This is a genomic window from Streptomyces sp. NPDC000594 (assembly GCF_040299965.1).
Taxonomy (GTDB): Bacteria; Actinomycetota; Actinomycetes; order Streptomycetales; family Streptomycetaceae; genus Streptomyces.
In genome coordinates, this window is the sequence record NZ_JBEPCY010000011.1 from 1 (window position 1) to 57,671 (window position 57,671).

The window sequence follows — 57,671 nt, forward strand, 5'->3', positions numbered from 1 at the left end:
TCACCGTCCCGCCGCCCCGACACCACACCACCCTGAACCGACACCTCCGACAACAGCGACACCTGAGCCACCCCCAGCCGCTCCGCCAGCACCGCCGGCAACACCCCCATCCCCCCGTCCGTCGACGCCATCCCGCACACCACCAGATCGAACCCCGCCTTCTCCACCGCCGCCGCCAGCACCAGCGACGTCCCCATCACATCCGAACCATGAACCCCCCCGTCCTCCACATGCACACCCCGGTCCGCCCCCATCCGCAGACCCTTCGCCACCGCCTCCCGCGCATCCTCCGGACCCACCGTCACCACCGTCACCTCGACATCACCGTCCGACGCCTCAGCAACCCGCAACGCCTGCTCCACCGCGTACTCGTCCAACTCCGACAACAGACCGTCCACACCCTCACGATCCACCGTCAGATCCCCACCAAAACCACGCTCACCCGCCGCATCCGGCACAAACTTCACACAGACAACAACCCTCAACGTCACGACGTTTCTCCTGCCAGGTGGACGGTCCGTTGTCGCGAGGCTATGGCACTCAGTACCCTATGTAAAGGCACCTAGTGCCAAAATATGGTCTTCGGTGCTACGTTGCCCCGCATGACTCAGCCACGCAGAGCAGGCAAGGCCGCACCGGGCCCGACAGTGGGCGGCACGGCCGCCAGGGCTCCCATGCGCGAGGCGCTGGCAGAGGCGGCGTTCCAGCTCTTTCTGGAGCGCGGGTTCGAGGGCACCACCGTCGATGACATCGTGGCACGCGCCGGGGTCGGACGGCGGTCGTTCTTCCGGTATTTCCCGTCGAAGGAGGACGCGGTCTTCCCCGACCACGAGAGCTGCCTCGCCGAGATGACGGCGTTCCTCGACGCCCATGGTGACGGCGACCCGCTGGCGCGGGTCTGCGAAGCCGCCCGGATCGTGCTCCGGATGTACGCGGCCAACCCCGAGTTCTCGGTCCAGCGCTACCGGCTCACCCGTGAGGTACCGGGGCTGCGGACCTATGAACTGTCGGTGGTGCGCCGCTATGAGCGCACCCTGGCGGCGTATCTCCGCGACCGCTACGGCACCGCCCCCGACGGCCCGCTGCATGCCGAGGTCATAGCCGCCGCCGTGGTCGCGGCGCACAACAACGGTCTGCGGGCATGGCTCCGTTCGGGTGGTGAGGGGGACGCCGAGGCGGCGGTGGAGCATGCCTTCGCGCTCGTACGGGAAGTCTGGGACGGGTGGTCCCAGGGGGTCGCGCCGGCGCGGGCCGTCGCGGCGGCGGGCGGCGAGGTCGTCGTCATGGTCACCTCCCGGACCACTCCGCTGTGGCGGGTGGTGCAGCGGCTGGAGGCCGCCCTCGCCGATGGCTGACGGCGCGGCGGGCACCCCGCTCCGGGCGGCCCGCAAGCGATAGCACCCAGTGCCTATACGTAAAGACACTGAGTGCCATATGGTGCTGGAGCGCCTCCGCGAGGCGGAGACGCTCCAGAGCGCAGGGGGTCGAGATGCACCGAGACATGTCCCAGTCCGGAACCTGCACCGCGCCGGCCGCGCGGAAGGATCCGGGGCTCATCTACCAGCGGTGCCGATGGTGCCGCACCGCCTCGTTCCGGCGGCTGCTCTGCCCGGTCTGCGCCTCCAGCGATCTGGAGTCCGCGCGCAGCGAGGGCGAGGGCGTCGTCATCCGGTCGGCCGTGGTCAACCGGTACACCCGGGTGGCGCGCAATGAGTCGCTGGTGCGCTTCCCCGAGGGGTTCATGCTCCGCTGCCGGGTGATCGGCACCGCGCCCCATCTGGTCTGGGTGGGCGCCAAGGTGCGGCCGGTGGAGGGCGGTGATCCCCGGTCGGGGGAGGCCGTTCTGGAGATCTGCGACCCGATCCTCCCCGTCGCCCCCTACTGACCCCGTCTCCGGTCCGATCCCGTCTCCGGTCCGTCTCCAGGTCCGGTCCGACTCCGACTCCGACTCCGACTCCGGGTCCGACTCCGACTCCGACTCCGACTCCGACCCCGACTCCGGGTCCGGCCCGACTCCGGGTCCGGTGGCGCCGGGGTGCGATCAGCCGCCGCCCCGCAGCCCCTCCAGGATCCGGGCGAGCGCGGCCCGGGTGTCCGCGAGGTCCGCCGCGCGCCCCGAGACGGCGAGCCAGAGCGCCGCCTCGTTCATCGCCCCCGAGAGCAGATGGGCCAGGGGGGCGACCGGCTGCCGGGGGAGTACCCCCTGTGCCATCAGATCCTCCAGGGCCTCGGCGAGATGGTGCGCGGAGGACTCCTCGTCCATGCCGCGCCACTCGTGCCACCCCAGGACGGCCGGGCCGTCGATGAGCATGATCCGCTGAATGCCCGGACCGGTGGCCGCCGTGAGGAACTCCTGACAGCCGGTGGTCAGCCGCTCCCAGGGGTCCTGCCGGGTGTCGGCCGCCGCGGCCACCCGTGCCCCCACCTCCCGCTGCACCTCGCGCAGGACCGCGCGGAACAGATCCGCCTTGCCCGCGAAGTGGTGGTAGAGCGCCCCCTTGGTGACCTCGGCCGCCGCGACGATCTCGGCCAGGCCGACCGCACCGTACCCCTGGCCGGCGAACAGCTCCCTGCTCACCCGCAACAGCCGCCGCCGGGTCTCCTCCCGCTGCCGTGCCCTGACCGTGCCCGCCATCCCGCGCGCTCCCTTCCGCCCCCGGCCGGGCGCCGGATGGGGGCGGGCGCGGTCGGAGGACACCGATTGACATACCGATGGTACGTCCATACCGTTTGACGTACCGAAGGTATGTGAATGAAGGGTGCCACCCATGCTGAGCAGCTTCTATCCCGTGATCGCCACCTCCCGGATCGAGGAGTCCAAGGACTTCTACACCCGGCTGATGGGCTTTGGGATCACCTTCGAGGCCGACTGGTACGTCAGCCTGCGCCGCCCCGGCCCGCTCCCGTACGAACTGGCCCTGCTGGACCACACCCACCCGACCATCCCCGAGGGCCACCGCACCCCGGTCAGCGGGCTGATCCTCAACTTCGAGGTCGACGACGTGGACGCCGAGTGGGAGCGGCTGGTCGTCCGCGAGGGGCTCACCCCCCTGCTGGAGCTGCGCAGCGAGTCCTTCGGGCAGCGGCACTTCATCGTCGCCGACCCCAGCGGTGTCCTCATCGATGTCATCACCGAGATACCGCCCGGGGAGGAGTACGCCGACCACTTCTCCGGCGCCTGAGGCCTCCGCCGCCCGGGACCTTGGGCACGCGAGGCCTCCGCCGCCCGGGACCTCCGACGCCTGAGGCCTCCGGCGCCTCCTGAGCCCCCGGACGGCCGAGCACAGCGTGCGCACCCCCGGGGGCCGGGCTGGAATGGGAAGGTGACGGAGCCCCCCGACGACTGTCTCGCCCGCAATGAATGGATCTGCGGCGAGTACCTCTCCACGCGGCGCGGGATCCTCCTGGACGCCACCCTCCAGCACCTCCAGCTCACCGCCGTCTCCGTCGCCATCGCGGTCGCCCTCTCCGTGCCGCTCGCGGTCGCCGCCCGCCGCTGGCACTGGGCCGCGGGACCCGTCCTCGGACTCACCACCGTCCTCTACGCGATCCCCTCCCTGGCGATGTTCTCGCTGCTGCTCCCCGTGTACGGGCTCTCCGCGTCCCTGGTCATCGCCGGTCTGGTCCTCTACTCCCTCACCCTGCTCGTCCGCAATGTCCTCGCCGGGCTGCGCGCCGTCCCGGAGGAGACCCGGCGGGCGGCGCGCGGCATGGGATACGGGCCCCTGCGGCTGCTGCTCGGGGTGGAACTCCCGCTCGCGCTGCCCGCGGCCATGGCCGGGCTGCGGATCGCCACCGTCTCCGCGATCTCCCTGGTCACCATCGGCGCCATCGTGGGCTACGGCGGGCTCGGCAATCTCATCTACTCCGGGATGAACACCTACTTCAAGGCCCAGGTGCTCACCGCGTCCGCGCTCTGTGTCCTCATCGCCCTCGCCGCCGATCTGCTGCTGCTCGGGATCCAGCGGCTGGCCACCCCCTGGTCGAGAGCGGCGGCGTGAACACCCTCGGCGAGGCATGGGGGTGGCTCACCGACCCCGCCCACTGGTCGGGCGAGGGCGGGATCGGCCAGCGGCTCCTGGAACACCTCTACCTCACCGGGGTCTGCCTCGGCCTGAGCTGTCTGATCGCGCTGCCCGTCGCCCTGGTCCTCGGCCATATCGGCAGGGGCGGGGCGCTCGCCGTCAACATCTCCCACATCGGGCGTGCCGTGCCCACCTTCGCCGTCCTGGTCCTGCTGCTGCTCAGCCCCATCGGCGCGTACGGCTCCTGGCCCACCGTCATCGCCCTGGTGCTGTTCGCGGTGCCCCCGCTGCTGGTCAACGCCTACACCGGGATGCGCGAGGTCGACCGCGACGTGGTCCGCGCCGCCCGGGGCATGGGCATGAGCGGCCGTCAGCTCCTGGCCGGTGTCGAGGTCCCGCTCGCCCTGCCGCTGATCCTCACCGGGGTCCGTATCGCCGCCGTCCAGCTGGTGGCCACCGCGACCCTCGCGGCCCTCGCGGGCGGCGGCGGGCTCGGCCGGATCATCACCGCGGGCTTCAACCTCGCCTCCACGCCCCAGGTCGTCGCGGGCGCCTTCCTGGTCGCCGTCTTCGCCCTCGCCGTCGAGGCGCTCTTCGTCCTCGGACAGCGACTCGCCCCCGCCTGGGCCCGGGAGCCCGGCTGATGCGCCCCCGGAGCGCGGTGCTCGTCCTCGCCCTGGCCGGCTGTGCGCTCGCCGTGGTCAGCGCCTGTATGAGCGGGCCCTCGCTGGAGACCCGCGACCAGGTGGTCCCCCCGGGCGACAGCCACCGGCTCACCGTCGGCTCCGCCGGATTCACCGAGAGCGATCTGCTCGCCCGGATGTACGCCCTGCTGCTGCGGCACGCCGGATACTCCGCCGAGGTCCTCACCGTCACCAACCGTGAGATCTATGAACCGGCGCTGGAGAGCGGGCGGATCGATGTCGTGCCGGAGTACGCGGCGACCTTCGCGGACTGGCTGAATGTCAAGGCGAACGGGCAGGACGCGCCCCCGGCCGGCTCGCCCGACCTGGCCACCACCATGACCGCGCTGCGACGGCTCGCCGCGCCGCGCGGGCTCGAAGTGCTGCCCCCGGGGCGGGCGGTGGACCAGAACGCCTTCGCGGTGAGCCGCTCCTACGCCGAGCGCCACCGGCTGCGGACCCTCAGCGACCTGGGGCGTTCGGGGCTTCCGGTGCGCCTCGCGGCGGGCGACGAATGCGTGCGGCGCCCGTACTGCGAACCGGGCCTGCGATCGGTCTACGGCATCGACATCACCGCGATCGATCCCAAGGGCGTCGGCACCACCCAGGCCAAGCAGGCCGTCCAGCGGGGCCAGGACCAGATGGTGCTCACCACCACTACGGACGCCACCCTCGACCAGTTCGATCTGGTCCTGCTCCAGGACGACCGGCATCTCCAGAACGCCGACTACATCGTGCCGGTGGTCAACCGGGCGCGCGCCGGGAGCCCCGCGGTCGTCCGGGCGCTCGGCCGGCTCAACACCGTACTGACCACGGAGGATCTCGCGGAGATGAACGAACGGGTGGACAGCTGGCGCAGACTGCCGGAGGACGTGGCCCGCCAGTACCTCCGGTCGCATGGACTGCTGGGCCCGGCCGGCCGGGCCTCCGCCGCGCCGTCAGGGCCGGGCCGGCCCGGTGGGCGGGGGCACCCCCAGGGCGTCGAGCAGGGTGCGGACCGAGGGCCGGAGCCGGGCACAGAGCCCGCGGATCCCCTGGTCGACGGCGGACCTCCGGTCGACGGTCAGCAGCCCATGGGTGACATACCAGTCGAGATGGCGCTCGACCTCCAGCAGGCAGAGCAGGGCGGTGAGCGGGGCGTGGACCGCACGGTCCGTGCCGTGCAGCCGGCCGAGGTCGCCGAGCATGGCACCCGCCATGTCGACGACCCCATGGGCCTCCCCCACGGCCCGCGCCCCGGCGAAATGCGCGTCCCAGAGGGCCGTCTCGTCCGAGCCGAGCGACCGTGACCGGGACACCTCGCTCCGCAGACCCTCCAGAAGGACCGCCGCACGCGCCCGGAGCAGCGCGAAGGCCGCCGCCGGTTCGGTGAGATCCGCCGATGGGGCAGGTTCCGCCGGTACGGTCGGGTCGGCCGGTAGGGCTGGTACGGTCGGTTCCGCCGGTACGGGGGAGTGGCCGAGGGCCTCCTCGGCGAGCCCGCGACCGGTGTCGAAGAAGATCAGCGTATTGTCGCCGCCCGCCGCATGACACGCGTGGGCGAACCCCTCGTACTCCACGATCCTGTTCGAGGAGAGGGTGCCGAGCACCCCGATACCGAGCCGGCACTCCGCGATGGCCCGTGCCGCCCGGTCCGCCGCCACCGCCTTGGCGAGGGAGAGCGAGCCGTTCACCGCGGACCAGGGGGCCAGATCCCGTTCGCCGCCCGCAGGCCCGGCCCCCGCTTCCCCTCCCCGGTCCGGGGCGCCCCGCTCGGCGACGCGGTGCGCGAGTCCGGTGAGGGCATAGGCGGTGGCGAGGGCGCCGAACAGGGCCCGTTGCCGGCTGGGCAGATCGAGCAGCGGCTGTCCGGCGGCCGACCGTGCTCTGACCGTCCGTACGAGAGCGACCTCCACGGCCGTCGCCGCGGCGGCCCGGGTGACCGCCGCCAGGCCCGCCGTGAAGAAGGTCCAGGAGATCCGCAGCACCCGGTACGAGCGGGTCAGCCGCTCGGCGGGCGAGGCGGCGACATCGGTGAAACGCCCGGCCGCGTCCAGGGTCGCGCCGTCACACAGCCAGGCGGCCTGGGGGACCCGTACCGACGAGAAGGTGACCAGGGCGTAGTCGAGGGGGAGCAGCGGTGTGTGCAGCGGAGTGATCCCGACACCGGGCAGCGCGCCCTCCGGACCCACCAGATCCACGAGGAACGGGAAGACACCGCGCGGGCGTCCCCCGGCCACGAGGTCGGCGTAGACCACCCCGAGCTTGGGGGCGGCCGTTCCGGAGTTGGACATGATCTTGCCGGCCGAGGCGGACGGTGTATGGATCTCGAACTCCCGGGTGGCGGGATCGAATCGGGCCTCGGTCGCCAGGGAGGCATGACCACTGGCCCCCGCCGCCTCCGTGACCGCGTAGACACCGATGCGGTCACCGGTCGCCAGCTGCTCCGTGCGGCGGGCGGCGTACCCGCCGCCGTCCCCCAGCTCCAGCAGGGTGCCGAGGGCCATGCCGTGGTGGATGAGGGTGGCCATGAAGAGCGACGGATCCGTGATCGCCGCCCACTGGAGCCGTGCGGAGAAGACGGCGGGATCCTCGAACGGGCCGGGGCCCGGGGAACCGTGGCCCGCGCGCCGCAGATTCTCGTACACCCGGGTGCTGCGCGTGGGCAGATCGGCGGTCCGGTCGGCGGCCGGCAGCGCGGCGTAGCGGAGCCGGGCCTCGTCGTAGGCGGTCTGCGGGCAGGCTCCCCGGATGAGCGCGGACAGATCCGTCATGGACGGCTCCCGGGAGTCGGCTCACCGATACGGACCAGGGTCCCCGCCCAGTTCATGCCGCCGCCGAGGGCGAAGAGAAGCACCTGGGCACCCGGGGTGAGACGGTGGCGGTGGAGATCCAGGGTGAGCGGGATCGACGCGGCCCCGGTATTGCCGTACCGGTCCCCGGAGAGCGGGACGCGCTCGGTGGGGATGCCGTACTCGGCGGCGACCTGCCGCAGCAGCGCCACATTGGCCTGGTGGAACACGACCAGGTCGACCTCGTCGAGCGAACTCCCCGCGTGGTCGAGCACGACCTGGGCGGCCCGCCCGAAGGTCCCGCGCACATAGTCGGCCACAAAGCGTCCGTCCATGTGTACGGTCGCCCCGCCGGGACCCTTGCCGCCGAGCCGGATCCAGGCCCCGCGCTCGGTGAAGCCGTCCGACCCCAGCGCGCTGCACAGCACCGCCGACCCGCCGGGACCGGGGCCGAGGACCGCCGCCCCGGCGCCGTCGCCGAAGAGAACCGATGTCGCCCGGTCGTACGGGTCCAGATAGGGCGAGAAGCACTCCGCGCCGACGACCAGGACCGGCCCGTCGAACTGGCCCGCCGTACCCAGCGTGCACGCCAGATGGACCGCGTGCAGAAACCCGGAACAGCCCGTGTTCACATCCAGGACGGTCGCCCGGGAGGCCCCGAGCCGGTGCTGGAGCAGATATCCGAGGCCCGGGACCACCCGGCTCGGCGAGCTGGTCGCGAAGACCAGGCCACCGAGCCGCTCCGCCGTGACCCCGGCCGCCGCCAGGGCCCGCCGGGCCGCGGGCACCGCCAGGTCCTCGGCGGCCGTCCCCGGGTCCGCGTGACGGCGCTCGCGGATCCCGGTCCGGTTCTCGATCCATCCGGAGTCCAGCCCCAGACGGTCCTCGATCTCGGCATTGTGGACGACGGCCGGCGGGGTGAAGGCGCCGACCGCCTTGATCGTCCATGGGCCGTGCGCCACCCCATGGCCCGTGTGGATCGAAACCACAGTCCCTCCCGGGAGCCTCGACTGTCCTCCGGTGCCTTCCGGCGCCTTCCGGTGTCTTCCGGGTGGGAACGGGCGAGGGACGGGACGGGGTTCAGCCCACGGCCCGGGGGAGGGCGGTGACCGGTGGGCTCCGGGGCGGAGCCGCTACGCCGGGTGGCCCGCGTGCAGATGCTCCAGCCGGCGCTGGAGCGCGGTCAGCGCCCCGCGCTGACGGCCCGGGACCCGGCGGCGCAGCGCCACCAGACGGGGGGCCAGGGAGCGGGCCGCCCCCATGTCCTGGATCTGCTCCCACTGGTGATGGGCGCGGTCCACCGCACCCTCCACCTCGGGGTCGTCCACGGGCTGCTCCCGGGTGATCCGGGTGTCGGCGACCGCCATCCACAGGGCACAGCTGAGCGCCGGTTCCCCCGCGAGACGGGCCAGATCCGCCCGTACCTCCAGCCAGTGGAGCGCCTGCGGGGAGCCGGGCCCATAGGTCCGCAGCTCCTGCTGCTCCCAGGCGGCCGCCGCTGCCGCCGCCTCGGTGTGCCGCCCGGCCCGTGCGGCGGCCAGTATCGCCGGATGGGGGTCCGTCGGGGGCGCCTCCCCGTATCCGCCGGGCGCCGCGCCCGCCACGGGCGGCGGGGCGGCGGCGCTCCGCTCCGTGTCCAGCAGCAGCGCGCCCTCGGTGCCCGCCTCGGCCGCCGCCAGCTCGTGCAGCGCCTCCGGGCCGGGCCGCGCGCCGCTGCGCCAGATCGTCGCGCAGGCCCGCAGATACGGCGGTCCGGTGTCGTCCGGCCCCCGGAGTCGGCGGGCCGCGGCCGGGGCCACCTGCCCGAACATCCGTACCCCCAGGCCCAGACCCAGGCCCAGCCCCTCACCGGACACCCGGCGCCAGGCGTCCGGGTCGGCGACCAGGTCCACGAAGACCGTGGTGGTGCCCGGCCGGCGGATGGTCAGTTCGGCGGCCAGCCAGTGCCAGGGCAGTCCGGTGTACCGCAGGGTCGACGGGGTGGAGCGGGCCAGGGCCAGATGGGGCAGCCGCTGCTTGCGGTCGAGGTGGAGCTGTCCGGCGAGATAGAGGCAGAGCGGCCCCGCACCGGCGGCGGCCGACCGGATCCGGGTGAGGACCGTCTGCGGGTCGACCGGGTCGGCCAGCTCCACGACCGTCGCCGCCCGGGTCCCGGTCAGCGCGCTCGGGGGCACCGCGGCCAGTGCGGGCAGCACCGAACTCGCGTCGACCAGCCGCCCCTTGCCCACCGGCGCGGCCGCGATGAGCAGCGCGGTCCCCGGTGTGGCGGTGTCCCCTCCCGTGATCAGCACACCAGCACCGTATCCGACCTGGAGCCGTGCTCCGTCCCCCGGCCGTGCGGGGCCCTCCGTACGGGTCAGGCGGCGGGCGTCCTCGGCAGCCACCGCAACCGCGCCGCCTGCTGGAACGGCCCCGCCCTCATGGTCGTCGAAGTCCTCGGGTTCGGCGGAGGTGCCGCGATAGGCGCGGAGTTCGGCGAGCGGAAGGCCGAACCGGGGCATCGGGCACGGCCTTGGGCCCGGGGGGCGGGGACGGCCCGCAGTGGGGTGAACCCGGTTGAGCGCCAAGGAGATTGTGCCCGAAGAGGTGACGGTTGGTCAGTCGCCCGGACGGTGCTCGTACCGGCGCGGCCCCGGTGTCCGGGTCAGGCGTCCGCGACCGAGTGGAACTCCACCTCGTCGCGGCCGATCCCCCGCTCGTCCGCGTCCACGGACCGCCGCAGCGCCTCATGGAGTTTGGCCGGGGTCAGTACCCCGAGGAAGCGGGAGCCGTCGACCACCGCCACCCACCCGGCGTCGTGCTGGAGCATCTCGCTGAAGGCCTTCTTGAGGGAGGCCCCGAGCGGTACCCAGGCCTCCATCCGCCGGGCCAGATCGCCCACCGTGGTCCCGGCCCCCTCTCCCCTCCCGGCCTCGGCGAGCGTGTCGGTCGCCACCCAGCCGTGGAGTTCGCCCTCCGGGTCCAGCACCACCGCCCAGCGGGCCCGCCCGGAGCGGAGCCGGACCGCCGCATCGGCCGCCGGCTCGTCCAGCCGGGCCAGCGGGGGCTGTTCCAGGTCGTCCGGTTCGATCGTGGTGACCGCGAGCCGCTTCAGCCCCCGGTCCGCGCCGACGAAGCGGGCCACATAGGCGCTCGCGGGAGTCCCCAGCACCGCCGCCGGGGTGTCGAACTGCTCCACCCGGCCCTGGCCGTAGACGGCGATCCGGTCCCCCATCCGCACCGCCTCCTCGATGTCATGGGTGACCAGCAGCACCGTCTTGCGGACCTGGGCCTGGAGCGCCAGGAACTCGTTCTGGAGACGCTCCCGGACCACCGGGTCGACCGCGCCGAAGGGCTCGTCCATCAGCAGCACCGGCGGGTCGGCGGCGAGGGCGCGGGCGACCCCGACCCGCTGCCGCTGCCCGCCGGAGAGCTGGGCGGGGTAGCGGGAGCCGTACACCGAGGGGTCGAGACCGACGAGATCGAGCAGTTCGGCCGCCCGTGCGCGGGCCTTCGCCCGCTTCCACCCGATGAGGGCGGGAACGGTCGCGGTGTTGTCGAGAACCGTACGGTGCGGAAACAGGCCGACCTGCTGGATCACATAGCCGATCCGGCGCCGCAGCCGGACCGGGTCGACGGTGGAGATGTCCTCGCCGTCGACCAGGATCCGGCCCGCCGTGGGCTCGATCAGCCGGTTGACCATCATCATCGTGGTGGTCTTGCCGCAGCCCGACGGGCCCACCAGGGTGACCAGCTCGCCCTCGGCCACCTCCAGCGACAGGCCGTCCACGGCGGTCGTCCCGTCCGGGTACACCTTGCTGACCTGCTCGAACCGGATCATGCCCCCACGCTAGGAGCAGGGCTCCCCGGGCGCACACGGGCCGGGCCTGTCCGAGTCACCGCACCGGGTCCGGTCCGGCCGGACCGGACCCGGTGGCGCGAAGTCGTTCCCGCGATCTTTCTTGTCATGACCCTTGCCAGTGGCTGGCGGGGGCTGCTTCCATCGGTTAGGAAAGTTTCCTTCCAGTCCCGGTTTTCCCCCACCAGGCAAGGGAGAGACCCTCATGAAACCCCCACGCACTGTGCTGCGCTCGCTCGGCGGCGCCGGAACCCTCGCGGCGGCGCTGCTCGCCGGAGTCCTGGCGGCCCCGGCCGCCCCCGCCGCGTCGGCCGACCCCGCCCCGGCACGGCACGCCCCCCGGGCCACCGTGCTCGAAGCCGAGGACGCGACCGTCTCCCAGGGAGCGATCGAGTCCAACCACCGGGGCTACACCGGCCGGGGCTTCGTCAACTACGACAACGTCACCGGCAGCAGCGTCGAGTGGACCGTCCGGGCCGACGACGCCGGAAGCGTCCCGCTGACCCTCCGGTTCGCCAACGGCACCACCACCAACCGCCCGATGACCATCACCGTCAACGGGACCCCCGTCGCCGTGGGCCGCGCCTTCCCCGGAACCGGCGCCTGGACCACCTGGCGCACCACCACCGTCGAGGCCGACCTCCGGGAAGGCGCCAACACCGTCCGGGCCACCGCGACCACCGCCAACGGCGGCCCCAATGTGGACAGCCTCAGCGCTCCGGACTCCGGAGGCCCGGGCCCCGGGCCCGGCGGCACCCCGGTCTCGATCAACGGCCAGCTCCGGGTCTGCGGCACCAAGCTCTGCAATGACTCGGGCAAGCCCATCCAGCTGCGCGGCATGTCCACCCATGGGCTCCAGTGGTACTCCCAGTGCGCCAACGGAGCCTCGCTGGACGCCCTCGCCAAGGACTGGAACGCCGATGTCCTGCGGATCTCCATGTACATCCAGGAGGGCGGCTACGAGACCGACCCGCGCCGCTTCACCGACCTGGTCCACTCGCTCATCGAGCAGGCCACCGCACGCGGGATGTACGCCCTCGTCGACTGGCACATGCTGACCCCCGGCGACCCGCACGCCAACCTCGCCCGCGCCAAGACCTTCTTCACCGAGATCGCCCAGCGCCACAACGACAAGAAGAACCTGATCTACGAGATCGCCAATGAGCCCAGCGGTGTCTCCTGGTCCCGGATCAAGAGCTACGCCGAGGAGCTGATCCCGGTCATCCGCCGGTACGACCCGGAGAGCACCGTCCTCGTCGGCACCCGCGCCTGGTCCTCCCTCGGTGTCTCCGAGGACGGCAATGAGACCGAGGTCGTGAACAACCCGGTCCGGGCCGCCAACATCATGTACACCTTCCACTTCTACGCCGCGTCCCACGGCGACGAGTATCTGAACACCCTCTCCCGCGCCGCCGACCGGGTCCCCATGTTCGTCACCGAGTTCGGCACCCAGACCTTCACCGGCGACGGCGGGAACGACTTCGCGACGGCCCAGCGCTATCTCGATCTGATGGCCGCCAAGAAGATCAGCTGGACCAACTGGAACTACTCCGACGACTTCCGCTCCGGCGCCGTCTTCAAGACAGGCACCTGCGCCGCGGGCGGACCGTACGCCGGGACCTCCTCGCTGAAGCCCGCCGGAGTCTGGATCCGCGACCGGATGCGGACCCCGGACGACTTCCCGACCCGCCGCTGAGCCCCACCCGCCGCTGACCCCCTCGTAACCCCCGGCCCCTCGTAACCCCGCTCCCTCGTACCCCTGACCCCTCGTACCCCCGGCCCCCTGGTAACGCCCCACCCCCGCACCACCGTGCGCGGGCCGGTTCCCGGATGGTGTGACCCCACCCCCGGGAACCGGCCCGCGCACCGCTGTGACCAGCCAGGACCCAACCCTGCCGTACCTCCCGCGCCCGCCCGTGTGATCCCATGGGCGGGCGTGCCGTACCGAACCAGGAGTGTGTCCGTGACCAGCTACCGCCAGCCCGGTGTCGTCCTCACCGACCATGTCTTCACCGTCCCCCTCGACCACACCCGCCCCGGCGGGGAACAGATCGAGGTGTACGCGCGGGAGGTCACCGCCGCCGCCCGGACCGGCGAGGACCTGCCCTGGCTGATCTATCTGGAAGGCGGCCCCGGCTGCGCCGCCCGCCGCTTCACCGGCACCCAGGCATGGCTGGAACGCGCCGTACGCGAGTACCGCGTCCTCCTCCTGGACCAGCGCGGCACCGGCCGCTCCACCCCGCAGAACCGCCAGACCCTCGCCGCCCGCGGCGACGCCCGCGCCCAGGCCGACCACCTCGCCCACTTCCGCGCCGACAGCATCGTCCGCGACTGCGAGCTGATCCGCCGCCGCCTCACCGGCGGCGCCCCCTGGAGCGTCCTCGGCCAGAGCTTCGGCGGATTCTGCGCCACCCACTACCTCTCCACCGCCCCCGAAGGGCTGCGCGAGGTCTTCATCACCGGCGGACTGCCCTCCCTCGACGGCCACGCCGACGATGTCTACCGCGCCGCCTACCCCCGGATCGAGCGCAAGGTCGCCGCCCACTACGACCGCTACCCCCAGGACATCGAGCGGGCCCGCGCCGTCGCCGCCCATCTCACCGAGCACCGCGCCGTCCTGCCCACCGGCTACCACCTCACCCCCGCCGCCTTCCAGTCCCTCGGCCTCCTCCTCGGCTCCGGCGACGGCAGCCACCACCTCCACTATCTGCTGGAGAACGCCTTCGTCCGCACCGGCACCGGCCTGGAGCTGTCCGACTCCTTCCAGGAGGCCGTCGCCGCCCACCTCTCCTTCGCCCGCAACCCCCTCTACGCCGCCCTCCACGAGGCCTGCTACGCCCAGGGCGGGCGGCCCACCGCCTGGGCCGCCGAGCGGATCCGCGCCGAGTTCCCCCGCTTCGACGCCGCCACCGCCCTCGACGGCGACGCCCCCCTCCTCTTCACCGGGGAGACCATCCACCCCTGGCACTTCGAGAGCGACCCGGCGCTGCGCCCGCTGCGCGAGACCGCCGACCTCCTCGCCGACCGGACCGACTGGGCCCCCCTCTACGACCGCGCCCGGCTCGCCACCACCGACATCCCCGTCGCCGCCGCCGTTTACCACGACGACATGTATGTGGACACCGCCCACTCCCTGGAGACCGCCCGCGCCATCCGGGGACTGCGCACCTGGGTCACCGACGAGTACGAGCACGACGGGGTACGCGCCAGTGGCACCCGGGTCCTGGACCGGCTGATCGCCCTCGCCCGGGACGAGACGGTCTGAGCCACCGCACGGCAGGGGCCCGGACCCCGGCGGTCCGGGCCCGGGCCGGCCATCGCGTGACAAGCCGGGATTCCGGGCCCCGCCCGCCGTAGGCTGCGATCATGACGGACACCGCACCACCGCAGCTGGAACCCCTGCCCGACGACTGGCGGCGCGCCCTCGCCGTGGTCGCCCACCCCGACGACCTCGAATACGGCTGTGCCGCCGCCATCGCCGGATGGACCGACGCCGGCCGGGAGATCACCTATCTGCTGGCCACCCGGGGCGAGGCCGGGATCGACACCCTCGACCCGGCCGAGTGCGCCGTGGTCCGCGAGCGCGAACAGCGGGCGAGCGCGGCCGTCGTCGGTGTCGACGCGGTGGAGTTCCTGGACCACCGGGACGGCGTCATCGAGTACGGCACCGCGCTGCGCCGGGACATCGCGGCGGCGATCCGCCGCCACCGCCCCGAACTCCTGATCACCCTCAACCACCGGGACACCTGGGGCGGCACCGCCTGGAACACCCCCGACCACCGGGCCGTGGGCCGGGCCGTCCTGGACGCGGCGGCGGACGCGGGCAACCGCTGGATCTTCCCCGAACTCCGCGACCAGGGGCTCGAACCCTGGAACGGGGTCCGCTGGGTCGCCGTCGCCGGCTCCACCTCGCCCACCCACGCCGTCGACGCCCGGCCCGGTCTGGAGCGCTCGATCGCCTCGCTGATGGAACACCGCACCTATATCGAGGTCCTGACGGAGACCGACCCGGAGCACTACTGCCGGACCTTCCTCACCGGCGCGGCCGAGCAGGCGGGCGCCCGCTTCGGCGGGATCCCCGCGGTGACCTTCGAGCTGTTCCCCCGCTGAGCCCCGCCCGTATCCCGTGCCCGCCGCATCCCGTGCCGCCGTGTCCCGTACCGCCGTATCGGGTGCCGCTGGAGTCGGGTGCCGCACGGATCCGGCGCGGTGGTACGGGCGACCGCGCCGTCCTCGTGTCATCGGCGGCCCTGAATCGTTCTCCCTGGAGAAGCCCCGCCCACCCCCGGGCAGCGAGGAGAAACGATGCAGATCCAGATCAGCGCCCCCGAGCTGGAGGACGGCGACCGCACCGTCGCCGACCTCCACCGATGGCTCAGGCGCGACGACACCGTACGGCGCGACATGGACATACGCCTGGCGCACCGCACCCTCCCCGGTGCCATGGGCACGGTCGATCTCATCGACCTGATCGTCGGGCAGAGCGTCGCCGTGCTCAATCTCGCCCTCTCCTACGCCGCGTGGCGCGCGGCCCGGCGGACCGCCCCGGCCGTCACCCTCACCGTCGACGGGGTCTCCCTCACCCTGAGCGGCGCCTCCGACGACGAGGTGCGGCGGATGGTGGCCCTGCTGAGCCCTCCACCGCCGCTCCCCTCGGAACCCGGACCGGGCCCCGGGCCGGAGCCGGAGGACCCGACCGCCCCCGGGGGCCGGTGAGCGAGCCATGCCCCTGCCCGACCCCGCCCAGTCCCGCGCCGTCCTGATCGGCGTCCACTCCTACACCGACCTGGACCCCCTGCCCTCGGTGCGCAACAACCTCATCGCGCTGCGTGCCCTGCTCACCGACGACCGGGTGTGGGGCCTGCCCGACGAGCACTGTGTCGTCCTGGAGAACCCCGCGTCGACCGATGAGGTCCTCGACGCGGTGCACAGTGCCGCACGCGACGCCGAGGCGGCCTTTCTCCTCTACTTCGCCGGACATGGCCTTCTCTCGCCCGACGCCGAGCTGCGCCTCGCGCTCTCCCGGTCGGAGAGCGAACGGCTCTACCGCTCCGTCGCCTACCAGGACCTCCGTCATGAGCTCCTCCACACCTGTACCGCGCCCAGCCAGGTGGTCATCCTGGACTGCTGCTACAGCGGACGGGCGCTCGACGCCCATATGGGCTCCCTGGAGGACGGTGGCGATGTACCCGCAGGGGTCGACGGCACCTATGTGATGACGGCGTCCGCCGCGCTGAAACCCGCCTGGGCCCCGCCGGGGGAGCGGTTCACCGCGTTCACCGGGGAGTTGGTGGAGGTGATCCGCGAGGGGGTCGCCGGCGCCGCCGACCCGCTCGACATGAGGACCGTCTTCCGCGCGGTCCGCGGCCGGCTGGCCGCCCGGGGCAGAACGCTGCCGCAGCAGTTCGCCCGGAACGACGGACATGCCATCGCCCTGGTCCGCAACCGGGCCGGTACGGACCTCCTGCCCCTGCCCCCGTCCCTGCCTCCGCCTCCGCCCCGGCCGGGACAGCGGCCGGGACCACGACCGGGGCAGCGCCGGGGCCGGGCCCTCGCCGGGGCGCTGCTGGCGCTGGCACTGCCGTTCACCCTGGTCGGTGATGCCGGTGCGGGCCCCGGCGGCCCGTCTCCCTCGGCGGGGGGACCTCCCTCGGCGGAGACCGGGCGTTCCCGCTTCGGCGACCATCGCACCGCCGACCCCTGTGCCCTGGTCGACGCCCGGGTCCTGGCCCGCTTCGGCGCCGCCCGGATCGACCGCGACTACGGCAACTTCGACCGCTGCGACGTCCTGGTGGACACCGGCGACGGAGATCCGGTGGATGTCGTCGTGGATCTCGACACCACGGGCCGCCCGGACGGCTGGGACCCCACCCGCAGGGTCGGTACGGTCGGGGTGCTGGCGGAGCCGCCCGAGGCACAGGCCTGTATGCGCCGGCTGCTGGTCGACGGGGAGCGGGAGGTCACCGTACGGATCGTGGCCAAACGGAGCGAACGGACACCGCAGGCCTGTGCCATGGCCGACGCGGCGGCCGACCATGCCGCCCGGGTGCTCCACCGGGGGCCGATCGCCCGGCGCACCCTGCCCAGGGGGTCCATCGGCCGGGAGGACGCCTGCGGACTGCTCTCGGCGCGCGCCCTGGAGGTCGTTCCCGGGGTGGACACCAAGCCGTCGGACCCCGGTTTCGGCCATTTCGAGTGCGAATGGGAAAGCACCACCCGGCACATGTGGGTGGAGCTGCGCTACGACCGGGGACAGCCGCCGAGCGCGGGGGAGATCGGCGGGAACGGCTCCGCCACCCGGATCGGCGGCCGGTCCACGGTGATCTGGCCGGGCGCCGAGGGCGAGGACACCTGTCTCGTACGGACGGTGCACCGCAGATACGCGGCCCAGGACGCCCGGGCCGCTGCGGAGACGGTGAACCTCACCGTCGGCGGCGACCGCCCCGAGGCCGAGCTGTGCCGGACGGCGACCGCGCTCTCCACCTCGGTGGTGAACCGGCTGAACGCCACCCGCCCGGGCCGCACCTGACACCGAGCGGCCCGGGGCCCCGTGACCGGGGACCCGGGCCGGGGCGGAGGGGGCTCAGATCTCGACCATCACCTGGTCCAGCGACTTGCGCACCAGATCGGGCACCCGGCAGTCGGCCGCCGGATATCCCACCGGGATCACGGCGAACGCCTTCTCGTTCTCCGGCCGTCCCAGCACCTCGGAGAGGAAGCGCATCGGGCTGGGGGTGTGCACCAGCGCCGCCAGACCGGACAGATGCAGCGCCGTGAGCAGCATGCCCACCGCGATGCCCACCGACTCGTCCACGTAGTAGTGCTTGCGTTTGGTGCCGTCCTCGCCCAGCCAGTAGCGCTGCTGGAAGACCACGATCAGCGCGGGGGCGTCGGTGAGATGGGGCTTCACCTCGTCCGTGCCCAGCGGGCGCAGCGCGGCCAGCCACTCCTCGCCGAGCCGCCCGTCGTAGGAGACCCGTTCCTCCTCCTCGGCGGCCTCCCGGATGCGCCGCCGTATCCCGGGGTCGTTCACCAGGGCGAAGGTCCAGGGCTGCTGATGGGCGCCGGAGGGGGCGGTGGCGGCGCAGGCGATGGCGTCCCGGACCACCTGGAGCGGCACCGGGTCCGGGGCGAACTGCCGTACCGTACGCCGTTCGTCCATCCGGGTCCGCAACTCGGCGGCGCGGGAGAGGGAGTCGGCGGGGGCGATCCGGGCCGGCCGGTAGGGGACGGGCCGGTAGGGGTCGCCGTGGGTGGGGGTCCAGGGGCGTGTCTCCGAGGCGGTCATGGGGCGAGTGTGCCCGGCGATACGTGTACGCGACAGGGGGCGCCGGTGAGGTCCGGCGCCCCGCTCCCGTGCCGGACCGCCCCCCCCGGGTCCGGTCCGGTTCAGCCCGGTGGCAGCTCCGCGGCGGTGGGGTACGACTCCTGGGCCCCCTTGCGGGTCACGGCGGCGGCCCCCACCCTGGCCGCGTACCCGGCGGCCGTCGGCAGCTCGTCGCCCCGCCCCAGCCGCCAGGCCAGGGCCGCGGTGAAGGCGTCGCCCGCGCCCGTGGTGTCGACCGCCGTGACCGGGACGGCCGCGATCCGCGCCACCACCCCCGTACGGCCGTCCGCGGTCACCGCCCCGGCCGCGCCGAGGGTGATCACCACCGAGCGGGGGCCCAGGGCGAGCAGCGCCAGGGCCCGTTCCCCGGGGGAGTCCCCGGCGCCGTGGCCGAGGAGCACCCGGGCCTCGTGCTCATTGACGACCAGCGGATCGCAGGCGGCCAGCACCTCGGTGGGGACCGGCCCGGCGGGGGAGGGGTTGAGGACGAATCGGCCCGCCCCGTCCCGTACCCGGACCGTCTCCACCACCGTCGCCACCGGGATCTCCAGCTGGGCGGAGACCACCGCCGCCGCCCGTACCAGCCGTGCGGCGGCCCGGACATCGGCCGGGGTCAGCAGCGCGTTGGCGCCCGGGGAGACCACGATGCTGTTGTCGCCCGAGGGGTCCACGGTGATCAGTGCGACGCCGGTGGGGGCGCCGCCGGTCCGTACGGCCTCCACCGAGACCCCGGCCGCGCGCTGGGCGTCCAGCAGCAGCCGGCCGTGGGCGTCGTCGCCGACCCGGGCGAGCAGGGCCGTACGGGCGCCGAGCCGGGCCGCCGCGACGGCCTGGTTGCCGCCCTTGCCGCCGGGGTGGACGGCGAGATCGGAGCCGGACACCGTTTCACCCGGGCCGGGTCTGCGCTCCACCTCCACCACCAGATCGGCGTTGGCCGATCCCACCACCAGCAGGTCGTATCGGTCGTCGTTCCGGTCCATCCGCACCTTCCGCGCCGTCTCGTCGGTCCTGCCCGTCGGGGAAACGATGACACCGCATCAGGTGCGGTGGGGTCCGCTCGGGGTGGGGCCAACCGGGTGACGGGGGTTTCCAGGAAGCAAGCGACCGCTTAGTATGCGGCGGCGGGGCGGTACCGGCGACGGCGGGTGGAGGTCCAGGATGCGGGCATGGCGTGTGCACAGCACGGGCGAACCGGGTGTGGCGATGCGGCTGGAGGAGGTGGACCGGCCGGTGCCGGGACCGGGACAGCTCCTGGTCCGGGTCCGCGCCGCGAACATCAACTTCCCCGACGCGCTGCTCTGCCGGGGGCAGTACCAGATACGGCCGCCGCTGCCCTTCACCCCGGGTGTGGAGCTGTGCGGTGAGACGCCCGACGGCCGCCGGATCATCGGCACCCCGGCCCTGCCGCACGGCGGACTCGCCGAATACGCCCTGGTCGACGCGGCGGGCGCCCTGCCCGCGCCCGGCTCCCTGGACGACGCGGAGGCCGCCGCCCTGCATATCGGCTACCAGACGGGCTGGTTCGCCCTGCACCGGCGGGCCCGGCTGGCGGCGGGGGAGACCCTGCTGGTGCACGCCGCCGCCGGCGGGGTCGGCAGCGCCGCCGTCCAATTGGGCCGGGCCGCGGGCGCCCGGGTCATCGGGGTCGTCTCCGGCGCCCACAAGGCCCAAACGGCCCGGGAGTTGGGCTGTGACCTGGTCGTGGACCGGAGTGCCGAGGATGTGGTGGCGATCGTCAAGGAGGCGACGGCGGGCCGTGGTGTGGATGTGGTGTACGACCCGGTGGGCGGCGAGGCCCACACCCAGTCGGCGAAGTGCGTGGCCTTCGAGGGCCGGATCCTGGTCGTCGGCTTCGCGAGCGGGACCGTCCCGGCACCCGCCCTCAACCACGCCCTGCTGAAGAACTACGGCATCCTCGGCGTGCACTGGGGGCTGTATGTCCAGAAGGACCCGGAGGCGGTCCGCGACTGCCATGCCCGGCTCACCGAGCTGGCCGCACAGGGCGCGATCAAGCCCCTGATCAGCGAGCGGATCCCGCTGGAGGGCGCGGCCGACGCGGTCCAGCGGGTCGCCGACGGCACCACGACCGGCCGGCTCACCGTCCTCCCCTGAGGCATGTCCCCTGAGGCGCGTCCCCTGAGGCACCTCCCCTGAGACACCGCCCCCGGGCCGCTGCCCCCGGGCGGCTTCCCCCGATGCGCCACCCCGAACCGGAAGGAGCACCCCCGATGGCCGACGCCGCCGAACTGCGCGCCCGTACCCGGGATCTGCTCACCGCCCATCCCCCCGCCGGCATGGACCGGACCGCCTTCCTCCGCGCCCGCTTCGACGCCGGACTCGCCTGGGTCCACTACCCCCGGGGGCTCGGCGGGCTGGACGCGCCCCGCGCCCTCCAGTCCGTCGTGGACACGGAACTCGCCGCCGCCGGGGCCCCCGACAACGACCCCCGCCGGATCGGCATCGGCCTCGGCATGGCCGCCCCCACCCTGCTCGCCCATGGCTCCGACGAGGTGAAGCACCGCTTTCTGCGCCCCCTGTGGGTCGGGGACGAGGTGTGGTGCCAGCTCTTCAGCGAACCCGGCGCCGGCTCCGACCTCGCCGCGCTCGCCACCCGCGCGGTCCGGGACGGCGACGACTGGATCGTCACCGGCCAGAAGGTATGGACCTCCAGCGCCCACACCGCCCGCTGGGCCATCCTGCTCGCCCGTACCGATCCCGGCCTCCCCAAGCACCAGGGCATCACCTACTTCGTCTGCGACATGACCGACCCCGGTGTCGAGGTCCGGCCCCTGCGCCAGATCACCGGCGAGGCGGAGTTCAACGAGGTCTTCCTGACCGGGGTACGGATCCCCGACCGGCACCGGCTCGGCGCCGTCGGCGAGGGCTGGCGGGTCGCCCGGACCACCCTGATGAACGAACGGGTCTCCATCGGCGGCCGGCGGCAGCCCCGCGAGGGCGGGATGCTCGGACCGGTCTGCCGCACCTGGCGCGAGCGGCCCGAGCTGCGCACCCACGATCTCCATCAGCGGCTGCTGGCCCTCTGGGTGGAGGCCGAGGCGGCCCGGCTCGCGGGCGAACGGCTGGCCCAGGGACTCGCCGCCGGGATGCCGGGCCCCGAGGGCAGTGCGATGAAGCTCTTCTTCGCCCGGCTCCACCAGGAGATCAGCGCCCTGGAGGTGGAGCTGCTCGGCACCGAGGGGCTGCTCTACGACGACTGGACCCTGCGCCGCCCCGAGCTGGTCGACTTCACCGGCCGGGAGGCGGGCTACCGCTATCTCCGGGCCAAGGGGAACTCCATCGAGGGCGGCACCAGCGAGGTGCTGCTCAACATCATCGCCGAGCGGGTCCTCGGACTGCCGTCCGAACCGCGCGACGACAAGGACATCGCCTGGAAGGACCTCGCCCGATGACCCCGAGCCACACCCCCGACACCCCCGGCGCCGTCACCATCACGGTCACCGCCCCGGACCCCTCCCCGGTCCCCGCCGCCGTCCCCCGTGACCTCCTCTGCTCCGACGCCGAGGAGGAGCTGCGCGCCGCCGTCCGCGCCCTGCTCACCGACCGGGCCGACACCGCCGCCCTGCTGGCCCGCGCCGAGTCGGGCGACCCCTACGACCCCGCCGTGTGGACCGTCCTCGCCCGGGACATCGGCGCGGCCGGCCTCCTCGTCCCGGAGGAGTACGGCGGCCAGGGCGCGAGCCACCGCGAGGCCGCCGTCGTCCTGGAGGAGCTGGGCCGGGCGATGACCCCCGCGCCGTATCTCACCGGCTCCGTCATCGCCACCGAGACCCTGCTCGCCCTCGGCCCGGACCGCCCCGGTGTCGGCACGCTCCTCGGCGCTCTCGCCGCCGGGGAGCGGACCGCCGTCCTCGCCGTCCCCTTCGCGGCCTCGCCCTATGTCCCGGTGCCCGCCGGCGGCCCCGTGCCCGGTGTCGCGGACGCGCTCCGGGCCGATGTCCTCCTGGTGCCCCGCGAGGACGGGCTGTACGCGGTGGAGCGCGCCGATGCCGCCGTCACCCCGCTGACCGCCCTCGACCTCACCCGCCCCCTGGCCGTGGTCGACGCCACCGGGGCTCCCGGAACCCTCCTCGGCGACCGCCCCGCCACCGACGCCGCCGTCCGCCGGGGGCTGCTCACGGGCGCCGGGCTGCTCGCCTCCGAACAGCTCGGGGTGGCCGAATGGTGTCTGGAGGAGGCCGTCCGCCACACCCGGGGGCGCCACCAGTTCAACCGCCCCGTCGGCTCCTTCCAGGCGCTCAAGCACCGGATGGCCCAGCTCTGGCTCGGTGTGGTCTCGGCCCGTGCCGTCGCCCGGGACGCGGCGGCGGCCCTCGCCTCCGGCGGCCCGCACACCGGCACCAGCACCGACACCGGCACCGGCACCGGCACGGGTGCCGACATCGACACCGCCGTCGCCGTGGCCCAGGCGCACACCGCGGCGGTCGCCGTGCGCACCGCCGAGGAGTGTGTCCAGCTGCACGCCGGTATCGGGATGACCTGGGAGCACCCCGTACACCTCTATCTCAAGCGGGCCAAGTCCACGGAAATCGCTCTGGGTACCCCCGGCGCCCACCGTCAGGCCCTCGCCTCCCTCGTCGGCCTGCCCGCCCCCGGGGCCACCTCCTGACCCTCCCGGCTCCCCCGTGGCAGCGGCCTGACCGTGGCCCGTCCCCACCGGAAAACCCCAGCTCGGACCGGTGTATCACCCGTACTTTCTGTGCGGTTTAATTGCAAGCTGTTCGCAAAAACAGCTGATTATCCGTAGGGGTGTGGGAGCAGTGCCTTCCCGTTCGAACCGATCGCGCCGTACCGTCCGCGGCCTCGCCGCCCTGGGCACGGCCAGCGCGCTGACCGTGACCGCAGCGGCCTGCTCCAACCCCGAAGGCGGCTCCGGCGGGAAAAACGCGGCCACCTCCGCCGTCGTCGGTATCGCCTATGAGCCGGAGACCCTCAGCCCGCTGCTCGGCTACGGCAAGGACGGCAACTCCAAGATCTTCGACGGGCTGCTCGCCCTCGACGCCGAGATGCGGCTGACGCCCGCCCTCGCCGCCGAACTCCCCAAGGTCACCGACGGCGGACTGACCTACACCTACAAGCTCCGCCAGGGCGTGAAGTTCAGCGACGGCAAGCCGTTCTCCGCCAAGGACGTGGTCTTCACCTACCGCACCGTCCTGGACAAGGACACCAACAACCCCTCCCGTACCGAACTGGACGCGATCAAGGAGGTCAGGGCCGTCGGGGACGACACCGTCGTCTTCACCCTGAAGTACCCCTACGCCCCCTTCGACCGGCGCACCGTCCTCCCCATCGTCCCCGAGCACATCGCCGGGAAGCAGGATGTGAACACCGGGCCGTTCACCACCAAGCCGATCGGCACCGGCCCGTACCTCCTCACCGGCTGGTCCAAGGGCGAGAAGATCAGCTTCAAGGCCAACCCGGGCTACTGGGGCGGCAGGCCCGCCGTGGAGAAGTTCACCATGGCGATCGTCAAGGACGACGACGTCCGGGCCACCCGGCTGCGCTCCGGGGACCTCGACGGCGCCATCCTGCCGCCCAACCTCGCCCAGGGCTTCGCCGGCGACAAGGGGAAGAAGACCCACACCGCCAAGACCTACGACTACCGCACGGTGACCCTGCCGACCCCCAACAAGGTCGCCGGGGACACCGCCGTCCGCCGCGCCCTCGACCTCGCCGTCGACCGGGGCACCATGGTCGACAAGATCCTCGAAGGCGCCGGCAAGCCCGCCTACGGGCCCGTCCCCACCGACAGCGAGTGGTTCGCCGAGGGCACCGAGCGCGCCCATGACCTCGACGCCGCCAAGAAGATCCTGGACGAGGCGGGCTGGAAGCCCGGCAAGGACGGGGTCCGCTCCAAGGACGGCGTCCGCGCCGAGTTCCCGCTCTGGTACCTCTCCGGCGACCGGCTCCGCCAGGACCACGCGCTCGCCTACGCCTCCGACGCCAAGAAGGCCGGGATCTCCATCAAGACCCAGGCCGGCACCTGGGAGGTCATCGAGCCCCGGATGAAGCAGGACGCGGTCCTCGCCGGCGGCGGCTCGCCCGGCGACCCCGACTTCGACCAGTACCTCCTGCTGACCTCGTCCCTCGCGGGCGACGGCTTCAACAACATGGCCTGGTACGACAACAAGGCCGTGGACAAGGCCCTGGTCGAGGGGCGCGAGAGCGGCGACCGGAAGGTCCGCGGCCAGGCGTACGACACCGTCCAGCGCGAACTGGTCAAGAACCCCGGCTACACCTTCCTCACCCACATCGACCACCTCTATGTCGTCAACGACGACTGGACCGGTCTGAGCACCCAGGTCGAGCCGCACGACCACGGCCTCGCCAACGGCCCGTGGTGGAACATCCAGGACTGGAAGCCCAAGAAGTGACCACCGGCCTCCGTACGGAGAAGGCGGCGGGCCGCCGTCTCCCCTGGGGGCCCATGGCACGGCTGGTGGGACGGCGGACCCTGTTCGCCGTCCCCGTCCTGCTGACGGTGACCTTCGGCGTCTTCGCCGTCGCCGACGCCTCCCCCTTCGACCCCGTCAAGGCGTACACCGGCGGTGCCGGACTGACCGCCTCCCAGGAGAACCTGGACCAGATCCGCGCCAACCTCGGTGTCGACCGGCCCCTGGTCACCCGCTGGTGGGAGTGGCTCACCGCGGCCGTCCAGGGCGACCTGGGCGACTCCACGGCCCTGCGCCAGCCCGTCGCCGAGGTGATCGCCGAACGGCTCGGCTGGTCCGTCCTGCTCGCCGCCACCGCCTTCGCCGTCGCCATCGCGCTCGGCACCGTGCTCGGTGTGCTGGCCGCCCGGCGCCGGGGCGGCTGGCTCGACCGCGCCGCCGGCTCCGCCGCCTACACCCTCGAAGCCGCCCCCGCCTTCTGGCTCGGGCTCCTCGCCATCTGGTTCTTCTCCCTGGAACTGGGCGTCCTGCCCGCCGGCGGACTCACCGACACCGACAGCGATGTCATCACCGCCGGACAGGTCGCCGAACATCTGATCCTGCCCGCCGCCGTCCTCGGGATCACCCAGCTGCCCTGGTTCTTCCTCTTCGTCCGCCAGGGCGTGGGCGACGCCCTGGACGAGGACCCCGTCCGCGGCGCCCGCGCCCGGGGACTGAGCGAACGGACCGTCCTGCTCGGCCACGCGCTGCGCTCCGGACTCCTCCCGGTGCTCACCCTGATCGGCTCCCGGGTCCCCGAACTGATCACCGGAGCCCTGCTCATCGAGACCGTCTTCAGCTGGCCCGGGATCGCCGGCGCCACCGTCGAGGCGGCCCTCGCCGCCGACTTCGCGCTGCTCGCCGCGCTCACCGTGCTCGCCACCGCCGCCGTCCTCGCCGGGAATCTGCTCTCCGATCTGCTGTACGGACTCGCCGACCCGAGAGTGGGCTTCGATGGCTGACACCGCACCCCGGTGGCGCTCCCAGGGCCGCACCCGGCGCTCCACCCGTACCGTACGGATCTCGGTCTCCGCGGTGATCGTCGCCGCCGCCGTCCTCGCCGTGCTGCTGGTCCCCCCGCTGGTCCAGCTGGACGAGCAGGCCGTCGACCTCTCGCAGAAGCTTCGGCCGCCGTCCTGGGAACACCCCTTCGGCACCGACGACGTCGGCCGCGACCTGCTGCTGCGCTGCATCTACGGACTACGGGTCTCCCTCCTGGTCGGCGTGGTCGCGGCGCTGGTCGCCACCGTCGTCGGCACCGTCGTGGGAGCGCTCGCCGCCGCCCTCGGCGGCTGGACCGACCGGGTCGTCATGCGGCTCGTCGACACCTTCTCCTCCGTACCCCATCTGCTCCTCGGCATCTTCGTCGTGGCGATGTTCCGCCCCGGGGTCTGGCCGGTCATCGCCTCCGTAGCGGTCACCCACTGGCTCTCCACCGCCCGGATCGTCCGCTCCGAGGTCCTGTCGCTGCGCTCCCGGCCCTATGTCGACGCCGCGATCTCCGGCGGGGCCTCCCGCTGGCGGGTCACCGCCCGCCATCTCGTCCCTGGCGTACTGCCGCAGGCGGGCCTCGCCGCCGTCCTGATGGTGCCCCACGCCATCTGGCACGAGTCCGCGCTCTCCTTCCTCGGCCTCGGCCTCCCCAGCCACCAGGCCAGCCTCGGCAATCTGGTGCAGAGCGCCCGCAGCTCGCTGCTGGCCGGCGACTGGTGGCCCACCCTCTTCCCCGGGCTCTTCCTCATCCTCCCCACCCTCGCCATCGCCGGACTCGCCGGCGCCTGGCGCGAGCGGATCAACCCCCGGCGCCGATCGGAGCTGATGCTGTGAGCACCGCCGTCCTGTCGGTACGCGATCTCTCCGTACGGTTCCGGATGCGCGGCGGGCGCCATGTCGCCGCCGTCTCCTCGGCCACCTTCGACCTGGCGGCGGGGGAGTGCCTGGCCCTCATCGGCGAGAGCGGCTGCGGAAAGTCCGTCCTCGCCTCCGCCCTGCTCGGGCTGCTCCCCGGCAACGCGCAGACCGCCGGGACCGCCACCGTCGACGGGGTGGAACTCCTCGCCGCCGGGGAACGCGTCCTCGCCCGCACGGTACGGGGGCGGCGCGTCGGACTCGTACCGCAGAGCCCCGCCGCCCATCTCACCCCCGTCCGCACGGTCCGCGCCCATCTGGAGGAGACCGTCCGGGAGCTGACCGCCACCCCGCGCCGCGAGGTGCGGGCCGCCGCGGTCACCGCCGCCGAGCGGGCCGCCTTCCCCGCGAGCCATCTCGACCGCTACCCCCATGAACTCTCCGGCGGCCTCGCCCAGCGGGCCGCCACCGCCCTCGCCCTCATCGGGGACGCGCCCCTGCTCCTCGCCGACGAGCCGACCACCGGGCTCGACCGCGACCTGGTCGACCACACCGCCGACGAGCTGCGCCGCCACGCCGACGACGGCCGGGCGCTGCTGATGATCACCCATGATCTGGTGGCGGCGGAGCGGATCGCCGACCGGGTCGCGGTGATGTACGCGGGACGCATCGTCGAGATCGCCGACGCCGGAGCGTTCTTCGGCGAGCCGGGCCCCCGCCACCCCTACGCCCGGGGGCTGCTCGCCGCCCTGCCCGAGCGCGACTTCACCCCCGTACCGGGACAGCCGCCGGAGCTGGGCGACCTGCCGCCCGGCTGCGCCTTCGCCGCGCGCTGCGCCGCCGCCACCGACCGCTGCGGCGACCGCCCGGAGTTCACCGACGGGCTGGCCTGCCACCATCCGGCCACCGGCGCCGCGCCGGCGGCCACCACCCGCCGCGAGGCCACCGCGGGCCAGGGGAGCAACCGTGCTTGAACTCGACACGATCACCGCCGGATACGACCGTCTCGACCCGGTGGTCCGCGACTTCTCCCTCCGCCTGGAGGCCGGTGAGGCGGTCGGACTCCTCGGCCCCAGCGGCTGCGGCAAGTCGACCGTCGCCCGGGTGGCGGCGCTGCTGCACCGCCCGTACCGGGGCAGGGTCGTCATCGACGGCGAACCCGCCACCGGCTGGCGGTACGGCGCCCCCCGCGCCCAGCGCACCGCCTTCGGTGTCGTCTTCCAGCAGCCGAGGATGTCCGCCGACCCCCGGCTGCCGCTGCGCGATCTGATCGCCGAGCCGCTGCGGGCGGGCCGCCGGGCCGCCGAGGCCCCCGCCCGCGTCGCCGAACTGGCCGAGGCGGTCGGCCTGACGCCGGAACTCCTCACCCGGCGCCCCCACGAGGTCAGCGACGGCCAGCTGCAACGGGCCTGTCTGGCCCGGGCGCTGGTGCTGCGCCCGCGCTGGCTGATCTGCGACGAGATGACGGCCATGCTGGACGCCTCGACCACCGCCGCCCTGGTCGCGGTGGTCGAGGAGTACCGCCGCACCGAGCGCGCGGGCCTGCTCGCCGTCTCCCACGACCGGGTCCTCCTGGACCGCTGGACCGACCGCACGGTCCACTGGTCCGAGACCACCCCGGCAGCCTGACCCCAGCCCCAGCCCCAGCCCCCGCCCCGGCCCCCGCCCGGCTGCCGCGCCGCCGCCCCGGGGCGCTCCTCGCGTACGGGCCGGGGCGCCGGAGCGCCGGTTCCACGGGCCGCGTCCACGACCGCCGTGCCGCCGGGAGACGCGGGTGCGGTGGGCACCGCGACGGGAAACGGCCGGACGGTGGCCGGGGTGATGGACGGGAGACGGCCCCTGGCCGACTCCCGCTCTCCCGCTCACCCCGGCGCACGCCGGATACTCGGGTGTCCCTCGCGTTCCCCCGAGCCCGGAGGTCCCGCCGTGTCGCCCACCCGCCGCAGAGCCGTCGCCACCCTCACCGCCGCACTGGCGGGCGCCGCCGCCGTCCCGGTCGCCGCGTCCACCGCCCACGCGGCCGGACGGACCACCGCCGGGGCCCGGCCGCTGCGCCGGGCCCACGCGCACAACGACTATCTGCACCCCCGGCCCCTGGCCGACGCCCTCTCCCATGGCTTCACCAGCCTGGAGGCCGACATCTTCCTGGTACGGGGCGAGCTGCTGGTCGCCCACACCCCTGCCGAGCTGGATCCCTCCCGGACCCTGCGCTCGCTCTACCTCGAACCGCTGCTCGCCCTGGTGCGGAGGAACCACGGCCGTGTGTACCCGGGCCACCACCGCCCGGTGCAGCTGCTGATCGACATCAAGGCGGACGGTGTCGCCTGCTACCGGGAGCTGGACCGCCAGCTCCGCGCGTACCGCCGGATGCTCACCGCGTACCACCGGGGCTCGGTGCGCCCGCGCGCGGTCACCGCGGTGGTCTCCGGCGACCGGGCGGCCCGCGCCCCCATGGCGGCGCAGTACAGCCGGTACGCGTTCTACGACGGGCGGCTGGACGATCTGCCCACCGGGGTGCCCGCCTCCTTCATCCCCCTGGTCTCCAGCAACTGGAACCAGAGCTTCGGCTGGCAGGGCGCGGGCCCCTTCCCCGAGGCCGAACGCCGGCGGCTGCACACCCTCGCCGCCACCGCCCACGCCGACCGGCGCCGCATCCGCTTCTGGGCCACCCCGGACCTCCCGGGGCCCGCCCGGGAAGCGGTCTGGCGGGAGCTGCTCGCCGCCCGGGTCGACCATCTCAACTCCGATGATCTGCCCGGTCTGGAACGCTTCCTGCGCACCCACCGCCCTCCGGCCCCGGCCGCCGCGACCCGGGCCGCTCCGGCGCTCTGAGCGGCCGGGGTACCCAACCACCCGTACGGCGGACATGTCGGGCGTACGGCCGTGGCGCTCCCTGCGTCAGACTACGGCCGAATGCCAGTGAATCCGGCATGTCTGCCCGGGTGGTGAAGGAGACCGGCCATGGCTATTTCGATCTCGGTGGTCCTGCTGATGCTGGTCCTGGCGGTGATCTTCATGCGCAGCAGCGGGCTGAAATTCAGCCATGCACTCGTCTGCGCCCTGCTGGGCTTCTTCCTCGCGGGCACCAGCATGGCGCCCTCCATCCACGAGGGGGTCGCGGCCACCGCGGAGGTCGTGGGCGATCTGAGCCCCTGAGCCACCGCGAGCCGCGCCGGTACCGGCCGCAGGGGAGACCGGGATCAGCCGCCGGCGAGATACGAACGGATCAGAAAGCGCACACCCTCCGGCGCCTCCAGCGAGAAACCGCTGCCCCGCCCCTCGACCACATCCACCACCAGCCGGGTGTGGCTCCACAGCTCGTACTGCGCCGCCGACATCCAGAAGCCCACGCCCTCCGGCACCCCCGGCACCCGCAGCTCGGCCAGGAGCACATCGGAGCCCCCGGTGCGGAACTCGCCCCGCGGGTAGCACATGGGCGCGCTGCCGTCGCAGCAGCCGCCGGACTGGTGGAACATCAGCGGACCGTGGTCCGTCCGCAGCCGCCGCACCAGCTCGGCCGCCGCTTCGGTCAGTTCCACCCGGGAGGAGTCGGACATGGGGCCAGTCAACCAGCCGCCGCGTTGCGACCCCGTTGCATCACCTGTGCGTCAATCGGCCGCACCGGCCCTTCGACACGGCCGGTCCGGAGATGATTGCGTGGACCCCGCGGCGGGGTGGTCCGCCGCTGCCGACACACGCGGTACGCGACGACAGGAAAGGGAACCCTCATGCCTCTGGAAGGCGAGTACGAGCCCAGTCCGGCGCAGTGGGTACGGGATCAGGTCGAGCTGTACGAGGGCTCCGGCGGTACGGAGGGCACCACGCTCCGGGGGATGCCGGTGGTGATCCTGACCACCGTCGGTGCCCGGACCGGGCGGATCCGCAAGTCCCCGCTGATGCGGGTGGAGCACGACGGGCGGTACGCCATCGTCGCCTCGTCGGGCGGTGCCGCCAAGCACCCGGTCTGGTACCACAATGTGGCCGCCGACCCCCGTGTGGTCCTCCAGGACGGCCCCGAGCGCCAGGACATGGTGGCGCGCGAGCTGAGCGGCGAGGAGAAGGCCGTGTGGTGGGACCGGGCCGTCGAGGCCTACCCGGACTACGCCGACTACCAGAAGAAGACCGACCGGGTGATCCCGGTCTTCATCCTGGAACCCGCCCTCCGGGCCCACTGAGACCCGCCCCCCGGGGTCCCGGCGCGGTGCTCACGCGCACCGGGGCCCCGGAGCGGCGCCGACTCCGCTCCGGGGCCGCGCGATGCGGGGTGGTCGCCCAGTGAACACCCCGTCACGTTGCGAGCGGGTTGCGGTCCGGCACGATCACCGCGCGATCGTGGGCGGTTCCCCGCGCCCCGGGCGTGCGGGATCATCCGCGCGCCGACGGCAGCGGTCTTTGCGCCAACGGACACCGCTCCGGACGCCAAACCTCCCGCCCGGACGACTGGCCGGGGAGCACACCGGGTACGAGGCTCACGTCCCTTCCGTCACCGCGTGTTCCACCGAGCGTCCGGAGGCACGGGTGAACCCTCTGACCCTGCGGCAACAGTTCCTCGCACTGGAGCGCGGCGACCGGGTCGACCACCGGCGGGTGGAGGAGGTCTTCGACGCCTGCGGCCCGGTGGAGTACGACCTGCTGATGGGCGCCTGGCGCGGCACCCCCTTCCGGACCGGGCACACCGCCGTGGCACAGCTCGACACCATGAACTGGTACGGCAAGTCCTTCCGCTCCCGCTGGGACGTCTCCCCGGTGACCACCCGCGACGGTACGGGGAAGGTCGAGGAGAGCGCCGAGTACGGCGGGGCGGGCCTGTGGCGGGTGGAGTTCCGGGGCGTGGTCTCCGCCGCGATGGTGTACGACCGGCTCCCCGTCGTGGACCACTTCCGCCGGCTGGACGACGACACCCTCATCGGCGCCATGGACGGCGGCCCCGACATCCTCGACGACGGACGCCATCTCTACTTCTCCCTGCGCAGGGAGTGAGCCATGACCTCGACCGCCCCGTACGGCACCTCCTCCGCACCGTCGTCCGGGACCCTCGCGGAGATCCGCCGCGCCTGCCGGGCCGCCGCCGGACACCGCCGCGCCGAACAGCACGCCGACGGCTCCTGGGCCGCCGACCCCGACCCCCGGATCACCGAGACCGCCCTGGTCTGCCATGCCCTGGCCCGCCCCGCGGACGCCGGTGACCGGGCAGCGGCCCACGCCGTCCGCCGCGCCCGCGTCTGGCTGCGCGATGCCGCCCCCCAGCGCCACGACCCCGCCGTCCGGCTGCTGGAGGCCCTGCTGCGCTCCTTCGCCCTCGGCGAACCGGAGGCCGCCAGGGCCGATCTCCGCGCGGGCCACCGGACCGCGCCCCCCGCCCGCGCCCGTCTGCTCCGCGCGGTGGCCCTGACCGCCCCCGCACCCGCCGACCCCACCGGTGACGGCCTCGCGGCCGCTACCGCCGCCGCCCGGCTGAGCGCCGAGGCCGACCGCGTCGGCAAGCCCTGGACCCGCGCCGAGATACTCGCCGAACTCGCCCTGGTCCAGCGGGCGGCGGGCCGCACCGCCGACGCCTCGGCCACCCTCGTACCGCTCCTGGCGGAACAGCGCCCCGACGGCTCGTTCCACTCCCTCGTCCTCACCACCGCCCTCGCCTTCCTCGCCCTGGACACCGTCGCCCCCGGCACACCCCCCTGGGACCGGGCCCGCGCCTTCCTGCTCACGGCGCAACGGCCCGACGGCACCTGGCGGTTCTGCACCACCCGGATCTGGGACACCGCCCTGACCGTACGGTCCTTCCGGTCCGTCCCCGCCTTCGACGCCGGCTGTCTCGGCCCCGCCCTCGACCGGCTGCGCGCCGCCCAGAACCCCGACGGTGGCTGGCCCTGCCGCCCCGGACTCGCCTCCGACTACGACACCACCGCCGCCGCCCTGATCGCCCTCGCCGACGGGGCGCCCACCGCCCCCCGGACCTTCCCCACCGCCCCGGCCGGCGACACCGTCCTGCGCGGACTCGCCTTTCTGCGCGCCGGGCAGAACGCCACCGGGCTCTGGCCCACCTGGCAGTCCGCCGTCGACCCCCCGGCCCAGGACGTGGTCGCCCATGTCCTGACCGCCCTCCGGCTCCACCGGGGACGGCACCGGATCGACCACCGCCCCGCCCGCAGCTGGCTCGCCGCCCAGTGGCACACCGACCGCCGGTGGACCGCCGACTGGTACCGGGGAGTGCCCTACGCCACCGCCGAGGCCGCCTCGGCCCTCCCCGGCCATGAGACCGCCCGGCGCGCCGCCGACCGGCTGGTGACCCTGCGCAACCCCGACGGCGGCTGGTCCGCAGAGCCCGGCGAACCGAGCACCCCCGGCCCCACCGGACTCGCCCTCACCGCCCTGGGCGCCGCCGGCCACCCCGCGGCCCACCCCGCCGACCCCGCCGTCCGGCTGCTGCTCACCACCCAGCGCCCCGACGGCAGCTGGCCCGGCACCCCGGAGATGTACGGCCCGCGCCCGCTGCTCACCCACTACCACCCGCATACCCAGGCCTTCGCCGCTGGCGGGCTGCGCGCGGTGCTGGAGACGGCGGACGGCCCCGGCGGCGCCCGGTGAGCCGGGAACCGCGCCTCCCCACCGCCCCCGGCGGGGTGCCCCTGCTCGGCCATGTCCCCCGGCTGCGCCGTGACCCCCTGGCCTATCTGCGGACCCTCCGCGACACCGGCGACCTCGTCACCCTGCGCCTCGGGCCCCGCCGCGCCGTCCTCGTCACCAGCCCGGAACTCGTCCGCAGGGTCCTGGTCACCGACGCCCGCTCCTTCGACAAGGGCGCGATGTTCGACGACCTCCGGCTGCGGATGGGGAACGGGCTCGTCGTCTCGGACGGGGAGTTCCACCGGCGCCAGCGGCGGATGGCCCAACCCGCCTTCCACCCCGACCGCGTCGACCACTATGTCCGGGCCATGACCCACCGCACCGGTGAGCGCATCGCCCACTGGCGCCCCCACACCCCCCTCGACCTCACCGGGGAACTCGACGAACTCGCCCTGGACATCCTCCTCGACACCCTCATCGCCCCGGCCGGCACGGCACTCGGCGAAGCCGGCGCACCGGGCACCCTCCGCGCCGAGCCCCCCGACCCCGCCCGCACCGCCCTGCGGGCCGCCGCCGGAGCGTGGCTCACCGTCAAGAGCGGCGCCCTGCGCCGCACCCTCTCCCCGCTGGCCGCCTGGCGCGCCCGGCTGCGCCCGGCGGCCCCACGGCCCGCCGCCGACGAACGCCCCGCCGAGCTGCGCCGCCTGCTCGCCGGAGAGATCGACCGCTGCCGGGCGGCCGGCACCGACCGGGGCGATCTCCTCTCGGCCCTGGTCGCGGCCCGCACCCCGGACGGCGCCACCGCCATGACCGACACCGAGATCGGCGATGAACTGCTCACCCTCCTCGTCGCCGGGACCGGCACCGTGAGCGCCGCGCTCGCCTGGACCTTCACCGAGATCGCCCGCCACCCCGAGGCGGCGCGAGCGCTGGAGGAGGAGGCCGACGCGGTCCTCGGCGGCCGCGCGGCCACCGCCGCCGACCTGCCCCGTCTCCGGCGCACCGAACGGTTCCTCCGCGAGGTGCTGCGCTGTCACGCCGTCTGGCTGCTGATGCGCCGCACCGTCACCACCGTCCGGCTCGGCGGGGTCACCCTCCCCCCGGGCACCGAGGTCCTGCTCAGCCCGCACGCCCTCCACCACGACCCGGACCACTTCGCCGAACCCGACCGCTTCGACCCCGAACGCTGGCGCACGGCACCGCCGGGGCGCGGATCGCGCCATGCCTACCTCCCCTTCGGCGCGGGCAACCGCCAGTGCGCCGGGGACGGTTACGCCTGGGCCGAGATGGCCGTCGTGGTCGCCACCGTGACGGGCCGCTGGCGGCTGCTCCCCGCCCCCGGCGACCGCCCCCGCCCCCGCGTCGGTACGGTCGTGAGACCCGAGCGGCTGCTGATGACCCCGGTGCCCCGGTGAGCCCTCCGGGGGAGCCGGGCCCGCCGCCCGGCACGGTCCTCGTCAGCGGCGGAGCCTCCGGCATCGGCGCCGCCTGTGTCCGCAGACTCGCCCCCGCCGCCGACGCCACCGTCATCGCCGACACCGACCGCGCCCGCGCCCGGGAGCTGGCCGCCGAACTCGCCGCCGCCGGGCTCCGGACCACCGCCCTGCCGCTCGACGTCCGCGACCCCGACGCCGTCACCGCCCTCTACCGGCTGCTCGCCGCCACCCACCCCCCGGTGGGCACCCTCGTCAACTGCGCCGGGATCAGCGGGCCGAGACGGCCGGTCGGCCAGTACGACCCCGAGGACTTCGACGCCGTGGTCCGCACCAATCTCCTCGGCACCTTCCATATGATGCGCGGCGCCCTGCCCGGGATGCGGACCCGGGGCCGGGGCGTGGTGGTGAACATCGCCTCCGTGGCGGGCGCCCGCGCGGTACGGGGCTACGGCGCCTATGTCGCGGCCAAGCACGGGGTCATCGGGCTGACCCGCACGGCGGCGCGGGAGTACGCGGAGTACGGGGTACGGGTGGTCTCCGTATCGCCCGGCCATATCGCCACGCCGATGCTGGAGGCGCTGCCGCCCGGCACCACCCGGCGGCTGACCGGGGAGACCCCCGCCGGGCGGCTGGGACACCCCGGCGAGGTCGCCGAACTCGTCGCCTTCCTCAGCTCCGAGCGCGCCCGCTACATCACCGGCTCCGACCACCCGGTGGACGGGGGCTGGCTTGGCTGACCCCGGCCGCCCCGCCCCGGAACCCCCCGCCGCCGACCCGGCACCCGGCGGCTCGCCCGAGCTGCTCCGCCACGCCGCCGACGGCTGTGCGCGGGCGCTGCGGCTCGTCCCCGGGGCCCGCCGCTGGACCGAGCGGCACGGGCTGCTCCTGGCCACCGATGTCCTTCCCCAGGTGGCGCTGGCCGCCGTCTTCTGCTGTCCCGCCGCGGACGACGACTCGCTGGCGCTGACCACCCGTACCCTCACCTGGATGTACGCGCTGGACGACCTCAGCGACGACCGGTCGGCCGACGCGCGCGCGGTGGTGGCGACCCTCGGACGCTGCGGCGAGGTGCTGCGCGACGGCGCGCCCCGGGACGCCGGGAGCGGCGACCGGATGGCGGAGGCCCTCGCCGGGCTGTGGGCCGGGGTCCGGGACGGTGGCCCGCCCGCCCTCGCGGAGCTGTGGCGCGCGGAGGCCACCGCCCTGCTCCTCGGGACGCTGCGGGAGCGGGAGTGGGCGGACGGCACCCGGCCCCCGCCGTCCCTGGAGGAGTATCTGGCCACCGGTACGCGGACCATCGGTGTGGCCCTCAAGGTGCTCACCCTCTGGCGGGGCCTGGGGGAGCCGGACCTGATGGACCGGCTCCCCGCTCTGCTGCCGCCGCTCGACCACGCCGCCCGTGCGGTCCGGCTCGCCAACGACCTCAGCGGCCACCACGTCGAACGGGCCCGGGGCATCGTCGACGCGCTGACCCTGGGACTCTCGCGGGACCGGGCCGAGGACGGCGTCCGGCACCAGGTGGCCCGGTGCCGGGACGCGCTGCGGCCCGCCCTCGCCCGGGGCGAGGAGCCGGCCCGGGTGGTCGAACGCGCCGCCCTGTGGTCCCTGCGGCTCTACGACGACCACTACGCCGGACGCGACCCCGGCCGGGACCGGGGCCGTCCGGATCCGGCCTAGCCGCGGGTGGTGGGCCCGCTCTGGCCGGGCGCCCCGGCGGACCCCGCCGGGGCCTCGGTGTGGGCCGTGCCGCGCGGCGGCGCGGGCATGTGGTTGTCCGCGACAGCGGCCCCCGCCGAGCCCATGAGCAGCAGTGCCGCGGTGGTGGTGGCGAGCGCTATACGGTGCCTTCTCATCATGAGGCAACCCCCTTGATCGTTACAGGTGTTCGGTCCGCGGTGGCGCCGTTCCCCGTCGCCGGGGCGGCGGTCCCGCCCGGTCGATGATCCACGGAAGCGGGCGGGGAGAGGAAGGGCGCCACGCGGAGTGTTCGGACATTCGTTCGTGATGGGTGCGGGACAGGGAGCCCCTGGGAAGCACCCGGGTCACCCGGGGCCCACCGGACACCCGGGCCACCCGGATCACCCGGGACGCGCTCCGGGTCAGATGGCGCGGGCCTCCACCACGGAGGGGACCGCGGGCGTCGGCACCACCCGCTCCAGCCGCAGATCCGCCCGTGCGAACAGCGCCGCGAAATCGGCCTCCGTCCGCTCACGGCCCGTCAGCGAGGCCATCATCATCAGATCCATCACCTTGCCCTGGTGCGGCTCGTTCCCCGGCGGCAGCACCGAGTCCACCACCAGCACCCGACCGCCCGGGTTCAGCGCCGCACGGCAGGCGCGCAGGATCAGCGCGCACCGGTCGTCGTCCCAGTCGTGCAGGATCCGCTTGAGCACCAGCACATCCCCCGCCGGCACCGTCTCGAAGAAGTCGCCCTCCGCCGTCTCCCACCGGCCCGCCGGGTCCGCGCCCCCGGGCAGCGGCGTCGCCAGCCGGTGACCCGCCAGCACATGCGCCCGGTCGTAGAGGATTCCCCGCAGGGTCGGCCCCGCCGCCAGCAACTCCGCGAGCAGCCCGCCGTATCCGCCGCCCACATCGACCACCGTGGCCCCCTCCGGGATCCCGCAGGCCGCCGCGACGGGCCGGTTCTCCGCGTCCGAGAGCGAGGCCATGCCCGCGTGGAAGACCGCCGCGGTCCGCTCGTCCCCCGTGAAGTGGTCGAAGAACTCCATCCCGAACAGCGCGTCGAAGGCCGAGCCGCCGTCGGTCAGACATCGGGTCATCTCCCCGGCCGGGAGCCACATCGTCGGATCCGTCACCATCAGCACCCCCGACCGCACACTGACGGGCGCGTCGGTCCGCAGCGCGTCCCCGTCCGCCGTCAGCCCGAAGCGGCCCTCGCCGTCCTCCGTGAACAGCCCCCGTGTCGCCAGCAGCCGCAGCACCCGCCGCAGCCCGTCCGCGTCGGCGCCGGTCGCCGCCGCCAGCTCGCCCGGGGTCCTGGGCCCGTCGCCCAGATGGTCCGCGACCCCGACGGCCGCCGCCGCGCGCAGCGCCGCCGGATAGTAGAACTCCATCGCCTCCCGCAGGATCCGGGCATTGCTCCGCCGCCCCGCCTCGAACGCGTCCGCCGTGTGCGCGCTGTCGCCCATCTGGCCGCCTCCCGTCTGCCGGTGGATCTCCAACCGGCCCAGCATGCCAGCCGCCCCGCCCCGGGCAGTGGGATTCCGCCACTCCGGAAACATCCGTGCCCGGTCTCAGCGCAGACCGCGTCCGGCCGGGCGGTGCGGGCGTACGGCAGGGGCGGCCGGAGGCGCCGGAGCGGCCAGCAGCGGAGCGAGCGCGAGGACCGGGCCCCGGGCCGAGGAGAGGAAGACGGCCACTCCCGCCGCACCCGGATCGGGCACCCCCCGGGCCCGGTCGCCCAGATAGCTGGCCCGCCCCCGCCGGGACGGCAGACCCGCGGTACGCCGTACGCCCTCCCACGCCGCGTCGGCGGCCCGCTCCAGCGCCGGTCCGGCCGGTGCCGACGGGGGAGCCGCCGCGAGCGCGAGAACGGCGGGATGCAGGGCGTCCAGCAGGGTCTTGTCCCCGGGGGCCGCCTCGCCCACCCGGCGGATCGCCGCGAGACCCCGCCCCGCGCCCAGCGCCAGCGCCCGCGCGGTCGGCTCCGGGCCGTCCACCGCCGCCGCGAGTTCCTGGAAGAGCAGCCCGAACAGCGGACCGCTGGTCCCCCCGACCTCGTCGAGGAAGGCGGTCGCCAGTACCCGCAGCGGCGCGCCGGGGGAGACCCGCCCCGCCCCGTCCAGCGCGGCCGTGCAGACGGCGAGTCCCGAACGGAGGTTGGCCCCGAAGTCCCCGTCCCCCGAGAGCTGGTCCAGCGCGGTGAGCTCCGGCTCGCACGCCGTCACCGAGCGCGCGAAGGCCCGTACCCAGCGCCCGGTGAAACCGCCGTCCCCGCTCATGAGGGGCTCCCCTTTCCTGAAGGCTCCTTGTTGCTGAAGGGCTCCTTGCCGTCCTCGCCCCGCCCGCTACCACCGCCAGGCCGGTGTGCTCACCGGCGCGTCGTACAACCCCGTCACCTCGTCGTCCGCGGTGAGCAGGGTGAGACAGAAGCCGCGGGTGTCCAGCGCGGTGACGTAATCGCCCACCATGCTCCGCCGCAGGGTCAGCCCCGCCCCGTCCACCGTCCGGGCCAGCTCGCGCAGGACCGCGTACAGCTCCAGCCGGGTCGCCGCGCCGAGGCCGCTCACCAGGGCGATGAGCGAGCCGTCCGGCGGGGGCGGCAGCGCGGCCAGCAGGGTGGTGGTCATCCGGCCGACCAGGGTGTCCAGCGGCTCCTCGGGAATGCCCCGCCCGGCCCGCTCGCCATGGATGCCCACCCCGTACTCCAGCGTCCCGGGCACCAGTTCGAAGGAGGGGCGGCCGGTCGACGGCGCCGTCGGCGGGGCGGAGGCCACCGCGACACTGCGGCAGCCGGCCGCCAGCCGGGCGCCCAGCTCGGTCAGCTCGTCCAGACCGAGCCCCCGGTCGGCGGCGGCCCCCAGCACCTTCTCCACCAGCACGGTCGCCCCGGTGCCCCGGCGGCCCACCGCCATCGACGGCCCGTCCGACGCGATGTCGTCGTCCACCAGCACCCGGGCACAGGGCACCCGCTCATGGGCCAGCCGCTCCGCCGCGATCCCGAAGTTGATCCGGTCGCCGGTGTAGTTCTTGACGATGTGCAGCACCCCGTCCCGGCGGGCCACCGCCCGCGACGCCTCGAAGATCTGCCGGTTGTGGGGCGAGGCGAAGATCTGCCCGGGACAGGCGGCGTCCAGCATCCCCGCCCCCACGAAACCGGTGTGCAGCGGCTCATGCCCGCACCCGCCGCCGGAGACCACCCCGACCCGCCGCAGCGGCGAGGAGTGCCGGGCCCGCAGATAGCCGTGCTCGGGGTGGTAGGTGACCAGATCCCCATGGGCGCGGGCGAACCCCTCCAGCGCGTCGGCCACCAGTGTGCGCGGGGATCGCGCGAAGTACCTGGCCACGGGCAGCTCCTGGAAAGGCGAGGCCAGCGCCCATGGTCGATACGGACAGTGACCGATCGTTCCGTTCCCCCCAGCCTGCGACCCGGGGGCGCGCCCCGCAATCCGGCCCCGTCCGTCCGGGCGGCCGGCGCACGGCGCCCCGCCCGGACGGAAGCGGTCGGACCGGGCGGGGAGCGGTCAGCGCGGACGGGAAGGGGTCAGAGCGCCACCAGCACCTTGCCCAGCCGTGCGCCCCGGTCCCGGTAGAGACTCGCGTACGCCTCCGGAAGCGCGTCGAACCCCTGGTGCACGGTCTGCTCGTGGACGATCTCCCCCCGGCGGACCGCGCCGCCCACCTCCTCGTGGAGCGCCCGCCAGTTCTGCGGGGTGAACCATTCGAGGGAGAAGATCCCCCGGATCGTGGTCCTCGGGAACATGATCCAGGGCAGCAGCCGGGGCCCCTGGACATCCCCGCCGACCTGGGTCGCCCACTGCCAGCAGACCGCCACCCGGCTGCCCACCGTCAGCTGCGGGAAGACCGCGTCCGTCACCGCGCCGCCGAGATTGTCGAAATAGCGGTCGATCCCGTCCGGTGCGGCGGCCCGCAGCAGCGCCCCCACCGCCTCCGCGCTGTCGCCGTGCCGGTAGGACACCACCGCGTCGAAACCCAGCTCCCGCAGCCGCTCCGCCTTGGCCGCGCTGGAGGTGGTGCCCACCACCCGGGCCCCCGCGCGCCGCGCCAGCTGCCCCACCAGGGAACCGACCGACCCCGACGCACCGCTGATCACCAGCGTCCCGCCGGGCTCCAGCTCCAGGAAGTGCCGCAGCGTCCCCCAGGCCGTCATCCCCGGCCCGCCCAGCACCCCGAGCGCCGTCTCCAGCGGCAGCGTCCCGCCGTACCACTCGGGATCCAGCCGCCGGTACGCCGGGAAGACCATGGGGAAGGTCCCCGTCTTCCAGAGCCTCGGGGTTCCGTCGCTGATCAGATGGGTGCGCCAGCCCCCGAACCCCTGCACCAGATCGCCGGGCCGGTGCGGGGCGAGCGGCCCCGCCTCCAGCACCTCCATGATCGAGTCGGCGCCCATCACCTCCCCCAGCGGGGTGTCCAGCGCGATGCCCTGGAGATACAGGTCGACGGAGACGAAGAGCGTCCGCAGCAGCATCTCGTCCGGCGCGAGATCCACCGTCAGCTCCTCGACCACCTTCCCGTACACCCGGCCGGGGTCGGGAACCCCCCGCATGTGCTCACGGACCACCCAGGACTGCGTCTTCACTCGTCCTCCTTCGGCTCGGTCTCCCCCGGGGAACGGAGGAGCGGTACGGGGCTGTCCGCGCCCACACCCACCGGGACCACCAGATGGGTCGGGGGCGGAGCGCTCTCGTCGATCGACGCGGTGAATTCCTTGCGGTCGTCCCGGCAGACGAACTGGAGGACATGACGGCCCGCCGCCGCCGCCCGGATCAGCCCCCCGGTGGTCGCCCACACCCCGGACTGGTAGAAGTTGGCCAGCCCCGGCACCCCCGGCCCGTACTTCTTGACCAACTCCTCCAGCGTCTCGCCGCTCTCCACGAACGGCTGCCAGCCGAGGACCGTCCCGTCGTAGTTGCCCGTGTACCGCACCTGGGTCAGCGGCGTCGACACATCGCGCACCGCGATGGCCTCGGTCAGACCGGGGTGGCGCTCCTCCAGGAACCGGGTGATCGCCTCCCGGGCCCGCCGCTTGGCCGCGTAGTAGCCGCGCCCGTGCCGCACCGGCAGGGTGTGCAGTTCCTCGCCCGCCCGCACCCGGCTGATCTGCTCCGGGCCCTCGTCCAGCGCCCGCCAGGGCGCGATGTCACAGAAGTAGGTGGCATAGACGACGGTGGTGCCCCGGGGCGACAGCTCCGGATAGTGCCGGCTGCGGAACTGCACATTGATACTGGGATGGCGGATACCGGTCAGCTCGGCGGCCATCGCCTCGTCCAGGAGATGGGTGGTGCACGGATCCCCCTCGGGGAACTCCCGCCGCAGCCCCAGGAAGAGGGTGAAGTACCCCGGGAAGACCATCCCCGGCTCCTCGATGGTCCGGGTGTAGAGCTTGTGGTACTCCTCGCCCAGGGCGCGCCCCTTGAGGAATTTGGTCATCGTGGTGTGCCCGTCGCAGGCGGAGACCACGATGTCGGCCCGCAGCTCGCTGCCGTCGCTCAGCCGCACCCCCACCGCCCGGTCCTCCTCCACCAGCACCTCCTCGACCTTGGCGTTGTAGCTCACCTCGCCGCCCAGCGAGGTGTACCGCCGCTCGATCGACCGGGCGAGCCCCAGCGAACCGCCCTCCGGCACCCCCGCCGAGAGATTGGCGTGCGAGGCCAGCTGGAAGTGGAAGGGCAGCACCGGGAAGTTCGGATGCCGCTCGTACAGGATGAAGTTGAACGCCTCCCGCAGCAGCGGATGCCGGAAGCGGGACGAGAAGTCCGCCATCAGGACGCCGATCGTGCTGCTGACCGTGCGGAAGTACGGGACGAACGACGCCAGCATCCGCCAGCGCTCCGCCCGGCCCATCAGCCCCACCGGCTTCAGGAACGGATAGACGGTCAGCGCCTTGCGGAAGGCGCGCAGCTGGTCGCAGAAGCGCCGGATCAGCCGGGCGTCCTCGGGGGAGATCGACTCCAGATGCGCCTGGAGCCGGTCCGGGTCGGAGTAGAAGTGGACGGCCTGCCCGTCCCGCCCGCGCACGATGTTGAACACATCGAAGTGGCGTACCTGCTTGCCCTGGAGGGCGCCCAGCTCCAGCCAGATCTGGTGCATCTCATTGCCCGGACCGCTCCCGAGCAGCCAGCTGATGCAGCAGTCCAGCATGAAGTCGCCGCGCCCCCAGGCGGTGCAGCAGCCCCCCGGTACCTCGTGCATCTCCAGGATCCGGCTGCGGTACCCGTTCATCTGGGCATAGCACCCGGTGGAGAGCCCGCCGAGCCCCGCACCAATGATGATCATCGTCTCCCGGGGGTCCGCCGTGCCGTCGCGGTCCGCCCCGGCGCCCCGGTGAAGTGCCCTCATGCTCCGGAGACCTCCTGCCCCAGCCGTGCGTCCCGCCGGTCCAGCCGGGGCAGCCGGCCGAGCCGCCCCGGATGCCAGGGCTCCCGTGCCAGACTCTCCCGCGCGGTGAACGGCAGCCCCCACTCGTCGCACAGGTACTGCACGGCGAACCGGCCGGTCGACGCGGCCCGGATCAGCCCGCCGAGCCCCACCCACTGGCCCGCCATCGAGAACCCCGCGAGGCCCGGCAGCCGCATCCGGTCCTTGCCCACCACCGCCGAGGCCACGTCGTCCGCGTCGGAGAACGCCTTCCACGCCAGGATGCTGCCGTCGAGATTGCCCGTGTACCGGTGGGTGGTCGCGGGCGAGGCGACATCGAGCACCTCGATCCGCTCCGCGATCCCCGGCCGGTGCCGCTCCAGGAACTCCCGTACGAACGCCGCCACCTGGCGCTTGAGCGCCCAGTACGCCTTGCGGTCCCGCCCCCGCAGCTCCTTCCAGAAGGCGAAGTCGCTGAAGTAGGTGCAGTGGATCACTGAGTGCCCCGGTGGCGCGAAACCGTCGGAGTAGTGCGAGCGCAACTGCACCACCAGACTGCTCTGGAGGGCTCCCGGGAGCCGGGCCGCGTCCCGCTCGGGGAGCAGATAGGTGGTGCTGTGCGCGGTGTCCTCGCCCAGGCCGCCCCGGACCCCCGCGAAGACCGAGACCACCGCCGGGAAGAGGGTGCCCCGCTCCTGGAGCAGCTCCCCGTAGAGCCGGTCGATCCGGGGACTGCTGTACCGGCCCTCCAGCAGCGTCCGCAGGGTGGTGTGGCCGTCGCACGCGGCGACCACATGGTCCGCGTAGTACCGCCGGCCGTTCGCCAGCTCGATCCCGATCGCCCGGTCCCCCTCCACCAGGATCCGGCGCACCTTCGACCGGTAGGAGACGGAGCCGCCGAGCCCGGTGTACCGGTCCTCGATCGACCGGGCGAGCCCCAGCGAACCACCCTGCGGGAAGCCCGCGTTGCGGCGGTGGGCGGCGGCCATATTGAAGAGGTACGGCAGCAGCGGAAACCCCTCCGGATCCTGGAAGAACACATTCCGGAACGCCCGGCGCAGCAGCGGATCCCGGAACCGGTCCGCGAAGGTGTGCATGGGCGTCGCCGCCGTCCGCCAGAAGAGCCGGAACGCGGGCAGCACGGTCCGCAGCAGCGCCGCCCGCTCACCCACGCTCCGCAGCGCCGGGGCGGTCAGAAAGGGATACAGCTCGATGTCGGCGAACCGCCGCAGATCCCGGCAGAACGAGCGGATCAGCGGGGCGTCCACCGGGGAGACCGAGAGCAGATGCGCCTCCAGCCGCCCCGGGTCGTTGTAGAACATCACCGACCGGCCGTCCTCGTCGGTGACCCGGTTGAACATATCGAAATGGGTGACGCTCTTGCCGTCCAGCGCGCCCAGCTCCCGCCAGATCCGGTGGGCCTCGTTCCCCGGCGCGGTCCCGATCAGCCACTCGATGCAGTAGTCGAAGATGTAGCCGTCCCGGGCCCAGGCGGTGCAGCACCCCCCGGGCAGCACATGCTTCTCGAAGATCCGGCTGCGCATGCCGTTCATCTGCGCATAGGCGCCGGTGGCCATCCCGGCGACCCCCGCGCCGACCACGATCACCCGTGGCCGGCGGTCCGGGGACCCGCCGCCCGGCCCACCGGAGCCGGGACGGACGGTCCACTCGTGTTCCTCGTCCTCGCGCACGTCAGCCCCGTCCCCGTGTCAGCATCCGGCGGACCAGCTCCGCGTTGCGGCCCAGATGGCCCGGATCGAGCATGTCGGCATGGGCGCCCGAACCGCGCAGCACCGTATGGGCGCTGGTGGAACTCCCGTGCCAGGCGCCCCGCGCCCCCGCCGCGTACAGCTCCACGCTGTCCTCGTCGGTGACCACCCCCACCCGTGCCGCCACCGCGCCCGCGTTGGGGGTCCGGCCGCAGAACGCCAGATACTCGGCCGCGTGCCCCATCGTCTCCGCCGCCACGATCCGGGACCCGGTGTGCTTGCGCAGATGCTCCGACAGCTCCTTCTCGAAGGCGGCCAGATGCTCGGCGCCCGGGACGAAGGGCTCCTCGATGCGGTGCGAGTCCAGGATCACCACATGGTCCACCCGGTGCCCGCGCCGCTCCAGCTCCTTCGCCGTCTCGAAGGCCAGATTGCCGCCGAGGGAGTAGCCGAGGAGCAGCGTCCCGCCGCCGGGCTGGAGGGTGCCGACCAGATCGGCGTAACGGGCCACCTTGTCGTCCCCGGGCAGATACTCGAAGGAGACCAGCCGGTGCTCCGGCAGCTCCCCGGCGAGCCCCCGGTAGACCAGCGCCTGGCCCCCGGCGGGCGGGAAGCAGAAGATCCGCTCGCCCCCGTCGTCGTTGAAACCGATCCAGGGCCGCTCCTCACCGGTGCCCCGGGTGGCCAGCCGCTCCACCGCCGCCGCCATCCCGTGCAGGGTGGTGACCTGGTAGAGCCGGCTGACCGGGATGGTGACCGAGAACTCCGCCTGGAGATGGTGGATCAGCTCGATCAGCTTGATGGAGCTGCCGCCGATCTCGAAGAAGTCCTCGTCCGTGCCGATCCGTTCCCGGCCGATGAGGGCGCCCCAGTGCCGGGCCATGCTCACCTCGTACGGGGTCACCGGGGGCTCGTACCCGCCGCCCGGCTCCTCCTCGGTCTCCGGCGGCGGCAGCGCCCCCGTGTCGACCTTGCCGTGCGCGGTCAGCGGCAGCGCCGGGACCGTGACGAAGTGCGCGGGGATCATATAGGTCGGCAGGAACCGGGCGAGATGGCGGCGTAGCTCCCGCCGGTCCGGCTCGCCGCCCGGCTCCGGTACGCAGTAGGCGCAGAGCGCCGCCTCGCCCCGGGCGTTCGCCCGTACGGTGACCACCGCACCGGCCACCTCCGGCCGCTGGGCCAGCAGCGCGGAGATCTCCTCGGTCTCGATCCGGTGGCCGTGCAGCTTGACCTGGGTGTCGGCGCGGCCCAGCAGATGGATCCGGCCCCGGGCGTCCCAGCGGGCCAGATCGCCGGTGCGGTAGAGCCGCTCGGGCGCCGCGCCCGGCGCCCGGCCGAGGGACCGGGTGACAAACCGCTCCGCCGTGCGGTCGGGGTCACCGGCATACCCCAGGGCCACCCCCTCGCCGCCGATCCACAGCTCGCCGGGGACCCCGGGCGGCACCGGCTCGCCGTGCCGGTCCAGGATGTGCAGGGAACTGTTGGCCAGCGGGGCGCCGATCGGCACCATCCGGCCCGGCTCAAGACCCTCGGCCGGCCCCTCGAAGCAGGCGCTGTCGATGGTGGCCTCGGTGACACCATAGGAGTTGATCACCCGGGTACGGGAGCCGCCGAGGGCGCGCAGCCGCTCGTACTCCTCCACCTGCCAGGCGTCGGAGCCGACCACCAGCAGCCGCATGAAGTCCAGCCCCAGGCCGCGCGCCCGGCAGTGGTCCATCAGCCCCCGGACCACCGCCGGGACGAACTCGGCACAGTCCACGCCCTCGTCCCGCATCGTCCGGTACAGCCGTGCCGGGTCGAAGAGCAGATCCCGCTCGGCCAGCACCAGGGTGCCGCCCGAGCAAAGCGCCCGTACCCAGTCCCCGGTGAAGACATCGAAGGACGGGGCCGCCATCTGGAGATGACGTCCGGGCTCCTCGTCCAGCCCGTAGACCTCCCGCCAGGCGGCGTACGCCGAGGCGAGATTGCGGTGGCCGACCCGGACGGCCTTGGGCCGCCCGGTGGAGCCGGAGGTGTGGATCACATACGCGGGGGAGTCCGGCGCGACCGGCACCGGCGGCAGCGCCGTCGCCGCCCAGGCCCCGGGATCGGCCAGGACCAGGGTCTCCACCGGCAGTCCGGGCAGGGACGCCCGGCCGGGGACATCCGCCACCACCATCAGCACGGCACCGGCGGTACGGACCAGATGCGCGATCCGGTCGGCCGGATGGTCGGGCTGGAGCGGCAGATAGGCACCGCCCGCCCGCAGCACCGCCAGCAGCGCCACGATCAGCTCCGGCGACTTCTCCAGGCAGAGCGCCACCACGGAACCGGGCCCCACACCCCGGTCGCGCAGCGTACGGGCGAGCCGCCCGGAACGGTCGTCGAGTTCCGCGTAGGTCATGCGGGTCCCCGCCGCGCCCGTCGCCGACGGCGGGACCCGGACGGCGACCGTCCCCGGATGCGCCCCGGCCATCCGCGCCACCAGCCGGTGCACCGGGACATCGAGCCCCGCCGTCCCGCCGTTCGTCCAGGGCTCCGCGCCGTCCCGGGGCAGCGCCCGGCGGCCCGCCCCGCTCCACTCGCCGACCAGCCGCTCCCGCTCCGCCGTACCGAGCATCTCCAGCCGGGTCACCGGGCACTCGCCCGGCGCCCGGGTCAGCTCGTCCAGCAGCCGGGTGTAGTGGTCCGCCATCCGCCGTACGGTCGCCGCCTCGAACAGATCGGTGTTGTACTTGAAGACACAGTGGAACCGGCCCTCGGACTCCTCCTCGTAGGCGGAGAGGGTCAGATCGAACTGCCCCTCCTCCTCCGGCAGTTCGATGTACTCCAGCCGGTAGCCGTACTTCTCCGTCGCCACCTTGTGGGTGAGCAGGATGAACATCGCCTGGAAGACGGCGGAGCGGCTGGGGTCGTGCTGGAGGCCCAGCTTCTCCACCAGCAGCACGAACGGGTACTCCTGGTTGTCGAGCCCGCCCAGCACCGAGCGGCGCACCTGGTCCAGCAGGGCGGTCACCGACGGATCGCCGGAGAGATCCGCGTGCAGCGGCAGCGGATTGACGAAGTAGCCGTAGACACCGGTGAACTCCTGCCGGGTCCGGCCGGTCACCGGGCTGCCCACCACCAGATGGTCCTGGCCCGAGTAGCGGTGCAGCAGGATGTAGTACGCGCTCAGCAGCGCCACGAAGGGGGTCACCCCATGGGCCCGGGCCAGCCGGTGCACCCGGGCGCTCAGCCCGGTGTCGAGGACGAAGAACTCCGAGGCCCCGTTGTGGGTCTGCACCGCCGGGCGCGGCTTGTCCACCGGCAGGTCGAGCAGCGGCACCGGCTCCGGCAGCTGGCCGCGCCAGTAGTCGAGCATCCGCTCGGCGGCCGGGCTGGCGAGAAAGCGGTTCTGGTCGTTGAGGAAGTCCAGATAGCGGGCGGTCACGGGCGGCAGCGCGGGCTGCTCGCCCTGGCGCAGCCCCTCGTACACCGCGAGCAGTTCCTCGATGAAGGTGAAGGTGGAGACCGCGTCCGAGACGATGTGGTGGACCGCCTTCATGATCACCCAGCGGTCGGGGGCCCGCTGGAGCAGCCGGAACCGGAAGAGGGGGTCCCGGGCCAGGTCATACGGCTTGCGGTACTCGGCCACGATGGTGTCGTGGACCTCCTCCCAGGGCCGGTCCCGCATATCGAGGAGCCCGAGGTCCACCTCGGCCCCGGAGGAGACCCGCTGGACCGCCTTCCCGTCCACCAGAAGGAAGTTGGTGCGCAGCGCGGGATGCCGGTCCACGGTCCGCCGGACCGCCTCGAACATCAGGTCGGGATCGAGGGCGACCCGGACCTCGACGGCGCCGCCGATGTTGTACGCGTATCCCTCCGGGTTGAGCTGCTTGAGGAACCACAGCGCCTTCTGGTTCTGCGTCAGGGGGTACTCGCGCTCGTCCTCGAAGACCTCCGGCGCCCCCGCCCCGGTCGCCGGAGTGCTGTCCGCCGCCGCGGCGGCCAGCTCCACCAGCGACCCGTACAGCTGCTCGGTCAGCTCGGCCACCGGGGTTCCGCTGAGCAGCGCCACCACCGGCAGCGCGATCCCGAACTCGGTCTGCGTCCGGGCCCGCAGCTCCATCGCGAGCAGGGAGTCCAGACCCAGCGCGCTCAGCCCCTCGGCCGGGTCGATCCGCTCCGGGGCGGCCCGCAGCACGGACGCGGCGAGCGCGGTGAAGCGCTCGGCGACCAGGGCCCGCCGCTCCCCGGGACCGGAGAGCGCGGCAAAGGCGTCGGCCAGCCCCGGGCCCCCGGCGGCGGGCCCGGCCGGCGCGGCACTCGCCGCCAGCTCGGCCAGGAGCGGGGGCGGCGAGGCGTACCAGGAGAGGAAGACCGGCCAGTCCACCACGGTGGCCACCAGCAGCTGGGCGTGGTCCTGGCCGATGACCCGCTCCAGTACCGCCATCCCCGTCTCGGGCGCCAGCGAACTCATGCCCCGGTTGACCAGATAGTGCTCGACCAGGCCCAGCTCCTCGATCATGCCGGTGGCCCAGGGGCCCCAGTCCAGGCTGAGCGCGGGCAGCCCCCGCGCCCGGCGATGCCGGGCGAGCGCGTCCAGGAAGGCGTTCCCGGCCGCGTAGTTGGTCTGGCCCGCCGTGGTCATCAGCGAGGCGATGGACGAGAAGAGCACGAAGTGGTCCAGCGGCTCATCGGCCAGCAGCCGGTGGAGCAGCAGCGCCCCGACGGCCTTGGGGCCATGGGCGGCGTCGAAGGTCTCCCGGTCCATCTCCGCGATCAGCGCGTCCCGTACCTGCCCGGCGAGATGGAAGACCCCGCGCAGCGGCACCCCGCCCGCGCGGTGCTCCGTGTACCAGGCGGACATCGCCGCCGGGTCGGTCAGATCGACGGGGACCGCCCGCACCCGGGCGCCGGACTCCTCGAGCTCCCGCAGAAAGGCCAGATTGCGGCCCCCGGGCGTCGCCGGGTCGGCCGCCGCGCGATCCTCCGGGTCGGGCAGCCGGGTACGGCCCATGAGGACCAGATCACGGGCGCCCCGGGCCACCAGGGTGCGGCACAGCAGCCGGCCGAGCGCGCCGAAGGCCCCGGTGACCAGATAGGCGCCGTCCGCGCGCAGCCGCAGCGGGAGCGGCCGGGTCAGCCCCTCGGCCCGGCGGATCCGGTGGGTGAGCCGGCGGCCGCCGCGCAGCGCGATCTCCTCCTCGTCGTCGGCGAGGATCTCCCGCAGCAGGGTGGCCGCCTCCCGCCCGGGGTCGGGTCGGTCCGGGTCGAGGTCGATCAGGGTGCCCCGGTGGCCGGTCAGCTCCTGGTGCCACAGCACCCGGCCGACGCCCCACGCGGGCGCGCCCAGCGGCTCCACCTCCTCGCCGGGGAGGACGGGCTGCGCACCCCGGGTGACCACATGGAGCCGGCCGGCGGTGCCGGTGGAGAGCAGCGCGCGGGCGAGGGCGACGAGGGAGTACGCGCCGGTGGCGCCGTGGTCGCGCAGCTCGGATCCGGCGACGGTGTCCAGGGCGGGCAGATCGAGGTTCCAGAGATGGACCACGGCGCCGAAGCCCCCACTTCCGTCGGCGCGCAGCTCGGTGAGGAGCCGTTCCCACTGGTCGACGGCGTCCGGGGCGAGGGTGGTGGCGTCCGGGCCGCGGTGGTACGCGGTGCCGGGGCGGACCAGATGGCAGCGGGTGCCGCGGGCGGTCAGCCGGGCGGCGAGCGCGGCGCCGAGTCCACCGCCGTCGCTGTCACCGTCGCTGTCGGCATCGGCATCGGCATCGGCGAGGATCAGCCAGTCCCGGCCGGTGTCGGCGGCGACCGCCTCGGCGGCGATGGCCTCCGGGTTCCCGGTGGGCGGGCGTTCGGTCCAGACGCTCTCGGTGAGCCAGGAGTCGATGGTGGACCGGGCGACGGAGGTGGTGGTGTGCTCGGTGTCGGCCGCCCGGAAGCCGCTGATCCGTCCGGCGGCGGTGCCGTCCTCGGTGTAGACGGTGATGTCGCCGACGAGTTCGGTGCCGCCGTCCCGGGTGACGGTGGCATGGGCCCACAGGGGGCGGTCGCCGACGGTGTCCAGGCAGACCTCGCCGATGGAGAGCGGCAGCCGGACCCCGGTGCCCTCCCCGGCCACGGCGTCCTTCTCGGGGGAGTCGAGGAGCTGCGGGGCGAGCAGGGACTGGAAACAGGCGTCGAGCAGCACGGGGTGGACATGGTGGCCCCCGGCGGTGCCGTTCCCGCCGGGCGCCGCGGTCTCCCCGGCCGGGCCCGGTCCTGCGGCTGCGCCGGTCTCCCCGGACGCGGGGACGGCCCCGTTCGCCGCGAGGCCCCCGCGGGCATGGGCGGCCGCGGGGGCGCGCAGCCTGGCCAGGGCCTCGCCGGGGCCGATCCATACCTCCTCGATGGCCTGGAACGCCGGTCCGTAGTGGTAGCCGAGCGCGGCCAGCGCGGTGTAGCAGGCGGGTCCTTCGAGCCGCCGCAGGCTCCGGGCCCGGATCGGGGCGGGGTCGAGCGCGGGCCCGTGGGAGCGGCGCTGGCCGGCGCGGACGACGCCCCGGGAGTGCACGGTCGGTTCGGCGCCGTTCGCGCCGGTGTCGGCGGGCGCGGAGGCGACGCTGAAGACGGCGGTCTCCGAGGAGAGCGAGAAGGTGACGTCCTTGGCCCCGTCCTCGGGGAGGAAGAGGGCGCGGCGCAGCTCGATGTCGGCGAGGGTGGCGCCGGCGCCGTCGCTGAGGGCCCGTACGGCCTGGGCGGCCATCTCCAGATAGCCCGCCGCGGGGAAGACCACGGCGCCCTGGATGCGGTGGTCGGCCAGATAGGGCAGGGTCTCGATGTCCAGGGCCGAGCGCCAGGTGGGCTCCGGGTGGTCGGTGCGGCGGCCGAGGAGGGGGTGGTCGATCCGGCCGAGCCGGACCTGGGCGACGGAGGCGGGCTCGGTCCAGTGCCGGTCGCGCCGCCAGGGGTAGCGCGGCAGGGGCACGGTCCGGCCGGTGGGCTGGAGCACGTCCCAGTCGATGGGGACGCCGAGGTTGTGCAGCATGGCCAGGGAGGCGGCGAAGCAGTCGCTCTCGTTCTCCTGGCGGCGGATCGAGGGCAGGGCGCGGCCGGTGACCTGGCGGGCGTCGAGGCATTCACGGATCGCGTGTCCGAGGACCGGGTGCGGGCCGATCTCCAGGAAGAGCCGGTGGCCGTCCTCGGCGAGCCGGTCGATCGCGGTGCGGAAGCGGACCCGGTCGCGGACGTTGGTCCACCAGTAGGCGGCGTCCAGCTCCGGTCCCTCGGCGCGTTCGCCGTGGCCGGTGGTCCAGAGCGGGACCCGCGCTGGGCGCGGGTCGATGTCGGCGAGGGAGTCGAGCAGCTCCTCGCGGATCGGGTCCATCCGGGCGCTGTGGTAGGGCACCTGGACGGTGAGGAAGCGGGTGAAGACCTGGTCCGCCGTGAGGCGGTCGGCGAGTTCGGCGAGGGCGTCGGCGTCCCCGGCCAGGGTGAGCCCGGTGGGGCTGTTGACGGCGGCGATGGAGATACGGGTGCCGTAGGGGCGGAGCCTGCGTTCGGCCTCCTCCTCGGTGAGACCGGCGGCGAGCATGCTCCCGGTGCCCGCGAGGGTGTGCTGGAGCCTGCTGCGGTGGACGGCGATCCGTACCGCGTCGGCGAGGGTGTAGACCCCGGCCTCGTGGAAGGCGGCGATCTCGCCGGTGCTGTGGCCCACGATCGCGTCGGGGGTGACCCCGTAGTGCCGCCAGAGGGCGGCGAGGGCGATCTGGAGGGCGAAGTTGGCGGGCTGGGCGAGCCAGGTCTCCGCCATCCGGGAGCCGGCCTCGTCGGCGGCCATCTCCTCGGCGAGGGACCAGCCGGTGAGGGCGCGGATCTCGCGGTCGCAGCTCAGGACGGTCTCGCGGTAGACCTCCTCACGGGCGAAGAGTTCCCGTCCCATGCCCCACCACTGGGGCCCCATGCCGGTGAAGACCCACACCAGCCGGCGGTCGGCCGCCTCCAGCCGGCGGCCCTGGACCACCGCGGGGTGGGGTTCGCCCCGGAGGAAGGCGCCGAGGGCGGTGTCCAGTGACTCGGGGGAGGAATGGACCAGGGTCAGCCGGGACTCCAGCCGCTGGCGGCGGTGGGCGAGGGTGTGTCCGAGGTCGGCCAGGGAGGCGGGGGTGGCGCCGGGTTCGGTGTGCTCCCCGGCGAGTTCGCGGCGGATGCCGTCGGCGACCCGGGGCAGGGCGTCGTCGGTACGGGCGCTGAGCGGGAGCAGGGTCCAGGACCGGCCGAGCACGGGCAGCGGTGCGGCGGCCGGGGCGGGTTCCGGGGCCTCCTCCAGCACCACATGGGCGTTGGTGCCGCCGAAGCCGAAGGAGTTGACGGCGGCGCGGGCGGGGCCCTCGTGGTCGGGCCAGGCGGTGACGCGGGTGGGGATCTCGTACGGCAGGGTGTCGGGGTCGATGGCGGGGTTGAGCCGTTCGAGGTTGATATGGGGCGGGATCACCCGGTGCTTGAGGCTGAGCGCGGTCTTGATGAGTCCGGCGATGCCCGCGGCGGCCTCGGTGTGTCCGATGTTGGTCTTGACCGAGCCGACATAGCAGCGCGCGCCGGGGGACCGGCCGATGGCCAGGGCGCGGGCCAGGGCGTTGGCCTCGATGGGGTCGCCGAGCGGGGTGGAGGTGCCATGGGCCTCCATGTACTGGACCTGGCCCGGGGTGATCCCGGCCTCGGCGCAGACCCGTTCCACGAGGGAGACCTGGGCGTCGGCGCTGGGGACGGTGATGCCGTTGGTACGGCCGTCCTGGTTGACCCCGCTGCCGAGGACGACGGCGTGGATGGGGTCGCCGTCGCGTACCGCGTCCTCCAGCCGTTTGAGGGCGACGACGCCGACCCCCTCGGCCCGGACATAGCCGTTGGCGGAGGCGTCGAAGGTGCGGGAGCGGCCGTCGGGGGAGAGGAAGCCGCCCTTGGTCTCGGCGATGGTGTACTGCGGCGCCATGTGCAGCAGGGCCCCGCCGGCGAGGGCGAGCCGGGTCTCGCCGCGCAGCAGGCTCTGGCAGGCGAGGTGCACGGCGACCAGGGAGGAGCTGCACGCGGTGTCGATGGAGAGGCTGGGCCCGCGCAGGTCGAGGCAGTAGGAGATGCGGTTCGACACCATCGTCATCATGGTGCCGGTGGCGGTGTGGGCGGCCAGGGTGTCGAAGGCCAGGTCGGAGAATTGGAGGATCTTGTAGTCGAGGGTGAAGGCGCCCATGAAGACGCCGACATCGGTGCCGGCCAGTTCGCCGGGGCGCTGGCCGCCGTCCTCCAGTGCCTCCCAGGCGACTTCGAGGAGCTTGCGCTGCTGCGGGTCCATGTGGTCGGCCTCGCGCGGGCTGATGCCGAAGAACGCGGGGTCGAATTCGTCGAAGCCGTCGATGTAGCCGCCTCTGCCGCCGGTGAGCCGTCCCCGCTTCTCCCGGTCGCGGCTGGCGAGGGTGCGGATGTCGTAACGGTCGGCGGGTGTCGGGGTGATGCAGTCCTTTCCGTCGATGAGGTTGCGCCAGAAGCTCCGGTGGTCCGACGCACCGCCTGGGAGCCGGCAGCCGATGCCGATGAGGGCGACTCTGCCTCGGGCGGGGGTGGGGGTCGCGTCGGTCATGGTGGAACTCCTCACGTCGTGGCGCAGCGGCACGGAGGGATACAGGGGACGAGTGGTGCGAGGGGTGGATGGGTTCCGGGGCACCGGAGGAGGGTGGGGTGGGTCCCTCCCCGGGGACGGTGCCCGGCGCCCGGTGTCAGCGGGCTGGGGAGGCCCGGTGATGCCCGTGGAGCCGGCCGGGTCAGCCGGGTCCGCTCTCCCCCCGCCGGGGGCGGAGGGGGTGGAGCAGGGTGGAGACGATCTCCCCGGTCCCGGGGAAGGTGGACGGGTCGCCGAGTCCGATGGCGGCGGGCCGGCGTCCGGGCCGCCAGGTGTAGCTGCGGAAGAGGTGGTCCCAGACGGCGAGGTCGGAGCCGTAGTGTCCGGCTTCGGCGAGGTCGGTGCTGTGGTGCAGACGGTGTTGTTCGGGGCTGGCGAGAAGGTGGTTGAGCGGGCCGATGCGGACATCGATATTGGCGTGGGCGAAGTAGCCCTGGGCGGCGACGAAGAGCCCGCTGGCGAGGACCGCCTCACGGGAGAACCCGGCGAGGGCCAGTCCGAGTTGGACGAGTCCCTGGGCGAGGACGATATCGAGGACATGGTTGACCCCGTTGTTGGCGACGTTCACCTTCCGGGGTACGTGGTGGACTCCGTGCAGCCGCCAGAGCAGCGGGTTGACATGGCTGAACCGGTGCATCGCATAGCTGATGAGGGAGCCGGTCAGCAGGGCGCCCGCGGTCTCGGCCCACAGCAGGGGCCGGGGTCCCGAGGGTGCCAGCCCGGATACGGCGAGACTCACCAGTGACTGGGCGACGGCGCTGCCCGCCATGGTGAGCAGGAAGTAGACCCCGTACCAGCGCCATTCGCTCCGGGTGGGGTGCCAGCTCCGGTCGTGCGGGATCAGCTGTTCCAGCACGGTGAGGTAGCTCAGGACACCCATCAGGAAGAGCGGGCTGACGAGGGCGGGTTCCCAGCCGAGGGTGACGGCGGCGGCCGCGGTCGCCAGGGTGGCGGTGAGCAGTACGGGGTAGGCGGTGCTCCGGAGCACGGACCGGGCCCGGATCCCGGTGGACGGGTGTCCCGGGGCGCCGGACGCGGGGTTCGCTCCGGCGCCTGATGACCGTCGGTACGCGTCGTCCATCCTCGGCTCCTCCGTGAGAGGCACGGGCACAATGAAGAGGAGGATCCCGGGCGGTGGCCGCACGGGCAGGAAAAGGCGACTTCCCCCGCCCGTATCGCTTGTCCGCGACCGCGCACGCCGAACCCGGTTCGGGCACTCGTGATGTCATCGCATGACGCGATGTCAGTGGTGCGCGGCCGGGATGCGGACCCCGGGGCCGTCGACGGGATGTTCTGTGATGTCGCCGCCCCTGTCCCATGGTCATTGAACCGGATTTTCGCCAGGCCGGGAACCTGTGGAGTCGGCGCTTAATCAATGTGAGTTACATAGTGGTACTAGTCCGCTGATGCGAGGATCCGCTTTACCGGAAGGTATGGTCCGGGCCCCGGTGGAATTCCCCCGTGCGATATATCCACGGCGCTCCGCATTGACGTACGGGTGATCGAAGTTGAATGGTGTTCGGGCGGTTGGCCGTCACCCTGAATCCTCTTCACCTTTTCTGTTTGTTTTCCCCTCCGATCATCGGCTTGGCCTGTCCGGCGGGACAAGAGGTTTTCCGGAAAGACCCCTGCCCCGGAAAAACCCTGCCCCCCTGGGAACCCGGCCGGGCCGTTCGGGCTCTTCCTCGGGAGGGCCGCGCCTCTGTGATAGACGGTGCTCACGGAAAAAACGGTGCTCATGGGGAAAACGGGGCAACTGGGGAGCGTGAGATGGAGGAGCATGAGATGAAGGACAGCGACCGCGGCGACGACACCGCCACCGACGCCGTCGTGGTGGGATCGGGCATCAACGGACTGGTGGCCGCGGCCGAGCTGGCCGACGCCGGCTGGTCCGTCACCCTCCTCGAACGCCACCGGGAACTCGGCGGGTTCATCGCCTCCGGCGAACGCACCCTCCCCGGCTACGTCCACGACACCTACTCCTCCTGGCACCCCCTCTTCGTCACCGGCGCCGCCCATGCCCGCCTCGGCGCACAGCTCCGCGCCCACGGGCTGGCCTACCGGAACACCGAGGAGTGGGTCACCGGCTCCGTCGCCGACGACGGCCGGGTCACCCTCGCCCACCGGGACCCGGGGACCACCGTCGCGGGCTTCGCCCAGCAGGCCGACCGCGACGCCTATCGCGCCGCACTGCGGCACCTCGGCGAGAACATGGGCCCCATCGGCGGACTCCTCGGCGGCGAACTTTACGCCCCCGCCGCCCTCCGCGACCTCGCCGCCCTCTACCGCGACGGCGGGCGGACCGGTGTGGAGGGATGGGCCCGCGCCCTCCTCACCAGCGGCCGGGGCCACACCCGGGCCGCGTACCGGGGCACCGAGGTCGACCACCTCTACGCCCCCTGGCTGCTGCACACCGGGCTCTCCCCGGACCAGGCGTCCGGCGGATTCATGATCCCCCTCCTGGCCGCCACCCTCCACGGCGCCGGACTGCCCGTCGTCGCCGGGGGCGCCGGACGGTTCGTGGACGCCTTCCGCTCGCTGCTCACCTCGCTCGGCGTCCGGATCCGCACCGGCACCGAGGCCGAACGGATCCTCGTCGACGAGGGCCGCGCCACCGGTGTCGTCGCCGGCGGCCGGGTGATCCGGGCCCGTCGCGCCGTGCTCGCCTCGGTCACCCCCACCGCGCTCTACGGCCCGCTGCTCCCCGCCGGCGCCGTGGACCGGGAGGTACGGGAGGAGGCGGCCCGGTACCGCTACGGCCGCGCCGCCCTCCAGATCCATGTGGCCCTCTCCGGGCCGGTGCCCTGGCGGGACGAGCGGCTGGCGACCGTGCCCCTGGTCCATCTCTCCGACGGCTCCGGCTCCACCGGGATCGCCTGCGCCGAGGCGGCGGCGGGTCTGCTGCCCCGGCGCCCCACGGTGGCCGTCGGACAGCAGCATGTCCTGGACCCCGGACGGGTCCCGGCGGGCACGGCCGCCCTCTGGCTCCAGATCCTGGAGCTGCCCCCGGTGCCGCTCGGGGACGCCGCCGACCGGCTCGACACCCGGGACGGCTGGACGGACGGGCTGGCCCGCGCCTACGCCGACCGGGTCCTGGACCGGGTCGCCCGGCACGCCCCCGGGCTGCGCGACCGGATCCTCGCCGTGGACTGCCTGGGCCCCGCCCACCTCGCCCGCCGCAATCCGAACGCGGTCGGCGGCGACCCGTACGGCGGCTGTCTGGAGCTGGACCAGAGCTACCTCTGGCGCCCGCTGCCCGGGGCCGGGAGCCATGCGACGCCGGTACCGGGGCTCTGGCACATCGGCGCCTCCACCCACCCCGGCCCGGGACTCGGCGGCGGCTCCGGCCATAC

At 73.8% G+C, this 57,671-nt stretch carries 45 protein-coding genes and 1 pseudogene (1 of these 46 running past the window's edge); 28 read left to right on the top strand and 18 right to left on the bottom strand.

Annotated elements, in window-relative coordinates:
* Positions 1-491 (bottom strand): electron transfer flavoprotein subunit beta/FixA family protein (locus tag ABT354_RS17405; protein ID WP_502983438.1); only part of this gene is annotated, 491 nt, incomplete at its 3' end.
* Between the two features lie 183 nt (positions 492-674).
* Between ABT354_RS17405 and ABT354_RS17410 the strand changes: the two genes are divergently transcribed.
* Positions 675-1,355, top strand: a complete 681-nt coding sequence (locus ABT354_RS17410) for a TetR family transcriptional regulator (RefSeq protein ID WP_351494851.1) — start codon at positions 675-677, stop codon at positions 1,353-1,355.
* 146 nt (positions 1,356-1,501) lie between these two features.
* Positions 1,502-1,885 (top strand): Zn-ribbon domain-containing OB-fold protein, encoded by a 384-nt coding sequence (locus ABT354_RS17415; protein ID WP_351494507.1) that lies wholly within the window; start codon positions 1,502-1,504, stop codon positions 1,883-1,885.
* Between the two features lie 156 nt (positions 1,886-2,041).
* On the opposite strand, the gene ABT354_RS17420 is transcribed toward ABT354_RS17415, so the two are convergent.
* Positions 2,042-2,635 carry a TetR/AcrR family transcriptional regulator gene (locus tag ABT354_RS17420; RefSeq protein ID WP_351494510.1) on the bottom strand — a complete coding sequence of 198 codons (594 nt, stop codon included), beginning with the start codon at positions 2,633-2,635 and terminating at the stop codon, positions 2,042-2,044.
* A gap of 133 nt (positions 2,636-2,768) precedes the next feature.
* Between ABT354_RS17420 and ABT354_RS17425 the strand changes: the two genes are divergently transcribed.
* From ABT354_RS17425 to ABT354_RS17440, 4 genes and pseudogenes are all read left to right on the top strand, one after another.
* Complete coding sequence (locus ABT354_RS17425; RefSeq protein ID WP_351494512.1) at positions 2,769-3,182, top strand: VOC family protein; 414 nt, start codon at positions 2,769-2,771, stop codon at positions 3,180-3,182.
* Between the two features lie 141 nt (positions 3,183-3,323).
* On the top strand, positions 3,324-4,001 hold the full coding sequence (locus ABT354_RS17430) for an ABC transporter permease (protein ID WP_351494514.1): 678 nt from the start codon (positions 3,324-3,326) through the stop codon (positions 3,999-4,001).
* Positions 3,998-4,669, top strand: coding sequence for an ABC transporter permease (locus ABT354_RS17435; protein ID WP_351494516.1), 672 nt, complete (start codon positions 3,998-4,000; stop codon positions 4,667-4,669). Before ABT354_RS17430 ends, ABT354_RS17435 begins: the two co-directional genes overlap by 4 nt.
* Positions 4,669-5,616 (top strand): annotated as a pseudogene (locus ABT354_RS17440) (ABC transporter substrate-binding protein); the annotation flags it as partial. The gene ABT354_RS17435 and the pseudogene ABT354_RS17440, both read left to right, overlap by 1 nt.
* A gap of 30 nt (positions 5,617-5,646) precedes the next feature.
* Here ABT354_RS17440 and ABT354_RS17445 read toward each other — a convergent pair.
* The 4 genes from ABT354_RS17445 to ABT354_RS17460 form a co-directional block, all read right to left on the bottom strand.
* Positions 5,647-7,461 carry an acyl-CoA dehydrogenase family protein gene (locus tag ABT354_RS17445; protein ID WP_351494518.1) on the bottom strand — a complete coding sequence of 605 codons (1,815 nt, stop codon included), beginning with the start codon at positions 7,459-7,461 and terminating at the stop codon, positions 5,647-5,649.
* Positions 7,458-8,468, bottom strand: coding sequence for a 3-oxoacyl-ACP synthase III family protein (locus tag ABT354_RS17450; protein WP_351494521.1), 1,011 nt, complete (start codon positions 8,466-8,468; stop codon positions 7,458-7,460). The genes ABT354_RS17445 and ABT354_RS17450 overlap by 4 nt, the downstream gene beginning before the upstream one ends.
* A 144-nt stretch (positions 8,469-8,612) precedes the next feature.
* Entirely contained in the window at positions 8,613-9,980 is a 1,368-nt protein-coding gene (locus ABT354_RS17455; protein ID WP_351494523.1) for a hypothetical protein, read from the bottom strand.
* A gap of 143 nt (positions 9,981-10,123) precedes the next feature.
* The gene (locus tag ABT354_RS17460) at positions 10,124-11,299 is read right to left on the bottom strand and encodes a betaine/proline/choline family ABC transporter ATP-binding protein (RefSeq protein WP_351494525.1); all 1,176 of its coding nucleotides are present in this window, start codon (positions 11,297-11,299) and stop codon (positions 10,124-10,126) included.
* A gap of 223 nt (positions 11,300-11,522) precedes the next feature.
* Here ABT354_RS17460 and ABT354_RS17465 point away from each other — a divergent pair, with 223 nt between their 5' ends.
* The 5 genes from ABT354_RS17465 to ABT354_RS17485 all read left to right on the top strand — a co-directional run bounded on the left by ABT354_RS17465 (position 11,523) and on the right by ABT354_RS17485 (position 17,846).
* The gene (locus tag ABT354_RS17465; RefSeq protein ID WP_351494527.1) at positions 11,523-13,013 is read left to right on the top strand and encodes a cellulase family glycosylhydrolase; all 1,491 of its coding nucleotides are present in this window, start codon (positions 11,523-11,525) and stop codon (positions 13,011-13,013) included.
* A 267-nt stretch (positions 13,014-13,280) separates the two neighbouring features.
* Positions 13,281-14,582, top strand: coding sequence for an alpha/beta fold hydrolase (locus tag ABT354_RS17470; RefSeq protein ID WP_351494529.1), 1,302 nt, complete (start codon positions 13,281-13,283; stop codon positions 14,580-14,582).
* 101 nt (positions 14,583-14,683) lie between these two features.
* Entirely contained in the window at positions 14,684-15,427 is a 744-nt protein-coding gene (locus ABT354_RS17475) for a PIG-L deacetylase family protein (RefSeq protein ID WP_351494531.1), read from the top strand.
* 195 nt (positions 15,428-15,622) lie between these two features.
* Complete coding sequence (locus ABT354_RS17480; protein ID WP_351494534.1) at positions 15,623-16,033, top strand: effector-associated constant component EACC1; 411 nt, start codon at positions 15,623-15,625, stop codon at positions 16,031-16,033.
* Between the two features lie 7 nt (positions 16,034-16,040).
* Positions 16,041-17,846: a caspase family protein gene (locus ABT354_RS17485; RefSeq protein WP_351494536.1), complete on the top strand. Its 1,806-nt coding sequence runs from the start codon at positions 16,041-16,043 to the stop codon at positions 17,844-17,846.
* 54 nt (positions 17,847-17,900) lie between these two features.
* On the opposite strand, the gene ABT354_RS17490 is transcribed toward ABT354_RS17485, so the two are convergent.
* Both ABT354_RS17490 and ABT354_RS17495 read right to left on the bottom strand, forming a co-directional pair.
* Entirely contained in the window at positions 17,901-18,605 is a 705-nt protein-coding gene (locus tag ABT354_RS17490) for a nitroreductase family protein (protein WP_351494538.1), read from the bottom strand.
* A 101-nt stretch (positions 18,606-18,706) separates the two neighbouring features.
* Positions 18,707-19,624, bottom strand: coding sequence for a ribokinase (locus ABT354_RS17495; protein WP_351494540.1), 918 nt, complete (start codon positions 19,622-19,624; stop codon positions 18,707-18,709).
* 178 nt (positions 19,625-19,802) lie between these two features.
* Here ABT354_RS17495 and ABT354_RS17500 point away from each other — a divergent pair, with 178 nt between their 5' ends.
* From ABT354_RS17500 to ABT354_RS17545, 10 genes are all read left to right on the top strand, one after another.
* Positions 19,803-20,756, top strand: a complete 954-nt coding sequence (locus ABT354_RS17500) for an NADPH:quinone oxidoreductase family protein (protein WP_351494542.1) — start codon at positions 19,803-19,805, stop codon at positions 20,754-20,756.
* Positions 20,757-20,872: 116 nt separating this feature from the next.
* Positions 20,873-22,054 carry an acyl-CoA dehydrogenase family protein gene (locus ABT354_RS17505; protein WP_351494544.1) on the top strand — a complete coding sequence of 394 codons (1,182 nt, stop codon included), beginning with the start codon at positions 20,873-20,875 and terminating at the stop codon, positions 22,052-22,054.
* Complete coding sequence (locus ABT354_RS17510; protein ID WP_351494546.1) at positions 22,051-23,271, top strand: acyl-CoA dehydrogenase family protein; 1,221 nt, start codon at positions 22,051-22,053, stop codon at positions 23,269-23,271. The genes ABT354_RS17505 and ABT354_RS17510 overlap by 4 nt, the downstream gene beginning before the upstream one ends.
* Positions 23,272-23,422: 151 nt before the next feature.
* On the top strand, positions 23,423-25,036 hold the full coding sequence (locus ABT354_RS17515) for an ABC transporter substrate-binding protein (protein ID WP_502983439.1): 1,614 nt from the start codon (positions 23,423-23,425) through the stop codon (positions 25,034-25,036).
* Positions 25,037-25,089: 53 nt separating this feature from the next.
* Positions 25,090-26,055 carry an ABC transporter permease gene (locus tag ABT354_RS17520; protein WP_351494856.1) on the top strand — a complete coding sequence of 322 codons (966 nt, stop codon included), beginning with the start codon at positions 25,090-25,092 and terminating at the stop codon, positions 26,053-26,055.
* Positions 26,048-26,920, top strand: coding sequence for an ABC transporter permease (locus ABT354_RS17525; RefSeq protein ID WP_351494548.1), 873 nt, complete (start codon positions 26,048-26,050; stop codon positions 26,918-26,920). Before ABT354_RS17520 ends, ABT354_RS17525 begins: the two co-directional genes overlap by 8 nt.
* A gap of 44 nt (positions 26,921-26,964) precedes the next feature.
* Positions 26,965-27,915 (top strand): oligopeptide/dipeptide ABC transporter ATP-binding protein, encoded by a 951-nt coding sequence (locus ABT354_RS17530; protein WP_351494858.1) that lies wholly within the window; start codon positions 26,965-26,967, stop codon positions 27,913-27,915.
* A complete protein-coding gene (locus ABT354_RS17535) occupies positions 27,908-28,570 on the top strand; it encodes an ABC transporter ATP-binding protein (protein WP_351494550.1) in 663 nt (220 codons plus the stop codon). Before ABT354_RS17530 ends, ABT354_RS17535 begins: the two co-directional genes overlap by 8 nt.
* A gap of 297 nt (positions 28,571-28,867) precedes the next feature.
* The gene (locus ABT354_RS17540; RefSeq protein ID WP_351494552.1) at positions 28,868-29,773 is read left to right on the top strand and encodes a phosphatidylinositol-specific phospholipase C/glycerophosphodiester phosphodiesterase family protein; all 906 of its coding nucleotides are present in this window, start codon (positions 28,868-28,870) and stop codon (positions 29,771-29,773) included.
* A 129-nt stretch (positions 29,774-29,902) separates the two neighbouring features.
* Entirely contained in the window at positions 29,903-30,097 is a 195-nt protein-coding gene (locus ABT354_RS17545; protein WP_351494554.1) for a hypothetical protein, read from the top strand.
* Positions 30,098-30,141: 44 nt separating this feature from the next.
* On the opposite strand, the gene ABT354_RS17550 is transcribed toward ABT354_RS17545, so the two are convergent.
* Positions 30,142-30,498 (bottom strand): DUF779 domain-containing protein, encoded by a 357-nt coding sequence (locus ABT354_RS17550; protein ID WP_351494556.1) that lies wholly within the window; start codon positions 30,496-30,498, stop codon positions 30,142-30,144.
* Between the two features lie 171 nt (positions 30,499-30,669).
* Between ABT354_RS17550 and ABT354_RS17555 the strand changes: the two genes are divergently transcribed.
* The 6 genes from ABT354_RS17555 to ABT354_RS17580 all read left to right on the top strand — a co-directional run bounded on the left by ABT354_RS17555 (position 30,670) and on the right by ABT354_RS17580 (position 36,618).
* Positions 30,670-31,116, top strand: coding sequence for a nitroreductase family deazaflavin-dependent oxidoreductase (locus ABT354_RS17555; protein WP_351494558.1), 447 nt, complete (start codon positions 30,670-30,672; stop codon positions 31,114-31,116).
* A 343-nt stretch (positions 31,117-31,459) separates the two neighbouring features.
* Positions 31,460-31,921, top strand: a complete 462-nt coding sequence (locus tag ABT354_RS17560) for a DUF4334 domain-containing protein (RefSeq protein WP_351494560.1) — start codon at positions 31,460-31,462, stop codon at positions 31,919-31,921.
* A 3-nt stretch (positions 31,922-31,924) separates the two neighbouring features.
* Positions 31,925-33,526, top strand: a complete 1,602-nt coding sequence (locus ABT354_RS17565; RefSeq protein ID WP_351494562.1) for a prenyltransferase/squalene oxidase repeat-containing protein — start codon at positions 31,925-31,927, stop codon at positions 33,524-33,526.
* Positions 33,523-34,920 carry a cytochrome P450 gene (locus ABT354_RS17570; RefSeq protein ID WP_351494564.1) on the top strand — a complete coding sequence of 466 codons (1,398 nt, stop codon included), beginning with the start codon at positions 33,523-33,525 and terminating at the stop codon, positions 34,918-34,920. Before ABT354_RS17565 ends, ABT354_RS17570 begins: the two co-directional genes overlap by 4 nt.
* A complete protein-coding gene (locus ABT354_RS17575; protein WP_351494567.1) occupies positions 34,917-35,678 on the top strand; it encodes an SDR family NAD(P)-dependent oxidoreductase in 762 nt (253 codons plus the stop codon). Before ABT354_RS17570 ends, ABT354_RS17575 begins: the two co-directional genes overlap by 4 nt.
* On the top strand, positions 35,671-36,618 hold the full coding sequence (locus ABT354_RS17580) for a terpene synthase family protein (RefSeq protein WP_351494569.1): 948 nt from the start codon (positions 35,671-35,673) through the stop codon (positions 36,616-36,618). The genes ABT354_RS17575 and ABT354_RS17580 overlap by 8 nt, the downstream gene beginning before the upstream one ends.
* Here ABT354_RS17580 and ABT354_RS17585 read toward each other — a convergent pair.
* The 9 genes from ABT354_RS17585 to ABT354_RS17625 all read right to left on the bottom strand — a co-directional run bounded on the left by ABT354_RS17585 (position 36,615) and on the right by ABT354_RS17625 (position 55,399).
* Positions 36,615-36,794 (bottom strand): hypothetical protein, encoded by a 180-nt coding sequence (locus ABT354_RS17585; RefSeq protein WP_351494571.1) that lies wholly within the window; start codon positions 36,792-36,794, stop codon positions 36,615-36,617. The genes ABT354_RS17580 and ABT354_RS17585 overlap by 4 nt on opposite strands.
* Positions 36,795-37,040: 246 nt before the next feature.
* Positions 37,041-38,090 (bottom strand): methyltransferase, encoded by a 1,050-nt coding sequence (locus tag ABT354_RS17590; RefSeq protein WP_351494573.1) that lies wholly within the window; start codon positions 38,088-38,090, stop codon positions 37,041-37,043.
* Positions 38,091-38,195: 105 nt separating this feature from the next.
* Positions 38,196-38,903, bottom strand: a complete 708-nt coding sequence (locus ABT354_RS17595) for a DAK2 domain-containing protein (protein WP_351494575.1) — start codon at positions 38,901-38,903, stop codon at positions 38,196-38,198.
* A gap of 66 nt (positions 38,904-38,969) precedes the next feature.
* Positions 38,970-39,968 (bottom strand): dihydroxyacetone kinase subunit DhaK, encoded by a 999-nt coding sequence (locus ABT354_RS17600; RefSeq protein WP_351494577.1) that lies wholly within the window; start codon positions 39,966-39,968, stop codon positions 38,970-38,972.
* Positions 39,969-40,165: 197 nt separating this feature from the next.
* Entirely contained in the window at positions 40,166-41,221 is a 1,056-nt protein-coding gene (locus ABT354_RS17605) for an MDR family NADP-dependent oxidoreductase (protein ID WP_351494579.1), read from the bottom strand.
* Positions 41,218-42,918, bottom strand: coding sequence for a phytoene desaturase family protein (locus ABT354_RS17610; RefSeq protein WP_351494860.1), 1,701 nt, complete (start codon positions 42,916-42,918; stop codon positions 41,218-41,220). The genes ABT354_RS17605 and ABT354_RS17610 overlap by 4 nt, the downstream gene beginning before the upstream one ends.
* A 59-nt stretch (positions 42,919-42,977) precedes the next feature.
* Complete coding sequence (locus ABT354_RS17615) at positions 42,978-44,690, bottom strand: phytoene desaturase family protein (protein ID WP_351494581.1); 1,713 nt, start codon at positions 44,688-44,690, stop codon at positions 42,978-42,980.
* Position 44,691: 1 nt separating this feature from the next.
* On the bottom strand, positions 44,692-54,279 hold the full coding sequence (locus ABT354_RS17620; RefSeq protein ID WP_351494583.1) for a non-ribosomal peptide synthetase/type I polyketide synthase: 9,588 nt from the start codon (positions 54,277-54,279) through the stop codon (positions 44,692-44,694).
* A 181-nt stretch (positions 54,280-54,460) separates the two neighbouring features.
* Positions 54,461-55,399: a sterol desaturase family protein gene (locus tag ABT354_RS17625; RefSeq protein ID WP_351494585.1), complete on the bottom strand. Its 939-nt coding sequence runs from the start codon at positions 55,397-55,399 to the stop codon at positions 54,461-54,463.
* Between the two features lie 689 nt (positions 55,400-56,088).
* On the opposite strand from ABT354_RS17625, the gene ABT354_RS17630 reads away from it, so the two are divergent.
* A protein-coding gene (locus ABT354_RS17630; RefSeq protein ID WP_351494587.1) for a phytoene desaturase family protein crosses the window boundary here: on the top strand, positions 56,089-57,671 show its 5' portion. It continues 34 nt past the right edge of the window; the window shows 1,583 of its 1,617 coding nt (coding positions 1-1,583); it begins with the start codon at positions 56,089-56,091; its stop codon lies beyond the right edge, outside the window.

Bases quoted from the DNA above. Each gene is read 5' to 3' on its own strand.
- ABT354_RS17475 (WP_351494531.1), top strand. From the start codon at position 14,684: ATGACGGACACCGCACCACCGCAGCTGGAACCCCTGCCCGACGACTGG.
- ABT354_RS17565 (WP_351494562.1), top strand. From the start codon at position 31,925: ATGACCTCGACCGCCCCGTACGGCACCTCCTCCGCACCGTCGTCCGGG.
- ABT354_RS17595 (WP_351494575.1), bottom strand. From the start codon at position 38,903: ATGAGCGGGGACGGCGGTTTCACCGGGCGCTGGGTACGGGCCTTCGCG.
- ABT354_RS17620 (WP_351494583.1), bottom strand. From the start codon at position 54,279: ATGACCGACGCGACCCCCACCCCCGCCCGAGGCAGAGTCGCCCTCATC.
- ABT354_RS17550 (WP_351494556.1), bottom strand. From the start codon at position 30,498: ATGTCCGACTCCTCCCGGGTGGAACTGACCGAAGCGGCGGCCGAGCTG.
- ABT354_RS17495 (WP_351494540.1), bottom strand. From the start codon at position 19,624: ATGGACCGGAACGACGACCGATACGACCTGCTGGTGGTGGGATCGGCC.
- ABT354_RS17510 (WP_351494546.1), top strand. From the start codon at position 22,051: ATGACCCCGAGCCACACCCCCGACACCCCCGGCGCCGTCACCATCACG.
- ABT354_RS17490 (WP_351494538.1), bottom strand. From the start codon at position 18,605: ATGACCGCCTCGGAGACACGCCCCTGGACCCCCACCCACGGCGACCCC.
- ABT354_RS17555 (WP_351494558.1), top strand. From the start codon at position 30,670: ATGCCTCTGGAAGGCGAGTACGAGCCCAGTCCGGCGCAGTGGGTACGG.
- ABT354_RS17520 (WP_351494856.1), top strand. From the start codon at position 25,090: ATGGCACGGCTGGTGGGACGGCGGACCCTGTTCGCCGTCCCCGTCCTG.
- ABT354_RS17425 (WP_351494512.1), top strand. From the start codon at position 2,769: ATGCTGAGCAGCTTCTATCCCGTGATCGCCACCTCCCGGATCGAGGAG.
- ABT354_RS17590 (WP_351494573.1), bottom strand. From the start codon at position 38,090: ATGGGCGACAGCGCGCACACGGCGGACGCGTTCGAGGCGGGGCGGCGG.
- ABT354_RS17505 (WP_351494544.1), top strand. From the start codon at position 20,873: ATGGCCGACGCCGCCGAACTGCGCGCCCGTACCCGGGATCTGCTCACC.
- ABT354_RS17460 (WP_351494525.1), bottom strand. From the start codon at position 11,299: ATGATCCGGTTCGAGCAGGTCAGCAAGGTGTACCCGGACGGGACGACC.
- ABT354_RS17415 (WP_351494507.1), top strand. From the start codon at position 1,502: ATGTCCCAGTCCGGAACCTGCACCGCGCCGGCCGCGCGGAAGGATCCG.
- ABT354_RS17525 (WP_351494548.1), top strand. From the start codon at position 26,048: ATGGCTGACACCGCACCCCGGTGGCGCTCCCAGGGCCGCACCCGGCGC.
- ABT354_RS17465 (WP_351494527.1), top strand. From the start codon at position 11,523: ATGAAACCCCCACGCACTGTGCTGCGCTCGCTCGGCGGCGCCGGAACC.
- ABT354_RS17445 (WP_351494518.1), bottom strand. From the start codon at position 7,461: ATGACGGATCTGTCCGCGCTCATCCGGGGAGCCTGCCCGCAGACCGCC.
- ABT354_RS17625 (WP_351494585.1), bottom strand. From the start codon at position 55,399: ATGGACGACGCGTACCGACGGTCATCAGGCGCCGGAGCGAACCCCGCG.
- ABT354_RS17545 (WP_351494554.1), top strand. From the start codon at position 29,903: ATGGCTATTTCGATCTCGGTGGTCCTGCTGATGCTGGTCCTGGCGGTG.
- ABT354_RS17420 (WP_351494510.1), bottom strand. From the start codon at position 2,635: ATGGCGGGCACGGTCAGGGCACGGCAGCGGGAGGAGACCCGGCGGCGG.
- ABT354_RS17610 (WP_351494860.1), bottom strand. From the start codon at position 42,918: ATGATCATCATTGGTGCGGGGCTCGGCGGGCTCTCCACCGGGTGCTAT.
- ABT354_RS17455 (WP_351494523.1), bottom strand. From the start codon at position 9,980: ATGCCCCGGTTCGGCCTTCCGCTCGCCGAACTCCGCGCCTATCGCGGC.
- ABT354_RS17410 (WP_351494851.1), top strand. From the start codon at position 675: ATGCGCGAGGCGCTGGCAGAGGCGGCGTTCCAGCTCTTTCTGGAGCGC.
- ABT354_RS17585 (WP_351494571.1), bottom strand. From the start codon at position 36,794: ATGAGAAGGCACCGTATAGCGCTCGCCACCACCACCGCGGCACTGCTG.
- ABT354_RS17530 (WP_351494858.1), top strand. From the start codon at position 26,965: ATGCGCGGCGGGCGCCATGTCGCCGCCGTCTCCTCGGCCACCTTCGAC.
- ABT354_RS17480 (WP_351494534.1), top strand. From the start codon at position 15,623: ATGCAGATCCAGATCAGCGCCCCCGAGCTGGAGGACGGCGACCGCACC.
- ABT354_RS17500 (WP_351494542.1), top strand. From the start codon at position 19,803: ATGCGGGCATGGCGTGTGCACAGCACGGGCGAACCGGGTGTGGCGATG.
- ABT354_RS17485 (WP_351494536.1), top strand. From the start codon at position 16,041: ATGCCCCTGCCCGACCCCGCCCAGTCCCGCGCCGTCCTGATCGGCGTC.